Origin of the sequence: Rhizobacter sp. Root1221 (genome assembly GCF_001425785.1) — a bacterium.
Classification (GTDB): Bacteria; Pseudomonadota; Gammaproteobacteria; order Burkholderiales; family Burkholderiaceae_C; genus Rhizobacter.
Window position 1 is genome coordinate 57048 of sequence record NZ_LMDI01000007.1, and the last position, 55903, is coordinate 112950.

Annotated in this window: 52 protein-coding genes and 1 other RNA gene (2 of these 53 only partly in view); 18 read left to right on the plus strand and 35 right to left on the minus strand. The window is 67.7% G+C overall.

Going from position 1 to position 55903, the window contains the following annotated elements:
• Both moaA and mobA read left to right on the plus strand, forming a co-directional pair.
• Positions 1 to 15: the end of a GTP 3',8-cyclase MoaA gene (moaA, locus tag ASC87_RS06810; RefSeq protein WP_056658655.1), read on the plus strand. The gene continues 1101 nt to the left of window position 1, outside the view; only the last 15 of its 1116 coding nucleotides appear in the window; its start codon lies beyond the left edge, outside the window; it ends in the stop codon at positions 13 to 15.
• Positions 12 to 599, plus strand: a complete 588-nt coding sequence (gene mobA / locus ASC87_RS06815) for a molybdenum cofactor guanylyltransferase MobA (RefSeq protein WP_056658656.1) — start codon at positions 12 to 14, stop codon at positions 597 to 599. Before moaA ends, mobA begins: the two co-directional genes overlap by 4 nt.
• On the opposite strand, the gene ASC87_RS06820 is transcribed toward mobA, so the two are convergent.
• The 4 genes from ASC87_RS06820 to ASC87_RS06835 all read right to left on the minus strand — a co-directional run bounded on the left by ASC87_RS06820 (position 600) and on the right by ASC87_RS06835 (position 6250).
• Positions 600 to 3674, minus strand: a complete 3075-nt coding sequence (locus tag ASC87_RS06820) for an efflux RND transporter permease subunit (RefSeq protein WP_056658664.1) — start codon at positions 3672 to 3674, stop codon at positions 600 to 602.
• A gap of 6 nt (positions 3675 to 3680) precedes the next feature.
• Positions 3681 to 4853 (minus strand): efflux RND transporter periplasmic adaptor subunit, encoded by a 1173-nt coding sequence (locus ASC87_RS06825; RefSeq protein WP_082568449.1) that lies wholly within the window; start codon positions 4851 to 4853, stop codon positions 3681 to 3683.
• Positions 4854 to 4914: 61 nt separating this feature from the next.
• Positions 4915 to 5367 carry a ribonuclease H gene (locus tag ASC87_RS06830; protein ID WP_056658666.1) on the minus strand — a complete coding sequence of 151 codons (453 nt, stop codon included), beginning with the start codon at positions 5365 to 5367 and terminating at the stop codon, positions 4915 to 4917.
• Between the two features lie 55 nt (positions 5368 to 5422).
• The gene (locus tag ASC87_RS06835) at positions 5423 to 6250 is read right to left on the minus strand and encodes a class I SAM-dependent methyltransferase (RefSeq protein WP_200954322.1); all 828 of its coding nucleotides are present in this window, start codon (positions 6248 to 6250) and stop codon (positions 5423 to 5425) included.
• On the opposite strand from ASC87_RS06835, the gene gloB reads away from it, so the two are divergent.
• Together gloB and ASC87_RS06845 are read left to right on the plus strand one after the other, a co-directional pair.
• On the plus strand, positions 6249 to 7019 hold the full coding sequence (gloB, locus tag ASC87_RS06840; protein WP_056658673.1) for a hydroxyacylglutathione hydrolase: 771 nt from the start codon (positions 6249 to 6251) through the stop codon (positions 7017 to 7019). The genes ASC87_RS06835 and gloB overlap by 2 nt on opposite strands.
• Positions 7016 to 8611 (plus strand): transglycosylase SLT domain-containing protein, encoded by a 1596-nt coding sequence (locus ASC87_RS06845; protein WP_056658676.1) that lies wholly within the window; start codon positions 7016 to 7018, stop codon positions 8609 to 8611. The genes gloB and ASC87_RS06845 overlap by 4 nt, the downstream gene beginning before the upstream one ends.
• Before the next feature lie 67 nt (positions 8612 to 8678).
• On the opposite strand, the gene recR is transcribed toward ASC87_RS06845, so the two are convergent.
• From recR to dnaX, 3 genes are read right to left on the minus strand one after another with little or no spacing between them, the layout of a single operon-like run.
• A complete protein-coding gene (gene recR / locus ASC87_RS06850; protein WP_056658679.1) occupies positions 8679 to 9266 on the minus strand; it encodes a recombination mediator RecR in 588 nt (195 codons plus the stop codon).
• A 13-nt stretch (positions 9267 to 9279) separates the two neighbouring features.
• Positions 9280 to 9606 carry a YbaB/EbfC family nucleoid-associated protein gene (locus ASC87_RS06855; RefSeq protein ID WP_056658682.1) on the minus strand — a complete coding sequence of 109 codons (327 nt, stop codon included), beginning with the start codon at positions 9604 to 9606 and terminating at the stop codon, positions 9280 to 9282.
• A gap of 19 nt (positions 9607 to 9625) precedes the next feature.
• The gene (gene dnaX / locus ASC87_RS06860; RefSeq protein WP_056658685.1) at positions 9626 to 11494 is read right to left on the minus strand and encodes a DNA polymerase III subunit gamma/tau; all 1869 of its coding nucleotides are present in this window, start codon (positions 11492 to 11494) and stop codon (positions 9626 to 9628) included.
• A gap of 94 nt (positions 11495 to 11588) precedes the next feature.
• On the opposite strand from dnaX, the gene ASC87_RS06865 reads away from it, so the two are divergent.
• Both ASC87_RS06865 and ffs read left to right on the plus strand, forming a co-directional pair.
• Entirely contained in the window at positions 11589 to 12719 is a 1131-nt protein-coding gene (locus ASC87_RS06865; RefSeq protein WP_056658689.1) for an AIR synthase-related protein, read from the plus strand.
• Positions 12720 to 12763: 44 nt separating this feature from the next.
• Positions 12764 to 12860, plus strand: an RNA gene (gene ffs, locus ASC87_RS30625) — signal recognition particle sRNA small type.
• Positions 12861 to 13081: 221 nt separating this feature from the next.
• Here ffs and ASC87_RS06870 read toward each other — a convergent pair.
• The 4 genes from ASC87_RS06870 to ASC87_RS06885 all read right to left on the minus strand — a co-directional run bounded on the left by ASC87_RS06870 (position 13082) and on the right by ASC87_RS06885 (position 18459).
• Positions 13082 to 13327, minus strand: coding sequence for a hypothetical protein (locus tag ASC87_RS06870; protein WP_056658691.1), 246 nt, complete (start codon positions 13325 to 13327; stop codon positions 13082 to 13084).
• Between the two features lie 172 nt (positions 13328 to 13499).
• Complete coding sequence (locus tag ASC87_RS06875; protein WP_056658694.1) at positions 13500 to 13751, minus strand: hypothetical protein; 252 nt, start codon at positions 13749 to 13751, stop codon at positions 13500 to 13502.
• A 417-nt stretch (positions 13752 to 14168) separates the two neighbouring features.
• Positions 14169 to 16589 (minus strand): serine/threonine protein kinase, encoded by a 2421-nt coding sequence (locus ASC87_RS06880; RefSeq protein WP_056658697.1) that lies wholly within the window; start codon positions 16587 to 16589, stop codon positions 14169 to 14171.
• A gap of 22 nt (positions 16590 to 16611) precedes the next feature.
• Positions 16612 to 18459, minus strand: a complete 1848-nt coding sequence (locus tag ASC87_RS06885; RefSeq protein ID WP_056658700.1) for an HDOD domain-containing protein — start codon at positions 18457 to 18459, stop codon at positions 16612 to 16614.
• Between the two features lie 267 nt (positions 18460 to 18726).
• Here ASC87_RS06885 and trxA point away from each other — a divergent pair, with 267 nt between their 5' ends.
• The 4 genes from trxA to ASC87_RS06905 all read left to right on the plus strand — a co-directional run bounded on the left by trxA (position 18727) and on the right by ASC87_RS06905 (position 22976).
• The gene (trxA, locus tag ASC87_RS06890; RefSeq protein WP_056658703.1) at positions 18727 to 19056 is read left to right on the plus strand and encodes a thioredoxin TrxA; all 330 of its coding nucleotides are present in this window, start codon (positions 18727 to 18729) and stop codon (positions 19054 to 19056) included.
• Positions 19057 to 19400: 344 nt separating this feature from the next.
• Positions 19401 to 20663, plus strand: a complete 1263-nt coding sequence (gene rho / locus ASC87_RS06895; protein WP_056658706.1) for a transcription termination factor Rho — start codon at positions 19401 to 19403, stop codon at positions 20661 to 20663.
• A 163-nt stretch (positions 20664 to 20826) separates the two neighbouring features.
• Positions 20827 to 21081, plus strand: a complete 255-nt coding sequence (locus tag ASC87_RS06900; RefSeq protein ID WP_056658709.1) for a type B 50S ribosomal protein L31 — start codon at positions 20827 to 20829, stop codon at positions 21079 to 21081.
• Between the two features lie 227 nt (positions 21082 to 21308).
• On the plus strand, positions 21309 to 22976 hold the full coding sequence (locus ASC87_RS06905; protein WP_056658712.1) for a hypothetical protein: 1668 nt from the start codon (positions 21309 to 21311) through the stop codon (positions 22974 to 22976).
• 167 nt (positions 22977 to 23143) lie between these two features.
• On the opposite strand, the gene phoR is transcribed toward ASC87_RS06905, so the two are convergent.
• The 7 genes from phoR to pstS form a co-directional block, all read right to left on the minus strand.
• Positions 23144 to 24496: a phosphate regulon sensor histidine kinase PhoR gene (gene phoR / locus ASC87_RS06910; protein WP_056658715.1), complete on the minus strand. Its 1353-nt coding sequence runs from the start codon at positions 24494 to 24496 to the stop codon at positions 23144 to 23146.
• A gap of 30 nt (positions 24497 to 24526) precedes the next feature.
• Positions 24527 to 25228: a phosphate regulon transcriptional regulator PhoB gene (gene phoB / locus ASC87_RS06915; RefSeq protein ID WP_056658716.1), complete on the minus strand. Its 702-nt coding sequence runs from the start codon at positions 25226 to 25228 to the stop codon at positions 24527 to 24529.
• Positions 25229 to 25250: 22 nt separating this feature from the next.
• Positions 25251 to 25958, minus strand: coding sequence for a phosphate signaling complex protein PhoU (gene phoU / locus ASC87_RS06920; protein ID WP_056658719.1), 708 nt, complete (start codon positions 25956 to 25958; stop codon positions 25251 to 25253).
• 28 nt (positions 25959 to 25986) lie between these two features.
• Complete coding sequence (pstB, locus tag ASC87_RS06925; protein WP_056658721.1) at positions 25987 to 26772, minus strand: phosphate ABC transporter ATP-binding protein PstB; 786 nt, start codon at positions 26770 to 26772, stop codon at positions 25987 to 25989.
• 21 nt (positions 26773 to 26793) lie between these two features.
• Complete coding sequence (gene pstA / locus ASC87_RS06930) at positions 26794 to 27669, minus strand: phosphate ABC transporter permease PstA (RefSeq protein ID WP_056658723.1); 876 nt, start codon at positions 27667 to 27669, stop codon at positions 26794 to 26796.
• Positions 27666 to 28643 carry a phosphate ABC transporter permease PstC gene (pstC, locus tag ASC87_RS06935; protein WP_056658726.1) on the minus strand — a complete coding sequence of 326 codons (978 nt, stop codon included), beginning with the start codon at positions 28641 to 28643 and terminating at the stop codon, positions 27666 to 27668. The genes pstA and pstC overlap by 4 nt, the downstream gene beginning before the upstream one ends.
• A gap of 96 nt (positions 28644 to 28739) precedes the next feature.
• On the minus strand, positions 28740 to 29774 hold the full coding sequence (gene pstS, locus ASC87_RS06940; protein WP_056658729.1) for a phosphate ABC transporter substrate-binding protein PstS: 1035 nt from the start codon (positions 29772 to 29774) through the stop codon (positions 28740 to 28742).
• A 246-nt stretch (positions 29775 to 30020) separates the two neighbouring features.
• On the opposite strand from pstS, the gene ASC87_RS06945 reads away from it, so the two are divergent.
• On the plus strand, positions 30021 to 30515 hold the full coding sequence (locus tag ASC87_RS06945) for a fasciclin domain-containing protein (protein ID WP_369820739.1): 495 nt from the start codon (positions 30021 to 30023) through the stop codon (positions 30513 to 30515).
• A gap of 45 nt (positions 30516 to 30560) precedes the next feature.
• Here the strand turns inward: ASC87_RS06945 and glmM are convergent, their stop codons facing one another.
• The 4 genes from glmM to ASC87_RS06965 all read right to left on the minus strand — a co-directional run bounded on the left by glmM (position 30561) and on the right by ASC87_RS06965 (position 35622).
• Positions 30561 to 31892 carry a phosphoglucosamine mutase gene (glmM, locus tag ASC87_RS06950; protein ID WP_056658731.1) on the minus strand — a complete coding sequence of 444 codons (1332 nt, stop codon included), beginning with the start codon at positions 31890 to 31892 and terminating at the stop codon, positions 30561 to 30563.
• On the minus strand, positions 31889 to 32782 hold the full coding sequence (gene folP / locus ASC87_RS06955) for a dihydropteroate synthase (protein ID WP_082568451.1): 894 nt from the start codon (positions 32780 to 32782) through the stop codon (positions 31889 to 31891). The genes glmM and folP overlap by 4 nt, the downstream gene beginning before the upstream one ends.
• 91 nt (positions 32783 to 32873) lie before the next feature.
• Entirely contained in the window at positions 32874 to 34781 is a 1908-nt protein-coding gene (gene ftsH / locus ASC87_RS06960; protein ID WP_056658911.1) for an ATP-dependent zinc metalloprotease FtsH, read from the minus strand.
• Positions 34782 to 34923: 142 nt separating this feature from the next.
• The gene (locus ASC87_RS06965) at positions 34924 to 35622 is read right to left on the minus strand and encodes an RlmE family RNA methyltransferase (RefSeq protein ID WP_056658734.1); all 699 of its coding nucleotides are present in this window, start codon (positions 35620 to 35622) and stop codon (positions 34924 to 34926) included.
• Positions 35623 to 35654: 32 nt separating this feature from the next.
• On the opposite strand from ASC87_RS06965, the gene ASC87_RS06970 reads away from it, so the two are divergent.
• Positions 35655 to 36128 carry a YhbY family RNA-binding protein gene (locus tag ASC87_RS06970; protein ID WP_056658738.1) on the plus strand — a complete coding sequence of 158 codons (474 nt, stop codon included), beginning with the start codon at positions 35655 to 35657 and terminating at the stop codon, positions 36126 to 36128.
• A 9-nt stretch (positions 36129 to 36137) separates the two neighbouring features.
• Here the strand turns inward: ASC87_RS06970 and ASC87_RS06975 are convergent, their stop codons facing one another.
• The 4 genes from ASC87_RS06975 to carA form a co-directional block, all read right to left on the minus strand.
• Positions 36138 to 36584 carry a DUF4149 domain-containing protein gene (locus tag ASC87_RS06975; RefSeq protein ID WP_235582088.1) on the minus strand — a complete coding sequence of 149 codons (447 nt, stop codon included), beginning with the start codon at positions 36582 to 36584 and terminating at the stop codon, positions 36138 to 36140.
• Between the two features lie 5 nt (positions 36585 to 36589).
• Complete coding sequence (gene greA / locus ASC87_RS06980) at positions 36590 to 37066, minus strand: transcription elongation factor GreA (protein WP_056658740.1); 477 nt, start codon at positions 37064 to 37066, stop codon at positions 36590 to 36592.
• A gap of 108 nt (positions 37067 to 37174) precedes the next feature.
• The gene (carB, locus tag ASC87_RS06985; protein ID WP_056658744.1) at positions 37175 to 40429 is read right to left on the minus strand and encodes a carbamoyl-phosphate synthase large subunit; all 3255 of its coding nucleotides are present in this window, start codon (positions 40427 to 40429) and stop codon (positions 37175 to 37177) included.
• Complete coding sequence (carA, locus tag ASC87_RS06990) at positions 40422 to 41591, minus strand: glutamine-hydrolyzing carbamoyl-phosphate synthase small subunit (RefSeq protein WP_369820740.1); 1170 nt, start codon at positions 41589 to 41591, stop codon at positions 40422 to 40424. The genes carB and carA overlap by 8 nt, the downstream gene beginning before the upstream one ends.
• A gap of 295 nt (positions 41592 to 41886) precedes the next feature.
• On the opposite strand from carA, the gene bfr reads away from it, so the two are divergent.
• The 3 genes from bfr to ASC87_RS07005 all read left to right on the plus strand — a co-directional run bounded on the left by bfr (position 41887) and on the right by ASC87_RS07005 (position 43525).
• Entirely contained in the window at positions 41887 to 42363 is a 477-nt protein-coding gene (bfr, locus tag ASC87_RS06995; protein WP_056658748.1) for a bacterioferritin, read from the plus strand.
• 141 nt (positions 42364 to 42504) lie between these two features.
• A complete protein-coding gene (locus ASC87_RS07000) occupies positions 42505 to 42717 on the plus strand; it encodes a bacterioferritin-associated ferredoxin (protein WP_056658751.1) in 213 nt (70 codons plus the stop codon).
• A 100-nt stretch (positions 42718 to 42817) separates the two neighbouring features.
• A complete protein-coding gene (locus ASC87_RS07005; protein WP_056658753.1) occupies positions 42818 to 43525 on the plus strand; it encodes a Bax inhibitor-1/YccA family protein in 708 nt (235 codons plus the stop codon).
• A gap of 69 nt (positions 43526 to 43594) precedes the next feature.
• Here ASC87_RS07005 and rlmD read toward each other — a convergent pair whose 3' ends face one another.
• The 5 genes from rlmD to surE form a co-directional block, all read right to left on the minus strand.
• Positions 43595 to 44938 carry a 23S rRNA (uracil(1939)-C(5))-methyltransferase RlmD gene (gene rlmD, locus ASC87_RS07010; protein WP_056658756.1) on the minus strand — a complete coding sequence of 448 codons (1344 nt, stop codon included), beginning with the start codon at positions 44936 to 44938 and terminating at the stop codon, positions 43595 to 43597.
• A 45-nt stretch (positions 44939 to 44983) separates the two neighbouring features.
• Positions 44984 to 45994 (minus strand): RNA polymerase sigma factor RpoS, encoded by a 1011-nt coding sequence (rpoS, locus tag ASC87_RS07015; RefSeq protein WP_056658759.1) that lies wholly within the window; start codon positions 45992 to 45994, stop codon positions 44984 to 44986.
• A gap of 48 nt (positions 45995 to 46042) precedes the next feature.
• Entirely contained in the window at positions 46043 to 46885 is an 843-nt protein-coding gene (locus tag ASC87_RS07020) for a peptidoglycan DD-metalloendopeptidase family protein (protein ID WP_056658919.1), read from the minus strand.
• Positions 46886 to 46998: 113 nt separating this feature from the next.
• Positions 46999 to 47880: a protein-L-isoaspartate(D-aspartate) O-methyltransferase gene (locus tag ASC87_RS07025; RefSeq protein ID WP_082568453.1), complete on the minus strand. Its 882-nt coding sequence runs from the start codon at positions 47878 to 47880 to the stop codon at positions 46999 to 47001.
• On the minus strand, positions 47877 to 48635 hold the full coding sequence (gene surE, locus ASC87_RS07030) for a 5'/3'-nucleotidase SurE (protein WP_056658761.1): 759 nt from the start codon (positions 48633 to 48635) through the stop codon (positions 47877 to 47879). The genes ASC87_RS07025 and surE overlap by 4 nt, the downstream gene beginning before the upstream one ends.
• Before the next feature lie 94 nt (positions 48636 to 48729).
• Here surE and ASC87_RS07035 point away from each other — a divergent pair, with 94 nt between their 5' ends.
• From ASC87_RS07035 to ASC87_RS07045, 3 genes are all read left to right on the plus strand, one after another.
• The gene (locus ASC87_RS07035) at positions 48730 to 49707 is read left to right on the plus strand and encodes an NADPH:quinone oxidoreductase family protein (protein WP_056658763.1); all 978 of its coding nucleotides are present in this window, start codon (positions 48730 to 48732) and stop codon (positions 49705 to 49707) included.
• A gap of 134 nt (positions 49708 to 49841) precedes the next feature.
• Positions 49842 to 50594 (plus strand): response regulator transcription factor, encoded by a 753-nt coding sequence (locus ASC87_RS07040; RefSeq protein ID WP_056658925.1) that lies wholly within the window; start codon positions 49842 to 49844, stop codon positions 50592 to 50594.
• Between the two features lie 19 nt (positions 50595 to 50613).
• Complete coding sequence (locus ASC87_RS07045; protein WP_235582089.1) at positions 50614 to 52914, plus strand: sensor histidine kinase; 2301 nt, start codon at positions 50614 to 50616, stop codon at positions 52912 to 52914.
• Here ASC87_RS07045 and ASC87_RS07050 read toward each other — a convergent pair.
• The 4 genes from ASC87_RS07050 to ASC87_RS07065 all read right to left on the minus strand — a co-directional run.
• Positions 52889 to 54595, minus strand: a complete 1707-nt coding sequence (locus ASC87_RS07050; RefSeq protein WP_056658766.1) for an ATP-dependent DNA helicase RecQ — start codon at positions 54593 to 54595, stop codon at positions 52889 to 52891. The two genes, ASC87_RS07045 and ASC87_RS07050, sit on opposite strands and share 26 nt — an antisense overlap.
• Positions 54596 to 54600: 5 nt before the next feature.
• Positions 54601 to 54969, minus strand: a complete 369-nt coding sequence (locus tag ASC87_RS07055) for a hypothetical protein (RefSeq protein ID WP_056658769.1) — start codon at positions 54967 to 54969, stop codon at positions 54601 to 54603.
• Between the two features lie 15 nt (positions 54970 to 54984).
• Positions 54985 to 55329: a hypothetical protein gene (locus ASC87_RS07060; protein WP_056658773.1), complete on the minus strand. Its 345-nt coding sequence runs from the start codon at positions 55327 to 55329 to the stop codon at positions 54985 to 54987.
• A gap of 211 nt (positions 55330 to 55540) precedes the next feature.
• Positions 55541 to 55903, minus strand: partial view of an OmpW family protein gene (locus ASC87_RS07065; protein ID WP_056658775.1) — the 3' portion only. Its footprint extends 318 nt past the window's final position; only the last 363 of its 681 coding nucleotides appear in the window; the start codon falls outside the window, past its right edge; its stop codon occupies positions 55541 to 55543.

Here is a 55903-nt window from a genome sequence, read left to right on the forward strand (position 1 = left end):
TACATCGGCGGATGATCCCGCGCGAGCAGATCACCGGCCTGGTGCTCGCCGGCGGCATGGGCCGCCGGATGGGGGGCGCCGACAAGGGCTTGCAGCTGCTGCACGGCCAACCCCTCGCCCGCATCGCACTCGACCGCCTCGCGCCCCAGGTGGGCCCCCGACTGGTCTCGGCCAACCGCCACCTGGCCACGTACGAAACCTTCGGCGTGCCGGTGCTGGCCGATTCACTGCCTGGCCATCCCGGCCCGCTCGCCGGCCTGCTCGCCGGCCTGCAGCGCTGCACCACCGGCTGGCTGCTGTCGGTGCCCTGCGATTCCCCGCGGTTTCCTGCCGACCTGGCCGAACGCCTGGCCGCGGCCGCGGAACCGGCCGGCCTCGCGATGGCCGCCACCCGCAACGAGGACGGCACCCTGCAGCACCAGCCGGTGTTCTGTCTGCTGCGGCGTTCGCTGGCACCGAGCCTGGCCGCATTCGTGGCCGGCGGTGGCGCCAGCCCGTGGGCCTGGGCTAGCCACGAAGGTGTGGTGCTGGTGCCGTTCGACGACACCACGGCGTTTGCCAACGCCAACACCCTCGACGATCTGCAGCGCCTGCGCTGATCAGTGCGCCCCGCCAGGCGCCTCGAGTGCCACCTCGGCGATCTCGCCCGGCACCTCCCGGCGCGCCAGCAGCATGTACATCGTGGGCACCACGAAGATGGTGAGCAGCGTGCCCACCGTCATGCCCCCCACGATCACCCAGCCGATCTGCTGGCGGCTCTCGGCACCGGCGCCCGACGCCAGTGCCAGCGGCAGCGCCCCCAGCACCATGGCGCCGGTGGTCATCAGGATGGGCCGCAGGCGCAGCGACGCGCCCTGCACCACCGCCTCCAGCGTGTCGAGCCCCTGTTGGCGCAGCTGGTTCGAGAACTCCACGATGAGGATGCCGTGTTTCGTGATGAGGCCCACGAGCGTGATGAGCCCGATCTGCGAGTACACGTTCAGCGTGCCACCGGACCACTGCAACGCACCGAGCGCCCCGAGCATCGACAGCGGCACGCTCAGCATGATCACGAACGGGTCCACGAAACTCTCGAACTGCGCGGAGAGCACGAGGAAGATGAACACGAGCGCGAGCACGAACACCAGGCCCAGCGCACCACTCGAAGACCGGTACTCACGCGACACCCCGTTCAATTCGGTGGAGTAACCCGGCTTGAGCAACTGGGCCGCGGTGGCATCCATGAACTCGAGCGCCTCGCCCAGCGAATAGCCCGGTGCCAGGTTGGCCGTCAACGCCACCGACCGCCGCTGGTTGAAGTGGTTCAGCTCGCGCGGGCTCACCGATTCCTTCACGGTGACCAGCGACGACAGCGGGATCATCGCGTCACCACGGCCGCGCACGAAGATGCGGTCGATGTCTTCCGGCGTGGTGCGCCCGCGCCCTTCGGTCTGCACGATCACGTCGTACTGCTCGGCCTCGCGCTTGTAGCGCGTGACATTGCGCCCGCCCAGCATGGTCTCGATGGCACGGGCCACCTGGTCCACCGCCACGCCGGCATCGGCCGCGCGGTTGCGGTCCACCTGGATGAAGATCTCGGGCTTGTTCAGGCGCAGGTCGGTGTCGGGCTGCACGAGGCCCGGGTTCTTGTTCATCTCGGCCAGCACCTGCTGCGACACCCGCGACAGGTTCTGGTACGAATCGGACGTGACGATCACGAAGTTGATGGCCCGCTCGCGGAACCCCTGGCCGAGCGACGGCGGGGTCACCGGGAACGCGTTGACACCCGGCAGGTTCGCGAACTTCGGCAGCATGTCGCGCGCGAGCCATTGGGTGGTGCGCGTGCGCTGCGTCCAGTCGGTGGTGCGCATGAACGCCACCCCCTGCGACACCGTGGGGTTGCCCGTGACCACGAACACCCGGTCGAACTCGGGGTACTGCATCCCCACCTTCTCGATCTCGCGCATGTAGCGCTCGGTGTAGGCCATCGTGGCCCCGTCGGGTGCGTTGACGGTGGCCAGGATCACACCGCGGTCTTCCAGCGGTGCCAGTTCGCTCTTGGTGGTCCGGAACAGCCACACACTCGCCACTGCCGACCCGGCCATCACGAGCAGCACGAGCCAGCGGCGCCCCAGCACCCAGCGCAGCGCCAATTCGTAGCGGCCCGTCAGCGCCACGAGCCACGACTCCATCAGGCGGTCGAAACGGTTCGGGTTCGGGTTGTGGCGCAGCAGCTTGCTGCACATCATGGGCGTGAGCGTCAGCGCCGTGAAGCCGGACACGATCACCGCCCCCGCCAGCGTCAGCGCGAACTCGACGAACAGCCGGCCGGTGCGGCCCGGCGTGAATGCAAGCGGCGCGAACACCGCGGCGAGCGTCATCGTCATCGCGAGCACGGCAAACGCCACTTCCTTCGACCCCTTCAGTGACGCCTGGAACGGCGAGAGCCCCTCCTCGATGTGCCGGAAGATGTTCTCGAGCATCACGATGGCGTCGTCCACCACGAGGCCGATCGCCAGCACGAGCGCGAGCAGCGTCAGCGTGTTGATGGTGAAACCGGCCAGCGCCATCATGCCGAACACGCCGATCAGGCTCACGGGGATGGTCACGAGCGGGATGATCGACGCCCGCAACGTGCGCAGGAACACGAACACCACCAGCGCCACCAGCACCACCGCCTCGAAGATGGTGTGGTACACGGACTTCACCGACCGGTCGATGAAGACCGAGTTGTCATTGGCCTGCTGCACCCGCACGCTGTCGGGCAGGTCCTGCTGGATCTTCGGCAGCACCTCGTACACGCCGGCCGACACCTCGAGCGGGTTGGCCGTGGCCTGGCGGATCACGCCCATCGACACCGCCGGCCGCCCGTTGAGGCGCACGCTCGAGCGTTCGCTGGCCGCCGCCTCCTCGATGCGCGCCACGTCCCGCAGGCGCACCGAATAGCCGTTGACGGTCTTGAGCGCCACGTCGCCGAACTGCACCGGCGTGGCGAGGTCGGTCTGCGCGGTGACGCTGAACTCACGCTGCTGGCTCTCGATGCGGCCCGCGGGCACCTCGAGGTTCTGGCGGCGCAACGCGTCTTCCACGTCCTGCACCGTGAGCCGGTACGACGCCAGCTTGTCGGGGTCCACCCAGATGCGCATCGAGAACTTGCGGTCGCCGTTGATCTGCACGTCGGCCACGCCGGGCACGGTCTGCAGCCGCGGCTTGACGATGCGGTTGATCAGGTCGGTGATGACCAGCGGCGACAGTGTGTCGCTGCTGAACGCGAGCCAGATGGTGGGCGTGGCGTCGGCCTCCACCTTCGCGATGACGGGCTCGTCGATGGCATCGGGCAGCTTGGCCCGCACGCGGGAGACGCGGTCGCGCACGTCGGCGGCGGCGTCCTCCGGGCTCTTGGTGAGCTTGAACCGTGCGGTGATCTGACTCTGTTCGGCCCGGGACACCGACGTGATGATGTCCACGCCCTCGATGCCCGCGATGGAGTCCTCGAGCACCTTCGTGACCTGCGATTCGATCACCTCGGACGAGGCACCGGTGAGCCGCGTGGTGACGTTGACCACCGGTTCGTCGATGCGCGGGTACTCGCGCACCTGCAGCCGCATGAAAGAGACCGCCCCCACCAGGATGATGAGCAACGACATCACGGTGGCGAACACCGGGCGCCGGATCGAGGTTTCGGAGATCTTCATGGCCGGTCAGCGTTGTGCCGCGGCGCTGCCGGCGGCCGCCACGCGAGGCGCCGACGCCGGCACGGACGCCGCGGCCTCGCCCACCTGCACCACCTTCACCGGCAGGCCGTCGCCGCGCATCAGGCGCGCCTGGCCCGCCGTCACCACCAGGTCGCCGGCCTGCAGGCCCTGCAGGATTTCCACCTTGCCAGGCACCCGAAGGCCCAGTTTGGCCTCCAGGCGCTGGCTGGTGGGGCCGGCCGGGCCGTCGGTGACCTTGACGAGGAACTGGCGTCCGCCCTGCGGCACCAGCGCCTCCTCGGGCACCACGACGGCCTCCTCGCGGGTCGAGAACACGAGCCGCGCCCGGGCGAACATGCCGGGGCGCAGCACCCCTTCGTCGTTGGCGATGCTGGCGCGCACGAGCAGCGAGCGGCCGTTGGCGTCCAGCTGGGAGTCGAACGCCTCGACCCGCCCCTTGAACGAGCGGCCCGGCAGGCCGTCGAGGGTCACGTCCACGGACTGGCCGGCCTTCAGGCGCGACAGCACCCCCTCGGGCAGCCGGAAGTCCACGTACATGGCCGCCACGTCGTCGAGGTTGACGAGGTCGGCCCCGTCCTTGACGTAGTCGCCGACGTTGACGAGGCGGATGCCCGCCACGCCATCGAACGGGGCCAGCATGCGCATGCGCACCAGTTGCGCCTGGGCCAGTGCCACCTGGGCCTCGGCCACCTCGAGCGCCGCGGCGCTCTGGTCGACCGCGCTCTGGCTCACGAAATTCTGCGAGGCGAGGTCGCGGTTGCGCTGGAGGTTGGTGCGCGCGATGCTGGACTGGGCCTTGGCCTGCGCCAGCTGGGCGCGCTGCAGGGTGTCGTCCAGCTGCACGAGCAGCTGGCCGCGGCGCACGCGGGCGCCGTCGGCGAACCCGAGCCGCGACACACGCCCGCTGGTTTCGGGCCGGAGCACCACCCCTTGGCGCGACCGCAACGACCCCACCGCCAGGGTTTCGTCCAGCAGGCGCATCGAACTGGCACGCGCCACCTCGACCGCAGCAGGGCCTTCCGGCCCTGCGCGGCCCGGCGCGGCGCTGGACGCCGCGCGCTGCCCGCTGCCGTCCTGGCGCTGGTACACCCACGCCGCGGCGCTGATGCCCACGAGCCCCACCACTGCCACGAGGGCGTGAAACTTCTTGATCGTCATTGAAAAAATGCTCCGGCGTTCACTCTAGAGGAACGCCTTCCCCTGCGCATGAGGGCGATCCTCAGCCTTCGCTGCGTGACTTGGTGGCCAGGGCCTTGTTCGCCAGCGCATCGGCCCGTTCGTTGTACACGTCGCCGTTGTGCCCGCGCACCCACCGTGTCGTGACTTTCCTGGCATCCGCGGCCGCAAACAGCTGCTTCCACAGCGCGAGGTTGGCCACCTGCTCGCCCTTCGAGTTGCGGTACCCCTTGCGTTCCCAGCCGGCGCGCCATTCGGTCAGGCCCTTCAGCACGTACTGGCTGTCCGACACCAGCTCGACCGCATCACCCGCGGGCACCCGCGTGAGACCCTCGAGTGCCGCCGTCAGTTCGGCGATCTGGTTGGTGCCGGGCCCGATGAAACCGTAATGGTCGGTTTCGGTGCGGCCATCGGGGGCGATCAGCACGGCACCCCACCCTGCCGGGCCCGGGTTGGAGGGCGCGCAGGCCCCGTCTGTGTAAGCGACCCATTTCATCGTGTCGTGTATCCCGTGTGTTCAAAGAGGAAGCGGAGTGTCGCCGATGATGCTGTCAGTCCTTCGTGCGATGGTGGCTCACCACCGCCTGCGCCGCCTTGACCGCCATGCGGTGCTGCCGCGCCAGGCCCACGAGCCGCATGCCACGCACCCGCTTGACGGCCACCACGCAATAGACCGCGCCGAACACCGGCCACCAGCGCTCGCCCACGCGCTCGGCCCAGTCGAACCGGGCAAGCCAGCGCTCGGACCGCAGCGGCGGCGCGTAACACCCGAACCGCCCGGACTCCACCTCGAAGCTCAGCAGGCGCAGCCAGTCGCGCATGCGCCGGTACCCGAGGAACTCGCCTTCGCTGGGCAGGAACAGGGCCTCGCGCGGGCGAAACCCCATCTGCCGCCACAGGCGCCCGAGCCGCTGGCGAATGCCCCAGAGGCTGCGAGGGTTGAAGCCGAGGATCACCGCCTTGCCCTCCGGCATCAGGACCCGCTCCACCTCGCGCAGGGCGAGATGCGGGTCCCGGGCGAGTTCCAGCGCATGGGGCAGCACCACCAGGTCGAGGCTCTGGCTGTCGAACGGCAGCGCGTCGAAATCGCATTGGAGCACCACCTGCGCCCTGGGGTAACCTTGGCGGCTCGCCGGAGAGGGAACTTCGGCACCTCGCGGCGGCTCCATCGGGGCCTCCGGGGCGCCAGCGGCGAGCCACCGGTGGGGCATGCGGTTGTCCCGCAGGGCATCCAGTTCAGGAAGCCCGAGCTGCAACGCGTGAAATCCGAAGATGTCGGCCACACTGCGATCGAGCTGCGCCTGCTCCCAGGCCAGCAGGTAGCGCCCGGGCGGTGTTTCGAGCCATTCCGCCAAACTTATAATGACGAGTTCTGTCATGAACCTGCTTGCACTGCCTGCCTTTGCCGACAACTACATCTGGATGCTCCACGATGGCCGGCAGGCGCTCGTCGTCGATCCGGGCGACGCCGCCCCGGTGCACCAGGCGTTGGATGTGCACGGGTTGGCCCTCGCGGCAATTCTAGTGACTCACCACCACAACGATCACGTCGGCGGCCTCGCCGGGCTTCGAGAACGCCTGCAGGGCCCCGTGTTCGCCCCTGCGCGTGAAACCATTCCGCAGCCCACCGTGCCCGTGACGGGGGGTGACACCGTCCAGGCGCTCGGCTGCGCGTTCGAGGTCATCGACGTGCCCGGCCACACCGCGGGCCACATCGCCTACGTGCACCGGCCCGCACACGGCGCCCCGATCCTCTTTTGCGGCGACACGCTTTTTTCGGGCGGCTGCGGCCGCCTGTTCGAAGGCACGCCGGCCCAGATGCACCAGTCGCTCACGCAACTGGCGCAACTGCCCGCCGACACCCGGGTCTGCTGCGCCCACGAATACACCTTGTCCAACCTTAAATTCGCCCGAGCGGTCGAACCTCACAACACCGACCTGCTCGACTACACGTCCCGCTGCGAAAATCTGCGCAGCCGGGGCTTGCCCACCTTGCCCGGTTCCATCGGCCAGGAACAACGCATCAACCCGTTCCTCCGCTGCGGCCAGCCGGCCGTCGTGGAGGCTGCCCGCCGCCACGGTGCGGCGAGCGGCGACGCGGTCGAAGTGCTGGCCACCCTCCGCCAATGGAAGAACGTATTCCAATGACTCTTTTCTCCGCCCTGCGGCGCCCCGCCACCTGTGCCACCCTCCTGCTGTCGCTGGGCCTGTTCGGATGCGCCTCGTTCGATCCGCCGCCCACGGGCCCGGCCGACGACGTCTCCGACATCGTGCACGCCGCGGAATCCGCGGCTTCCGCGGCGGCGGCTTCCGCCCCCGCATCGGCCGCCACGAGCGACACCGGCCCGGCCGTTGCCGCCCCCATCGACCCATTGCGGCCCGATGAAAAGGTGGACCTCAACGCCGCGGCGGCCAACGCCGACCTGTGGACCCGCCTGCGCCGGGGCTTCGCCATCCCCGACATGAACACCCCGCTCGTCCAGAAAGGCGAGCAGTGGTACGCGTCGCGGCCCGACTACGTGCAACGCATGACCACCCGCGGCAGCCGCTACCTGTTCCACATCGTCGAAGAAGTGGAGCGCCGCGGCATGCCCACCGAACTCGCGTTGCTGCCCTTCATCGAAAGCGCCTTCAACCCGCAGGCCGTGTCGTCCGCGAAGGCCTCCGGCATGTGGCAGTTCATGCCAGCCACCGGCAAATACTTCGAGCTGCGCCAGAACGTGTTCCGCGACGACCGCCGCGACGTGCTCGCGTCCACACGCGCGGCCCTCGACTACCTGGGCAAGCTCTACGGCATGTTCGGCGACTGGCAGCTCGCGCTGGCGGCCTACAACTGGGGTGAAGGCAGCGTGCAGCGGGCCATCAAGCGCAACCAGCGCATGGGCTTGCCCACCGACTACCAGAGCCTGCGCATGCCCGACGAAACGCAGTACTACGTGCCAAAGCTGCAGGCGGTGAAGAACATCATCGCGCGGCCGGCCGACTACGGCATCGCGCTGCCGGCGCTCGAGAACCATCCGTACTTCCTGAGCGTGCCCATCGAACGCGACATCGACGTGTCGCTCGCCATCGCATTGGCCGGTGTCTCGCGCGACGAGTTCCACACGCTGAACCCGCAGATGAACAAGCCCGTGATCCTGGCCGCCGGCACCCCGCAGGTGCTGCTGCCATACGACAACGCGAGCCAGTTCATCCGCAACATCGGCGTGCACCAGGGGCCGCTGGCCACCTGGACCGCGTGGGTGGCCCCGAGCACGCTGCATCCGGCCGAAGCGGCCAAGCGGGTCGGCATGCATGAGGCCGAGTTGCGCGAGGTCAACAAGATCCCGCCGTCGATGCTCGTGAAGGCCGGTTCCACGCTGCTCGTTCCCCGAGCCCAGTCACTCACCCGCGACGTGTCACCCGAGCTCGCCGACAACGCCGCGCTGTCGCTGACACCCGACGCACCCCCACTGCGCCGCGTGGCGCTGCGCGCCGGCAAACGCGACACCGTGGCCACGGTGGCCAAGCGCTACCGCGTGACCCCTCACCAGGTGGCCCAGTGGAACAAGACCAGCGCCTCGGCGAAGTTCCACCCGGGCGAGACCATCGTCGTGTTCGTGGCCCAGAAGGCCGCCCGCGGCCACACCTCGGTGCGAAGCACCAAGGCCGTTCACGCCACCAAGGGTTCGGCCGCGAAAAAATCGTCGGCGAAGAAGAAGGCGGCGCCGGCCAAGCCGGTGGTCAAGAAGAAGCGCTGAGCGGCCCGCCGTCACCCGGTAAAAACCGGGATGACGGGCCGTGGCGCCGTGACCGGGCCTCGAGCCGTCAGCGCCGATCCACCAACGCATGCGCGATGGTGCCGAGGTCCACGTACTCGAGTTCGCTGCCGATGGGCACCCCACGCGCCAGGCGTGTGACACGCACCCCGCGTGACTTCAACGCCTCGGAGATCACGTACGACGTGGCCTCCCCTTCGGCGGTGAAGTTGGTGGCCACGATGACCTCCTGCACCTCGCCGTCGGCCGTGCGGTCCATCAGGGCCTGCATGCCGATGTCGGGCACACCCACCCCGTCGAGCGGGCTCAGGCGGCCCATCAGCACGAAGTACAGGCCCTTGTAGCTGCCGGTGCGTTCCATCGCCGCCTGGTCAGCCGGCGTTTCGACCACACACAAAAGCTTCGGGTCGCGCGCCGGGTCGAGGCAGGTGCTGCATACCGCGGCCTCGGTGAACGTGTGGCACCGCTCGCAATGGCGCACGTCGTGCAAGGCGGTGTCGAGCGCGGCCGCGAGGCGCTGGGCGCCCACGCGGTCGTGCTGCAGCAGGTGAAAGGCCATGCGCTGCGCCGACTTCTGCCCCACCCCCGGCAACAGCCGCAGGGCGTCGATCAACAGGTCGAGGGCGGATTCGGCCACAGGTGGGCAGACCTCAGAACGGGAACTTCATGCCGCCGGGCAGCGGCATGCCGGCAGTGAGCTTGCCCATTTTTTCCTGGGACACTTCTTCCGCCCGGCGCAGGCCGTCGTTGAAAGCGGCAGCCACCAGGTCTTCGAGCATGTCCTTGTCGTCGGCCAGCAGGCTCGGGTCGATCACGACCCGCTTGACGTCGTGCTTGCAGGTCATGGTGACCTTCACGAGGCCGGCGCCGGACTGGCCCTCGACCTCGATGGTGCCCAGTTCCTCCTGGGCCTTCTTCAGGTTTTCCTGCATCGCCTGGGCCTGCTTCATCAAGCCGGCGATCTGGTTCTTCATCATGGTGTGATCCTCTACGGGTTCAGTGGAATTTGACCGAGCCGGGCACGATGCGCGCCGTCTTGAACTGCTGCATCAAGGTTTGCACCAGCGGGTCGTTGTGGATGATCTGTTCGGCCTCGGCCTGGCGGCGCAGGCGTTCGGCGGCGGCACGCTGGGCCGGGGTATCGGTGGCGGTGCCGCCCCCCTCCACCTCGAGCCGCACGGGCTGCTTCAGGAGTTCGGCGAGCGCGGCCTGCACCTTGTCGCGCAGCGCGGGCGATCGCAGCATCTCGCGTTCGACCCGCAGGCGCCACACCGGCACGCCGTCCTGCGTCTCGATGGCCAGGCACTGCGCCTGCATGGCCATCTCGCGGGCGAGCGCCGAGATGGCACCCGCGGCACACAGCTGCATCACGACGTCGTTCCAGCGTGTGCCGAGATCGGTGGGTACGTGCACCGGCGCCGGTTTGTCGGCCGGCAACGGGCGGCGCGCCACCGGCGCCACGACCGAGGCCTCGGCAGCCGCTTCGGCGTCCTCGAGGCTGATGGCCGACCCGCCGGCGCCTTCGCCGTCGAAGGGTTGTTCATCGAGCCACGCGGGCGGCTCGGACGACCGGGGCGCCACCCGCGTCGAAGGCGCGGGGGCCACGGCGGCAGGCCGCACGGATTCCCGCGGGACCGGCGGTGCAGCGGCCGCCACGGGTGCAGGCGCGGGGACCGGTGCCGGGGCCGATGCCATCGCAGCTGCCGGCGCGGCCACAGGCGCCGGCGGCGCCTCGGCCGGACGCGACGGCGCGGGGGCGGCCGCCCCCGATGGCCGGAATGCCAGCATGCGAAGCAACACCATCACGAGGCCGCTGTATTCGTCGGGCGCGAGCGCCAGTTCGGCGCGGCCGTGCAGCACGATGCTGTAGAGCAACTGCGTGTCATCGGCCGGCAGGCGGCCCGACAGGCGCACGGCGGCGGCGGAATCGGGGTCGTTGGCATCGAGCGCGTCGGGCACGGCCTGCACCACGGCCATCTGCTGCAGCAGCACGGCCATTTCCTCGAGCGTGCCGGTGGCCGACAGGCCCAGGCCACGCAGGTCGTTCACGGCGGCCACCACCTCGGCGCCCTGCCCCTGGGCCAGCGCGTTGATGAGGCGCACGGCGTGCGTGCGGTCCACCGCACCGAGCATCTGGCGCACGCCGGCTTCGGTGAGCGCGCCGGCGCCAAAGGCGATGGCCTGGTCGGTGAGCGACAACGCATCGCGCATGGACCCGCGCGCGGCACGGGCCAGCAGCCGCAGCGCACCAGGCTCGGCCGTGATCTGTTCGGCCCCGAGCACCGTGCCGAGGTGTTCGAGCACCGTCTGCGGCGCCATGGGCCGCAGGTTGAACTGCAGGCAACGCGACAGCACGGTGGGCGGCACCTTCTGCGGGTCGGTGGTGGCCAGCACGAACTTGAGGTACTCGGGTGGTTCCTCGAGCGTCTTCAGCATCGCGTTGAACGCGGTGGTGGACAGCATGTGCACTTCGTCGATCATGTAGACCTTGAAGCGCCCCATGACCGGCTTGTAGACGGACTGGTCGAGCAATTGCGAGATTTCGTCGACACCGCGGTTGGACGCCGCGTCGAGTTCGACGTAGTCGACAAACCGGCCTGCATCGATGTCGCGGCACGCATCGCACACGCCACACGGGTGGGCGGTGATGCCCCCCTGCCCGTCGGCACCGGTGCAGTTGAGCGCCTTCGCGAGGATGCGCGACACGGACGTCTTGCCCACCCCCCGCGTGCCGGTGAACAGGTAGGCGTGGTGCAGGCGCTGCTGTGTCAGCGCATTGCTCAGCGCCTGGACGACATGCTCCTGGCCCACCAGCGATTCGAAATCGCGGGAGCGGTATTTGCGAGCCAGAACAAGGTAGGACATCCGGCGATTCTACGGTCGCGAGGAGGCGGATCGGCGGTCCTGCCCGATAATCCGGGTTTGGCCAGTCCGCTGGCGCCGACGTCGAAACCCGCTCATGAATTCCAAGCCCACCTCGCCTTCCGCCAACGACACCCTCAGCTACGAGCAGGCCGGCGTCAACTACGACCTGATCGACCCGCTGAAAGTGGCCGCCCAGCGCGCAGCCAAGGCCACCGGTTCGCACCTGCTGGCCCACGGGTTCAGCGAGGTGGAAGCGTCGCGCGGCGAATCCGCCTACGTCGTGGACGTGGGCCCGTTCTACATCGCGTCCATCGTCGAGTGCCTGGGCTCCAAGGCCCTGGTGGCCGACGAGATGAAGGCCCTCACCGGGAAAAGCTACTACGACGGCATCGCGCAGGACACCATCGCGATGGCCATCAACGACTTGATCACCGTGGGCGCCACGCCGCTCGTCGTGCAGGCCTACTGGGCGGCCGGCGGGTCCGACTGGTTCGGCGATGCACAGCGTGCACAAGCCCTCGTGGCGGGCTGGAAACGCGCCTGCGACGTATGCAGCGTGGCCTGGGGCGGTGGCGAGACCCCCGCGCTCGCCGGCATCGTGGCCGATGGCCGCATCGACCTCGCCGCCAGCTGCACCGGCCTCATCAACCCGAAGGAACGCCTGTCGGTGGGCGACAAGCTCGCCCCCGGAGACGCCATCGTGCTGCTGGCCTCCAGCGGCATCCACGCCAACGGCCTGAGCCTCGCGCGCAAGCTGGTCGAGCGCCTGCCCCAGGGTTACCTCACCGAGGTGGAACCGGGCCTCACGTACGGCGAAGCGCTGCTCGCGCCCACCGTGCTGTACTCGCCCGTGACGGAAGCCCTCTACAAGGCCGGCATCGTGCCGAACTACTGCGCCAACATCACCGGCCACGGCTGGCGCAAGCTGCTGCGCCACCCCGCCACGCACACGTACCGAATCCACACCGTGCCCGCGGTCACGCCGGTGCTCAAGTTCATCCAGCAACACGCCAAGCAGGACGACTTCGAGGCCTACGGCACGCTCAACATGGGCGCGGGGTTTGCACTGTTCGTGAAGGCAGCAGACGCCGAGCGCACCGTGGCGGTCGCCAAGGCCCAGGGCATCGATGCCATCGTGGCCGGCCAGGTCGAGGCGGGCCCGAAGAAACTCGTGATCGAACCGCTGAACATCGAGTTCGGTGACGACGCCTTGCAACTTCGTTGACCTTTTTTGGGGTGACCCCGCCGTCTGCCGTTACAATCGTCGGCGACGGGCCTCCCCGCATGGAAGCGCGGCCAACCGGGTCAGGTCGGGAACGAAGCAGCCCCAACCGTTGTGACCAGTGCCGGGGTCAGGCTCGTCACCCTTGATGGTGCCCCCTACGGCGCTTCGCGCCGGTCCCCCCGAGGGGGAGCCCGCGGTCGCCCGGGAGACCCGGGCTCGGCGGTAGCTTGATCTGCGGCTTCGCTTTGCTCGCCTGCCTGGCGTTCGCGGTTCGGGGCATTGCTCGCTGCGCGTCGCTCGCCCCTCCCCCATTTCTTGTTTCCTTGTTTCGACGCTGCCCTCGTTGGCGTCATGGCCCGCGGTCAGCCCAGCGCGTAGCAGCGCATCGCGCTCGCGGAGCTCGGGGGCGGCGGAGGTGCCACGCCGTCGAACACCAGGTTGCGCGGTGGCGGACACGCGGCACCCGATTTCATCAACTGCTGCAGGACCATGCCGTCTTCGTCGAAGACCTCCGCCAGGAAGCGGTGGTCGCCGTTGAACAGGAGGGCCCGGGGCGCGTCGGCCGGGCCGAAGAGAATCATGTACTTCGCGCGATGGGAGAGGTCCATCGGATGCCTCGAGATTCTTCGTTTCGTGTTGAATGTCATGCTACGGATCGGGGGTGAATTCCGACAGCGGCGGCCGGCTGATCACGCTGTGAGAAAACGCCGACAGTTCGCGCCGACAGTTCGCGCCGACAGTTCGCGCCGACAGCTCGCGCCGACAGTTCGCGCAAGCCCGTCACACGCGCGGCTTGCCCGGCGACTTCTGCTTCTGGTAGGCCTCGTTCGACGGGGGACCGCGATCGGTGTCCACACGGCCGGCCGCCACGTCGTCGTGCGCCTGGCGCATCTTCGGACGCGGCTCGCTGCGCTGGCTGTCGGCCGACTCGTCGCGTTCGTGCGGCAGGCGTGGCACCGACTCGGGCACGCCGGTCTTGCCGGGGCCGGTCTGCACCGGACGGGTGTGGGGTTGGGGCTTGTCAGCGGCCATGGCGGGGCTCCGTGTTGCGCGCCGGCACGGCATGCGGCCCGGCGCTGGGCCAACGATAGGCGGCCACGTGCAGCAGGCCCAGGGCGGCACACTCAACCCCGTGTAGGACGACGCCGGATTCACGAGACCCCTCTCCCGCAGCACGAAATAAAAGGCGCCCGGCCGCACCTGGCCGGGCGCCTTCCTCTCTTCCTCGCTCTCTCTCCTTCGGGCCTCCTCCTGCCCTCTCCTCCACAATTCAACGCATGTACTTGCCGCCGGGGCCCACGATCGTGATCTCGACGAGCGGGTAGTCGACGTGGATTCTTGCAATACTGCACACCCGTTCAACAAGGGGGAAACCCGCGCATCGGGAGGGGCGATGCCGAGAAACGTGACCGGCATCACGCCCTGCAAGGGCGTCCGCCGAACGGGCGTTCAGTTCGACTGCTTGAAGGCCATCACGGCCTGGTTGCGCAAGGTGCGAAGCAGCGAGAGTTCCTTCTCTCCGAGGTTGATGCCGCCCGGTTCGGCCTTGTCCGCATAGATGAGGGCGAACGGCGCCCCCTTCATGAGCAGCGGCAGCAGCAGGAACGCGGGCGCGTTCACCGACTTGCGGTACCACGCGGGCAGCCGCGCGGCGATGTTGCCGACGGTGGTGTCGGTGATGAGCGTGTCGGCGCCCTTCAGGCACACCGCGGTGAAGAGGTCGGGCGGCGTGCCGGCGGCCGGCTTGAGGGCCACCTTGAAGTTCTGTGACACCACCTCGACACCCTGCCCCAGCCCGAAACGGCCGGTGAGCGTCTCGGTCTTCGGGTCGCGCAGGCAGAAGACGATGCGCTGGAAACCGAGGGCGCGCAGCATGGTCTCGAGGATCATGCGCAACACCTCGTTCAGCTTGAAATCCTCGACCATCGTGTTCGTGATGTCCTGGATGCCGGCGGCCAGCATGGCGGCTGCGCGCTGCCCGTCGTCGGGCGACGACGGGTGGCCGGCCCGGGCATCGATGTCGGCACCCGTCGGCAGCGTGGCATGCAGTGCGTGTTCCGTGAGGCTGTCGGGCGGTTCGGTCGAGCCCGTGCCGTTGCCCCGGGACACCAGCAGCTTGCGCATGGGCGAACCCGGCTGCACCTGCAGCCCCATCGCGCGGGCGAGCTCGGCCACCCGCTGCTGGGCCAGCACGGCAGCGGCCTGCATCTCGCGGGCGCTGACACCCAGCACGCGCGTGTACTTCTCGGCGACGCGGGCGATGGCCGCGCTGGACTGCCCCGGTTCGGCCTGCAGCAGCACGTCAGTCACCTCGTTGGCCACGAATGCCATCCAGCGCTGGCGCTCGCCCGGCTTGTCTGACGGGCGTGGAGGCACGTCGCCCGTGGGCTTGCGCATGCAGCGCTGGAGCCCTTCCGGCAGCCCCCACGCCTTGGCCACGCCCACGCCGAGTTCCTCGAAGCTCAGGCCCAGCACCTTGAACGACACCGCGTCCTCGCTGGGCACCGGGGTGCCGGGTGAGACCGGTGCGGTGCGCAGGCTGCGCACCTGGCGCGCCTCTTCCGGGAAGTAGAACTCGGTGAGGAGGCGCCCCAGGTTCTGGAACATGGCACCGATGAACGCTTCCTCGCCGTCACGTGCGGCAGCGCCCAGTTCGCTGGCGAGCGAACCGGCCATCAGCGAGCGAAGGAACTCCTCCTTGAGCTGGTTGGCATGCGCCTTGTCGTGCATGTGCTCCAGCAGCACGAGGCTGAGCGCCATGTTGCGGATGCCGGCGAACCCGATGAGCGCCACCGCCCGCGAGACGGTGCTGATGCTGCCCCCGCCCGCCTGGCTGAAGTGCGCGGTGTTGACCATGCGCAGCAGCTTGTTCGTGAGCGCCACGTCCTTCAGGATCTCGCCCGAGAGGCTCGACAGGCTCTCGTTTTCGGAGTTGGCCACGCGCTGGATGCGTCCCACCGAATCGGACAGCGCCGGAAAATCGGTTTTGTGACGCATGCGGCGCAGCAGGAAATCGAGCGTGCCGCTGCCACCGGCGGCCGCATCCGTGCTGCCCGGCGGATTGAGCCACTGCAGCAGCGCATCGCGCAGTTCGGCCGCGCTGGCGTGCCGTTTCAGCGGGTCGCGTGCCATGCCACGCAGCACGATGGCCCGCAGCGTGTCGTCGGCCTCCGGCGGAATGCCATCGGGCAAGGCCAAGTCTTCGTGGGTTACGCGGTACATGGCCCGGTAGGGGTCGCGCTCGGCGATCACCGGGCGGCCGGCCAGCAACTCGGCCAGCACCAGGGCCGCGGAAAACACGTCCATGGCCGGCGCGGGCTTGACCCCTTGCGTGGCCTCGGGCGACAGGTAGCCCGGCGTGCCCACCACCTGCTGCTTCGCGGCATCGGTGACCCGGGCCGCGATGCCGAAGTCCATCACCCGCGGGCGGGCCTGGTCGTCGAGCAGGATGTTCGAGGGTTTCAGGTCGCGGTGCACCACGCCAGCGGCATGCGCCACCTGCAGCGCATCGAGCACATGCACGATCAACTGCACCGCCTCGCGGACGGGCATGGGCCCCTTGGCCTTCAGCCGTTCGGCCAGCGTGCCGCCGGCCACGTACTCGAACACCAGGTAGGCCTGGTGCTCGTGCATGTCCGCCTCGAAGAGCGGCACGATGTGCGGGTGGTTCAGGCGGCTGACGCTGCGCGCCTCCTGCAGCCACGGATTCACGGCGTTGACCGTGGCGCCCACGTGCATCAGCTTGACCGCCACCTCGCGCTCCAGGCGCGGGTCGAACGCGAGCCACACGGTGGCTTGCGCACCACGGCCAAGCTGGCGGCGCAGCTCGAATCGGCCAAGGGTCGCCGCGGCGGGAGCGAGGAAAGTCATGGAGGGCGTTGCGCGAGGCAGGTCAGTGGGCGTTGCGCGACGCGATCGAGCGGGCGAACGCCGATGGCGCAGCCGGCGCGGGCGCCTCGGACGACGGTGCCGGCGCCGACCCGCGCGGTGTCGCCACCGATGTGCCGGTCTTGAGCGCGGCGCGCGCGCCCTGCAGGGCCTCACCGATCTCGCGGGACGTGACCTCGAGCACGCGGCCGTAGCGCTGCGCCACCGCCGCCAACGCCGCGCCCACCTTCGTGGGCGGCACCTCGGTGATCACATCCACCACCTCGTTGGCGATGCTGGCGGCGATGCGAAGCATGTCGCCGTCGCTGTCCGCTGCGCGCACGGGCCGTTCCACCGGGAGACGGCGCACCATGTGCAGCACCTCGTCATTGAGACCCCAGTGCCGCGCCACGGCGGCGCCGAGGCTTTCGCTGTCGACCCCGAGCACGGCAAACGACGCCGCAGCCTCGGTCATGCCGGGTTCCTCGGGTTCACCGGCAGCGGCCGGCGGCAAGGTCTTCATCAGGTCGCGGATCTGCCCGGCTTCCTCGGGGAAGTGGTACTGGACCAGAAGGCGCCCCAGGTTCTGGAGCACCGTGACGAGGTAGACGACCTCGGGGTCGTACCCCGCCGGCCGCAGGATCTGGGCGGTGTGGCCGGCCAGCCGCACGCGGTCCATGAGCTTTTCGAGCGATTCGGCCTGGGGCTCGGACAGCGGGCCGGGCCAGGCGCGCAGCGCCGAGGCGGCCTGGCGCAAGCCCTTGAGGCCCACCAGCGCGATGGCCCGCCGCAGGGTCAGCACGGGTGCACTCCCCGACGCCTGGGTGCCTTGGACCTGGGCGGAATTCACGTGGCGCAGCAGCTCGAAGCTCAGCGCCATGTCCTGCAGCACCTGCTCGGCCATTTCATCGGTGCGCTGGCCTTCGGCCAACGCGAGCCGGGCCACGCGGGCACCCACGCCCGGCGTGGCCGGCAGGTGGCCCACGGTGTGCAGGCGGTCGAGCAGCAGGGCCAGTGGCCCCCCTGAATCGGCCGCGGCGGCTTCACGCCAGCCGTTCAGCGCCGTGAGCAGCGTGCGGGCGTTGTGGTACCGCTGGCGCTCCTGGCGGTCGGTGGCGCGGTTGGCGATGGCGCGCAGGCCCTCGGCCACCGGCTGGGGCGTGGTCCAGGGCAGCCGGATGATGTCGCGTCCCGTGGGCGGGAGGCGGTCGACGACCTTGGCCGTGTCGGGCTCTTCGAGCGCCGGCTGGCCGCACAACAGCAGGTGCAGCAGCACGCCAGCGGTCAGCACGTCGCGGCGGGCCGCCGCGCGGCCGGCCTGCAGGCCGTTGACGTCCACCGGGGCCGTGCGGCCACCGGCATCGGCCGAATGGGCCACGCCACAGGCGGCCAGGGCCATGATGCGCACCACTCCCTGCTCGCTCACGAGCACCTGATGGGGTTGCAGGTCACCGTGGGCCACGCCGGCCTCATGGGCAAACGCGAGGCCCTCGAGCAGCTGGATGGTCCATTCGACCGCATCGGCCGCGGCCATGGACCGCTGTGCCTCGAGGCGTTCGCCCAGCGTCTGGCCCAGCTCGCGGTCGACGGCCACGTAGGGCCAGTGTTCGTGCACACCGATCTCGACCACGTGGGCAAGGTTCGGGTGGTTCAGGCGCGCGGCCCGCTCGGCCTCGCTCTTCCACGCATGCAGTGCGGCCTCGTCGGCCGGCTGCACGCGGGGCATCGTCAGCATGACCTCCTGCGAGGACCGCGGATCGAACGCGAGCCACGCCATGCTCCGCACGCTCTTGCCCAGCAGCCGGCGCAGTTCGAAGCGGCCGAACGCCCGTGTGGGCGGCGGCTTGGCAGCAGGGGTATCGGTGGCGGACATCGGCGTCGGATCGGCGAATTCGGGGGGATGGCAGTTCTACCGTATTGGAACTCGGCAACCTGTCGGCGATGCGCTGATCAAGTGCCCGAAAGCGGGCCTAATCCCGGTTCCTGCGACTGATGAACCCCTCGCTCGCACGACCTCGCTATCGGGGCCATAGCAGGGGTGTCGGCGCCCTCGAAGGCAGTGTGCGAACCTTTGTGTCAAAATTGCCCCACCTTTCCACTTGGCCTTCCGCACGAGTGGCCCATGCTTTAGGACCCGACCATGAGCAGCGAACTGATCAAACACACCACGGACGCATCTTTCGACAGCGACGTGCTTCAAGCCGGCCAGCCAGTGCTGGTGGACTATTGGGCCGAGTGGTGTGGCCCTTGCAAGATGATCGCCCCGATCCTCGACGAAGTATCGAAAGACTACGACGGCCGCCTGAAGATCGCCAAGATGAACGTCGACGAAAACCGCGACGTGCCCGCCAAGTTCGGCATCCGTGGCATTCCCACGCTGATGCTGTTCAAGGACGGCCAGCTTGCCGCCACGAAAGTGGGTGCATTGTCGAAAGCCCAGTTGACGGCGTTCCTCGACGGTCATCTATAATCTGCTCAACGTGCGATGAAGCCGGCGTTCGCTGAACCCAGCCGCCCCGACTTCACCGCCTGAGATTTGCCACCCGGCCTGCCAGGCCTCGTTCTGGCGGCGTCCGGGTTCGGCCCCCCTCCCCTGCTTTTTGGTTGTACCCGGGCTTTGCCCGGTCTGTATGTCCGGGCAAAGCCCGGTTCGGTATGCCCGGTCCTGATCGGGCCATCCGGTTTTTCCGCGAGTTTCCCGCGGGCCTCCACCGGCCAGTCCATCGGCTTGACGTGGGTGCCATTGCAGTGACACGCGCGGCACACTGCCAGCCCAGCGCCAGCCCAGCTGGTTTCATCCCAGGGTCCCCACCCATGCACCTGTCAGAACTGAAAGCCCTCCACGTCTCCGAGCTCATCAAGATGGGCGAGGAACTGGAAATCGACAACGTCACGCGCATGCGCAAGCAGGAGCTGATGTTCGCGATCATGAAAAAGCGCGCCAAGGGGGGCGAGCAGGTCTTCGGTGACGGCGTGCTCGAAGTGCTGCCCGACGGCTTCGGCTTCCTGCGCGCGCCCGATGCAAGCTACATGGCGTCCACCGACGACATCTACCTGTCGCCGAGCCAGATCCGCCGCTTCAACCTCCACACCGGCGACGCGGTCGAAGGCGAAGTGCGGGTGCCGAAGGACGGCGAGCGCTACTTCGCCCTCGTCAAGGTCGACCGTGTCAACGGCGTGACCCCGGAGGAAAGCAAGCACAAGATCATGTTCGAGAACTTGACCCCGCTGTTCCCGAAGGAACAGTTCAAGCTCGAACGCGACATCAAGGCCGAGGAAAACATCACCGGCCGCATCATCGACCTGATCGCCCCGCTCGGCAAAGGCCAGCGCGCGCTGCTCGTCTCCGCGCCCAAGAGCGGCAAGACGGTGATGATGCAGAACCTCGCGCACGCACTCACCACGAACTACCCCGACGTCTACCTCATCGTGCTGCTCGTCGACGAGCGCCCCGAGGAAGTGACCGAAATGCAGCGCACGGTGCGCGGCGAAGTCATCAGCTCCACCTTCGACGAACCCGCGGCACGCCACGTGCAGGTGGCCGAGATGGTCATCGAGCGCGCCAAGCGCCTGGTCGAGATGAAGAAGGACGTGATCATCCTCCTCGACTCGATCACCCGCCTCGCCCGCGCCTACAACAACGTGCTGCCGTCGTCCGGCAAGGTGCTCACCGGCGGTGTCGACTCCAACGCCCTGCAGCGCCCGAAGCGCTTCTTCGGCGCCGCGCGCAACATCGAGGAAGGTGGCTCGCTCACCATCATCGGCACCGCGCTGGTCGACACCGGCAGCCGCATGGACGAAGTGATCTACGAAGAGTTCAAGGGCACCGGCAACTGCGAAATCCACCTGGATCGCCGCATGGCCGAGAAACGGGTGTACCCGTCGATCCTGCTGAACAAGTCGGGCACCCGCCGCGAAGAGCTGCTGCTGAAGCCGGAAATCCTCCAGAAGACCTGGATCCTGCGCAAGCTGCTGTACTCGATGGACGAAATCGAGGCGATGGAATTCATCCTCGACAAGATGAAGTCGACGAAGACCAACCTGGACTTCTTCGACATGATGCGCCGCGGCGGCTGACGCCCCGACGCATCCCCGGGGGCCCCGCCCCCCAGGCCGTGCGCACGAAAATGTGGCGCATGGCCGTTCTCTGACGTTATAATCTGCGGTTTCCCGCATTCTGGAAAGTGCTCCGAACGGTTCGGCGTGGCTTCCGGGTTCACCAGCGACAAAAGGCATTCCGATGAAAGAAGGCATTCACCCCAACTACCGCGACATCTGCTTCGTGGACTTGTCGAACGGTTTCAAGTTCGTGGTGCGTTCGTGCGCGCAAACGAAGGAAATGACCAAGCTCGACGACGGCCGTGAAGTGCCGCTGTTCAAGCTCGAAACCACGAGCGAATCGCACCCCTTCTACACCGGCACGCAGAAGAGCGTGGACTCGCTGGGCGGCCGTGTCGAGAAGTTCCGCAACAAGTTCGCCCACCTGAAGAAGTGATCTTCAGGCTGCGCACGCAGCTTGTGCGGCACCTTCGCAGGAAGGTGCCACCCACGGAAAAGGCAGCTTCGGCTGCCTTTTTTGTTGCCTGGTTTTCGGTGCCCGGAAACCAGGCCCCCGGGAGAAGGCACCCTCGGCCCCCTATTTTGTTGCCTTGGTTTTCATTGCAGCATCACGGTGCGGCCGCGCTTGCGGCATCATCTCGACCTTTGTGACACGCTGACCCCTTGAACTCGCCGAATCCCGCCCTTGTCACCGAACGCGCGGCCACGCGCCTGCCGCGGGTCGCCCTGCTGTTGCTGTGCGCGGCCTACCTGCTGCCGGGCCTGTTCGGCCGTGACCCCTGGAAGAGCGCCGACATCACGGCGTTCGGCTACATGGTGAGCCTCGCCAAGGGCCACGGGTCCTGGCTCATGCCCACCGTGGGGGGCTTGCCGGGCGACGGCGCGCTGCTGCCGTACTGGCTGGGAGCCGGGTTCATCGAACTGCTGGGGCCGTGGCTGGGGGCGCCGCTGGCGGCCCGCATCCCGTTCGCGCTGCTGCTGGGCCTGGTGATGATGCTGACCTGGTACAGCACCTTCCACCTGGCGCGCACCGAGGCCGCTCAACCGCTCGCCTTTGCCTTCGGCGGGGAGGCCAAACCCATCGACTACGCCCGTGCGGTGGCCGATGGCGCGCTGCTCGCGCTGATCGCCACGCTCGGCCTGCTGCAGCTCGGACATGAAACCACCCCCGAACTCGGCCAGTTGGCCGGGGCGGCGCTGTTTCTCTATGCCCTCGCTGCGAGCCCGTTCCGGGTGAAGCAGTCCCGCGCCGCCGTGCTGGCGTCGTTGCCGGTGATGGCCGCCAGCGGCGCACCCAGCATCGCCATGGCGCTCGGGGTGGCCGGCATCATCCTCTGCACCCAGTCCAGCTACGAGGCGGTGCGCAAGCAGGTGGTGTGGGTGATCGGCGCCATGGTGCTGGCCGTGATGGCCGCCACCGTGTTCGGCGCCTGGGGCTGGCGCCTGCGCTACGACCGGATCGGGTCGCTCGTGGCCCTGCTGCGCCAGTTGCTGTGGTTCCTGTGGCCCGCCTGGCCACTGGCCTTGTGGACCCTCTGGCGCTGGCGCAAGCACCTGCTGCACCGGCACATCTCGGTGCCACTGGCCGGGGTGCTGATCGCGCTGGCCGCCTTTCTGGCCATGGGCCGATCCGACCGGGCCCTGATGCTCGCCCTGCCCTCGCTGGCCGTGCTGGCCGCGTTCATCCTGCCCACGCTGCAGCGCAGCACGGCTGCCGCGCTCGACTGGTTCTCGGTGTTCTTCTTCACCATCGGCGCGCTGTTCATCTGGGTGATGTACGTGGCCATGCAGACGGGTTGGCCTGCCAAGCCGGCGGCCAACGTGGCCAAGCTGGCCATCGGGTTCACGCCCACGTTCTCGTGGATCGCCCTGGTGCTGGCATTGCTGGGGTCGGCGGCCTGGCTGTGGCTCGTCCAGTGGCGCACGGGCCGCAACCGGCATCCGCTGTGGAAGAGCCTCGTGCTGCCCGCCAGCGGCGTGGCGCTGTGCTGGCTCCTCGCGATGACGCTGTGGCTGCCGGTGCTCGACTACGGCCTGAGCTACCGGGCCCTCGTGGCCCGCGCCAGCCCGCACGTGCCGCCCGGCGCCTGCGTGGCTGCACCCGGCATGAACCGCGGCCTGATCGTCGCGTTCGAGTATTTCGGCGGCTACGCGGTGGACGCGGTCAGCGACGAACAGAGTTCGGACTGCCCCGTGCTGGTGGTCACCGAGAACCGGGTGGATCGCCCGGCGGTCAGCGTGGGCTGGACGCTGGTGGCACGCGAGGTGCGCCCCACCGACAACGACACGATCGTGGCGATCTACAAGCGCACGCGCCTGGCCGATCGCTGATCGGATCAGAGGCTGAGAGTTTTTCGAGCGTGCCCGAGCAGCACGCCAAAAGGCGGCCGATCTAGGCGCGAAGCGCAGCCATAGCTCGGGCTATGGCGAGCATTCGCAACGACGAGCGGCCGTCTTTTGGCGTGATGAGCGGGCATGATCGAAAGACTCTCAGCCTCTCAGGCCGCCGAGCGCTGTTCGCCGGGGGTGGTCACCCGCGGCGTGCTGGCCCGCACGCGGGCCGCGGGCAGGATCAGGCTGAACCGGGAGCCCTTGCCCACCTCGCTCTGCACTTCCAGCTCGCCACCGTGGCGCTGCACCACATGCTTGACGATCGACAGGCCGAGGCCCGTGCCGCCGGTGTCACGCGAGCGGCTCCCGTCCACGCGGTAGAACCGCTCGGTAAGACGCGGGATGTGCTCGCGGTCCACCCCGATGCCGGTATCACTGACCGCCACCTCGCCCGAACCGTCGTCACGCAGACGCCACGTCACCGTGACGCGGCCGCCTTCCGGCGTGTACCGAACCGCGTTGTTGACGAGGTTGGTGAGCGCGCTGAGCAGTTCGGGTTCGTTGCCAGCCAGTTGCGCCGGGCAATCGCCGGGAAACCGCAGCGTGTGCCGCCCGGACGACAACGCCGCAGCGTCCGCCTCCGACTGCCCGAACAACTTGGCCAGAGGCACCCAGCGGTCGCTCGCGGGCCGGGGGCTGCCCTCCAGCTGGGCCAATGTCAGCAGGTCGGCCACGAGGGTCTGCATGCGCTGGGTCTGCTGCCCCATCAGCATCAGCACCCGTTTGCGCTCCACCTCGGTGAGCGGCAGGCTGTCCATGGTCTCGATGAAACCGGACACCACCGTCAGCGGGGACCGGATCTCGTGCGACACGTTGGCCACGAAATCACGGCGCATGGCGTCGGCACGTTCGCGCTGCGTGACGTCCTGCGACAGCACGAGCCGCAGGCCTTCTCCGTACGTGCGGATCACGATGGACAAGGTGCCCCGCCCGCGCAGGTCGGGCACCAGCAACGGTTCGGTGGTGCTTGGCAACTGGAGCGCTGCCACGAAGCCCGGCGCGCGCACCAGGTTCGTCACCGGCTGCATGCGGTCGCGCTCGGGGTCGAGGCCGAAATGGTCGGCGGCCACGGAGTTGCACCAGGTGATCTGGTCGTTCGTGTCGAGCAGCAGGATGCCGTTGGGCGATGCCTCCATCGCGGAGAGGAACTGCTCCAACCGCAGCCGTTCCTGCGCGGTGCCACGCTCGCGGTTCCGGATGGACCGCTCCACGCGGTAGCCGATCTCGCCCCAGAAGCCGGTGTCACGCGGCGCGGCCTCTTCCTGCGAGCCCGAGAGCCAGTGGATCAGCCGGTAGCCGCGCACGGTGTCGATCAGCGAGATCACACCCACACCCACGGCGCCGCCCAGCAGCGCCCCGATCAACGGGGCATGGATCGGACCACCCGACCAGTACCCGAGCAACGCACCAGCGGCCATGGCCAGCGCGCCGGCCAGGAAACGGGGAAACAACCAGGTCATCGCGCCCCGCTCAATGGTGAACGCATCCGGTCACGCCGAAAGCGATTGCAGCTGCTGCGTGAGGCGGTAGCCCGCGCCCCGGACGGTTTCGATCATGTTCGCGCAGTTGACCGGCGACAGCGCCTCGCGCAGCCGCTTCACGTGCACGTCGACCGTGCGTTCCTCGATGAACACGTGGTCGCCCCACACGCGGTCAAGCAGCTGCGAGCGGCTGTGCACGCGCTCCGGGTGTGTCATGAAGAAGTGCAGCAGGCGGAACTCGGTGGGGCCGAGGCGCACTTCCTGCGTCTCGCGCGAGACACGCCGCGTGGCCGGATCGAGGCGCAGCATCCCCACTTCCACGGCCGAGTCGAGCGCTTCGGGCGCCTTGCGGCGCAGCACCGCGCGGATGCGGGCCATCAGTTCGTGCGTGGAAAACGGCTTCGTCAGGTAGTCGTCCGCGCCGGCGTCGAGGCCGGAGATCTTGTCGGACTCCTCCGCGCGGGCGGTGAGCATGATGATCGGCAGCTCGCGGGTGCGGGCCTGCGAACGCCAGCGCTTGGCGAGCGCCAGGCCGGATTGGCCGGGCAACATCCAGTCGAGCACGATCAGGTCGGGCAACACCCGATCCACCTGCAGCAGGGCCTCATCGGCCGTGCTGGCAATCACCACCTCATAGCCGGCGTGGCGCAGGTTGATGGACATCAGTTCGGCAATTGCCGACTCGTCCTCGACCACCAGGACTTGACTCATCGGGTTCTCCTGTTGGTCCGGTTCATTTCACCATCGACTCGACGGCGGCCACGGTGTTGTGGCGAACGTCGGTGCCCTTGACGATGTAGATGATGACCTCGGCCAGGTTCTTCGCGTGGTCCCCCACCCGTTCGATGGCCTTGGCCACGAACACGAGGTCGATGCTCGACGAGATGGTGCGCGGATCTTCCATCATGTAGGTGATCAGCTTGCGCAGCAGGCCGTCGAACTCCTGGTCGATCTGGTCGTCCTGCTTGAGCACTTCCACGGCCTTCTGGGTGTCCAGCCGGGCGAAGGCGTCCAGCGCCTTGCGCAGCTGGGCGATCGCCAGTTCGGATTCGTAAGCGAGGTCGTTCACCGGCAGGCGCAGGCGGCTCGACACGCCGGTGTTGATCAGGCGCTGCACCGTGCGGGCGATGCGTGCAGCCTCGTCGCCCACGCGTTCGAGGTTCGCGATGGTCTTCGAGATGGCGATCAGCAGGCGCAGGTCGCGGGCGGTGGGCTGGCGGCGGGCGATGATGGTGGAGAGATCGCGGTCGATCTCGATTTCCATCGTGTTGACGCGCTCTTCATTGCGCAGAACGTCGCTCGCGATGTCGGCGCTGAAGTTCGTCAGCGCGTAGACCGCCTGGGCCACCTGGGATTCGACCAGGCCACCCATTTCGAGCACACGGGTGGAGATGCCGCTGAGTTCGCTGTCGAACTGCGTGGAGAGGTGTTTGTCGGTCATGTCAGTTCCCTGAATCAATGGGGCCGGTTCAGCCGAAGCGACCGGTGATGTAGTCCTCGGTGTCCTTCTTCTTCGGCTTCATGAACAGCTCCGCGGTGGGACCGAACTCGATCAGATCGCCGAGGTACATGTAGGCGGTGTAGTCGGAGCAGCGGGCGGCCTGCTGCATGTTGTGCGTGACGATGACCACGGTGTAGTCGTCCTTCAGCTCGTGGATCAGCTCCTCGATCTTGCCGGTGGAGATGGGGTCCAGGGCCGAACAGGGTTCGTCGAGCAGCAGCACTTCGGGCTTGATGGCGATGCCGCGGGCGATGCACAGGCGCTGCTGCTGGCCGCCGGAGAGGCCGGAGCCGCTCTGGTTGAGCTTGTCCTTGACCTCGTTCCACAACGCGGCCTTCTTCAGCGCCCATTCGACACGTTCGTCCATCTCCACACGCGGCAGCGTTTCGAACAGCCGCACCCCGAAGGCAATGTTGTCGTAGATCGACATCGGGAACGGCGTGGGCTTCTGAAAGACCATGCCGATCTTGGCGCGAATCAGCGACACGTCCTGGCGGGACTTCAGGATGTTCTCACCGTCGATCGTGATCGAGCCTTCGGCGCGCTGCTCGGGGTACAGCTCGAACATGCGGTTGAACGTGCGCAGCAGCGTGGACTTGCCGCAGCCCGACGGACCGATGAAGGCGGTGACCTTCTTCTCGGGGATGTCGAGGTTGATGTGCTTGAGCGCGTGGAAGGCGCCGTAGTAGAAGTTGAGATCGCGGACCGACAGTTTCGAGCGGTCGCTCACGGGGAATTCGACTTTGGTGTCCATGGAACGGTTTCCCTCGAAGAATCAGTTTTTATGGCGGAACAGCACGCGCGCCACGATGTTGAGCGCCAGCACACCGACCGTGATGATGAAGACACCGGCCCAGGCGAGCTTTTGCCAGTTCTCGTACGGGCTCATGGCGAACTTGAAGATCGTGACCGGCAGGCTGGCCATCGGTTCGGTCAGGCTGGAGGTCCAGAACTGGTTGGACAGCGCGGTGAACAGCAGCGGAGCGGTTTCACCGGCGATGCGGGCCAGGGCCAGCAGCACACCGGTGATGACCCCCGCACGGGCCGACTTGAGCGTGATCGTCAAGATGACGCGCCACTTCGGGGTGCCGAGCGCGTAGGCCGCTTCACGGAGCGCGTTGGGCACCAGGGTCAGCATGTTCTCGGTGGTACGAATGACCACCGGGATGACGATCAGCGCGAGCGCCAGGATGCCGGCGATGGCGGAGAACTTCTTGAACTGCGAGACCACCACCGAGTAGATGAAGAGGCCGATGACGATGCTGGGCGCGGACAGCAGGATGTCGTTGATGAAACGCACCGTGTTGCCGAGCCAGGTCTTCTGGCCGTACTCGCCGAGGTAGATGCCGGCGAGCACACCGATGGGCGTGCCCACGCAAGTGGCCAGGCCCACCATCACGAGCGAACCGAAGATGGCGTTGGCCAGGCCGCCGGTGTCGGCCATGGGCGGAGGGGTCATCTCGGTGAAGGTGGCGACGGTGAGGCCGCCGATGCCGAGGCCGATGGTCTCGTACAGGATCCAGAACAACCAGAACAACCCGAAGGCCATGGCGGCCATCGACAGGGTCAGCGCGACCCCGTTGACCACCTTGCGGCGGCGGTGCTTGGCCAGGCGGGCTGCGTCGAGGTTGGTGAACGGCACGGTGCTCATGTGCGGCTTCCTTCGTTCTTCTTCAGGCGGGCCAGCAGCAGCCGCGACAGGGACAACACGACGAACGTGATGAAAAACAGCACGAGGCCGAGGTAGATCAGCGAGGCCTGGTGGAGCCCCTCGCCGGCTTCGGCGAATTCGTTGGCCAGGGCAGACGAGATGCTGTTGGCGGCCTGGAACAGCGACAGGCTGTCGAGCTGGTTGAAGTTGCCGATCACGAACGTGACGGCCATCGTTTCACCCAGGGCGCGGCCGAGGCCGAGCATGATGCCGCCGATGACACCGGTCTTGGTGTACGGCAGTACCACCTTGAACACCACTTCCCAGGTGGTGGAACCGAGCGCGTACGACGATTCCTTGAGCATCGGCGGGGTGACCGCGAACACGTCGCGCATGACCGAGGCGATGAACGGGATGATCATGATGGCGAGGATGATGCCGGCCGACAGGATGCCGATGCCCACCGGGGCACCGGACACAAGGCCCGACAGCACCGGCACGCCGGCAAAGAGCGACTGCAGCGGCTGCTGCACGTAGGTGGCGAGCACCGGGCTGAACACCAGCAGGCCCCACATGCCGTACACGATGGACGGCACGGCCGCCAGCAGCTCGACGGCGATGCCGAGCGGGCGGCGCAGCCAGTTGGGGGACAGTTCGGTCAGGAACAGTGCGATGCCGAAGCTCACCGGCACGGCGATCAGCAGCGCGATGAACGACGTCATCAGCGTGCCGTAGATCATCACCAGGCCACCGAACTTGTTCTGGACGGGATCCCATTCGCTCGTCCAGAGGAAGCTGAGGCCGTATTCCTTGATCGACGGGGCGGCGCCGATCAGCAGCGACACGATGATCCCCGCCAGCATCAGCAGCGTGAGCACGGCGGCGCCATGGGTCAACACCGAGAAGACCGTGTCAGCCCAGGGCGATGTTCGACGGGTCTCGGGGGGCCGCCCCGACGGTTCGGAACGGGACATCTTGTCGTTGTCGTAATGCGATGCGGGAAGTGTAGCGGCCACGGCCCCTCCGAAAATGCAGTTGTCGGGGCGCCGGACATCCGGCGCCCGGGACGATCACTTGAACGCGATGGCCTTGCCGTCGGCGCCCTTGATGTCACCCCATTGCTTGCGCACGAGGTTCTTCACGGCGTCCGGCAATGCGACGTACTCGAGGTCGGCCGCGGCCTTGTCGCCGTTGGCGTACGCCCACTCGAAGAACTTCAGCGAGGCGCCAGCCGATGCGGGCTTGTCCTGCGCCTTGTGCATCATGATGAACGTGGCACCGGTGATGGGCCACGAATCCTTGCCCGGCTGCTCGGTCAGCACCTGGTAGAACGACTTGGCCCAGTCGGCGCCAGCGGCGGCGGCCTTGAACGCGGTGTCGTCCGGGGCGGCAAAGGTGCCATCCTTGTTCTTCAGCAGCGTGTAGGTCATCTTGTTCTGCTTCACGTAGGCGTACTCGACGTAGCCAATCGAGTTCGGCAGGCGCTGCACGAAGGCGGACACCCCTTCGTTGCCCTTGCCACCCGCGCCGGTGGGCCAGTTGACGGCCGTGCCTTCACCCACCTTCGTTTTCCACTCGGCGTTCACCTTCGACAGGTAGTTCGTGAAGATGAAGCTGGTGCCCGAGCCGTCGGCGCGGCGAACCACCGAGATGGCGGCGTCCGGCAGCGGCACACCCGGGTTCAGGGCGGTCAGCGCCGGGTCGTTCCACTTGGTGATCTTGCCGAGGTAGATGTCGCCGAGCACCTGGCCGGTCAGCTTGACCTGGCCGGCGGCGATGCCCTTGATGTTGACGACCGGGATCACCCCGCCGATCACCATCGGGAACTGAACGAGGCCGTCCTTGGCCAGCTCTTCGTCCTTCAGCGGGGCGTCGGACGCGCCGAAGTCGACCGTCTTGCCACGGATCTGCTTGATGCCGGCGCCGGAACCCACCGATTGGTAGTTGATGCGGGCGCCGGTGGCCTTGTTGTACGAATCGGCCCACTTGGCATACAGCGGCGCCGGGAAGCTGGCACCGGCGCCGGTGACGTCCTGCGCCATGGCCACGCCCGTGCCGACGGTGAGGGCCAGGACGGCGGTGGTTCGAATCAGGGGGAAGTTCATTGGCTTACCTTTCTCGCATACTGGCTGAGGGGATGCTGCGAACTGTAAAAGTCGCATGTGACAGACACATGACAATTCGCCCGGGCAGTTGTCACAAAGCAAGATAGAGATAGCCACATTCGGGTAGTCACGCCACTTTCACGGGGTTGTCACATGGGCTCCATAAGCTCGCGGTCGGTCCCGCAGGCCGGGCGTCGGGCTCCGACACCGGCCGGGCAACACGTCACCACCGAGGAGTTCCCGCACATGATGAACAAACGCGCCTGGCTCATCGCCGGCACCGCCGCCACCGCCTTTTTCCTCGCCGGCTGCGCTTCCACGCCTGCCGCCCCGAAAACCGTGGCGGAAGCCATTGCGGCCAACCCGCAACTCACCACGCTGAACAAGCTGATCAATGACAATGACCTGGCCGCCACGCTGAACAGCGCCGGCCCGTTCACCGTGTTCGCACCCACCGATGACGCTTTCAAGGCCGTGCCGGCCCGCACCTGGGAATCCCTGTCGAAGGACAAGGAGCGCGTCGCCGCCCTGCTGAAGTTCCACGTGGTACCGGGCACGATGACCTCGGACATCGTGCGCAACGGCACAGCCCCCACGCTGAACGGCGCCACCGTGGCGCTGTCCAGGTCGGGCACGTTCGTGACGGTCGAAGATGCCGTGGTGACCACGCCGGACCTGAAGGCCGGCAACGGCGTGGTCCACCTCGTGGACCGTGTGCTCACCCCGCCCGCGGCGAAGTGACATGCCGGCCGGCCGCGCCCTCCCGGGCGCCGCCGGCCAGGCGTCTCATCCCCGCAGCAGCTTGGCCAGGCGCTCCGCGCAGGCCTGGGCCACCTTGGCGTCGCGCGCTTCCACCATCACCCGCACCAGGGGTTCGGTGCCTGACGGGCGGATCAGCAGGCGGCCGTCCTGGCCCAGTTCACGCTCCACGGCGGCCTGTTCCTCGGCCAGCCGGGGCGTGCCCTTCCAGTCCTGGCCCGGTTTCAAGCGCACGTTCACGAGGGTCTGCGGGAACAGCGTCACGCCGTCCAGCAGCTGGGCGAGCGACTTGCCACTGCGTGCGATGGCCTGCAGGATCTGCAACGCGCTGACGATGCCGTCGCCGGTGGTGTGCTTGTCGAGCGCCAGCAGGTGGCCCGAGCCCTCCCCGCCCAGCAGCCAGCCGCGGCTGGCCAGCTCCTCGAGCACGTAGCGGTCGCCCACCTTGGCGCGCACGAATTCCACGTCACGGCCCTTCAGCGCCACTTCCACGGCCATGTTGGTCATCAACGTGCCCACGGCACCCGGCACACGCTGGCCCTGGCTCAAACGGTCGGCCACCATCACGTACAGCAACTCGTCGCCGTTGTAGAGGCGGCCGGCCGCGTCCACGAGCTGGAGGCGATCGGCGTCGCCATCGAGCGCCACGCCGTAGTGGGCGTTGTGGTCCTTCACGGCCTGCACGAGTGCCGCGGGCGAGGTGGCGCCGCAGTTGGCATTGATGTTCACGCCGTCCGGGCTGCAGGCGATGCACACCACTTCGGCGCCCAGTTCATGGAACACCTCGGGGGCCGTCTGGTAGGCCGCACCGTTGGCGGCATCGACCACGATCTTGAGGCCCTTCAGGGACAGGTCGTTGCCGAACGTGCTCTTGCAGAACTCGACGTACCGGCCGCGGGCGGCCTCCAGGCGGCGGGCCTTCCCGAGTTGGGCGGACGACACCCATTCAGGCTCCTTCAGCAGTGCTGCTTCGACCTGCATTTCCCACTCGTCGGGGAGCTTTTCGCCGCTGGCCGAGAAAAACTTGATGCCGTTGTCGGCGTACGCGTTGTGCGAGGCGCTGATGACCACCCCCAGGTCGAGCCGCAGCGCGCGGGTGAGGTAGGCGACACCGGGCGTGGGCAGCGGGCCGGTCAGCAACACATCCACCCCGGCCGAGGCAAACCCGGCTTCGAGTGCCGATTCGATCATGTACCCGGAGATGCGGGTGTCCTTGCCGATCAGCACCGTGGGTCGGCTGTCGGCGGCCTTCAACACCCGGCCCACGGCATTGCCCAGGCGGAGCATGAAGTCCGGCGTGATGGGGGCTTGTCCAACCGTGCCACGGATGCCGTCGGTGCCGAAATAGGTTCTGCTCATTCGTTGTTTCCCGCTGAAAGCTGTGGGCGTGGATTGTGCTGTAGCAAGATGTTGCCAACATCCCCCAAACCGGCGATCCCCCACACCTTGAGGGCGTCAACCGTGGCCGCAACGTCGTGCACCCGCAACACACGGGCCCCGTGCGTGGCCGCCGCAAGGGCCGCCGCCACGCTGGCCACCACCCGGTCGCCCACCGGGCGGCCGGTCACGTCCCCGAGGGTACGCTTGCGCGACCATCCCACCAGCAGCGGATACCCGAGGGCCAGCAGCTCGCGCTGGCGGGTCAGCAGGGCCAGGTTGTGGGCGGTCGTCTTGCCGAAGCCGATGCCCGGATCCAGCGTGATGCGTTCGGCCGCCACCCCGGCCCGGCGAACCACGTCGGCCCGCTGTTGCAGGAACGCCGCCACCTCACCCACCACGTCGCCGTAGACCGGTTCACCGGCCTGCATGGTTTTCGGTTCACCGCGCATGTGCATCAGGCACACGCCACACTGCGGGTGCGCCGCCACCGCCTCGAGTGCGCCCGGCTGCCCCAGCGCCGCGATGTCGTTGACGATGTCCACGCCCAGGTCGAGCGCCGCGCGCATCACCGCAGGCTTGCAGGTGTCGACGGACAGCGGCACGCCCAGTGTGGCCGCGGCCTTCAACACCGGTACCACGCGCGCCAGTTCATCCTCGAGGGACACCGGGTCCGATCCGGGCCGGCTCGACTCGCCGCCGATGTCGAGGATGTCGACCCCCTCCTCGATCAACTGCTCGCAGTGGCGCAGCGCCGCGGCGGTGGTGGCGTGCTGGCCGCCGTCGGAGAACGAGTCCGGAGTGATGTTCACGATGCCCATCACGCGGGGGGTGCGGAGGTCGATCCGGAAGCGGGAGGTTTGCCAGAACATCGGCGCGGGCCTCGTCGGAAAAAGATGAAGAGCCAACGGAAAACGGGGCCGAAGCCCCGTTGGAAGGTCGAACCCGGCCGAACCGGCAGCGTCAGGCCGCAGCCGGCGCGCTGTCGGGCTTGACCGGCGGCGTGGGGCCGCTCGGCTTGTTGGCGCCGGTGCCACCACCCCAGTCCTTCGGCGGACGCGGCGGACGGCCGCCCATGATGTCCTCGACCTGTTCCGCATCGATGGTTTCCCATTCGAGCAGGGCCTTGGCCATGGCGTGCATCTTGTCCTTGTTGTCCTCGATCAGCTTGCGGGCGATGTCGTACTGCTCGTCGAGGATGCGGCGCACCTCGAGGTCGACCTTGCGCATCGTCTCCTCGCTGATGTTCGTGGTGCGCGTGACCGAACGGCCCAGGAAGACTTCACCCTCGTTCTCGGTGTAGACCATGGGGCCCATGGCATCGGACATGCCGAACCGCATGACCATGTCGCGGGCCAGTTGCGTGGCCTTGTTGAAGTCGTCGGACGCACCGGTGGTGCGCTGGTTCATGAAAACTTCTTCAGCGATGCGGCCACCGAACAGCATGGAGATGCGGCTCAGTGCCCAGGTCTTGTCGTAGCCGTAGCGGTCTTTTTCGGGCAACGTGAACGTGACACCCAGCGCACGGCCGCGCGGCACGATGGTGACCTTGTGCAGCGGATCGGACTTCGGCAGCAGGCGGCCGATCAGTGCGTGGCCGGCCTCGTGGTAGGCGGTGTTCTTCAGTTCCTCGGGGTCCATCACCGCCGAACGGCGTTCCGGTCCCATGAAGATCTTGTCCTTCGCGGTTTCGAAGTCGCGCATCTCGACGGTGCGCGCGTTGCGGCGCGCGGCCATCAGTGCCGCTTCGTTGACCAGGTTGGCCAGGTCGGCGCCGGACATGCCCGGGGTGCCACGGGCCAGGATGTTCGCACTGACGTCGGCGCCGATGGGCACCTTGCGCATGTGCACGGTGAGGATCTGCTCGCGGCCACGCACGTCGGGCAGGGTCACGTACACCTGGCGGTCGAAACGGCCAGGGCGCAGCAGCGCGGGGTCGAGGATGTCGGGCCGGTTGGTGGCCGCCATCACGATGACACCGAGGCTGGTCTCGAAGCCGTCCATCTCGACGAGCATCTGGTTCAGCGTCTGTTCGCGCTCGTCGTTGCCGCCGCCCAGGCCGGCGCCACGGTGACGGCCCACCGCGTCGATTTCGTCGACGAAGATGATGCACGGCGCGCTCTTTTTCGCCTGCTCGAACATGTCGCGCACGCGGGCCGCGCCCACGCCGACGAACATTTCAACGAAGTCGGAGCCGGAGATGCTGAAGAACGGCACCTTGGCTTCGCCGGCGATGGCCTTGGCCAGCAGGGTCTTGCCGGTGCCCGGAGGGCCCACGAGCAACACACCACGGGGGATGCGGCCGCCGAGCTTCTGGAAGCGCTGCGGATCCTTCAGGAAGTCGACCAGCTCGCGCACTTCCTCCTTCGCCTCGTCGCAACCGGCGACGTCAGCGAAGGTGGTGGTGTTGTTGGCTTCGTCGAGCATGCGCGCCTTGGACTTGCCAAAGCTGAACGCACCGCCCTTGCCACCGCCCTGCATCTGGCGCATGAAGTAGATCCAGACGCCGATGAGCAGCATCATGGGACCCCAGTTCAGCAGGATGCTCATCAGGACGGAAGGCTCCTCGCGGGGCTTCACGTCGAACTTGACGCCGTACTTGACCAGGTCGCCCACGAGGCCGCGGTCGAGGTACGTGACGGTGCTGCGCAAGCGCTTGTCGTCAGTGGTGATGGCGATGATGTCGCCGCCCACGGGCCCTTCGGGAAGGGTGACGGACTTGATGCGCTTGGCGGCCACTTCCTCGAGGAATTCCGAGTAAGCGATCGGCTGGCCCTGCGATCCACCTTTGTCGAACTGTTTGAACACGGTGAAAAGCACGAGTGCAATCACCAGCCAAACAGCGACCTTAGAGAACCATTGATTGTTCACCGCGGCTCCTTCTTGCAATCTGAAATCTTCGTCGCCGGCACACGATGTGCCACGCATCCACGGCAGATGGGGTTGATTCTAGTCCAGTCAAGTGCCATGCCTCGTTCGCATGTGTCACCTTCGAGCACGGCTATTGGGAGTTTCATCCCGCCTTGGACACCACTTTCCCGCCCGTTTTGAGACCGATCCCCACCAAAAAGGTTTCAGCAGATTTGTCCCGGGAGGACTTCGGCTTGATGGCTTTCACCACCCGGAAGGTCTTCTTGAACAGGTCCACGAGCGGGTTGTAACTGCCGCCGTGGAATACCTTGGCCACCAGTGCCCCGTTGGGCACCAGGTGAACCTGGGCGAATTCGACCGCCAGCTCCACCAGCAGCTCGATGCGGGCGGCGTCGGCGCTGCCGATCCCGGAGAGGTTCGGGGCCATGTCGGACACCACCACGTCGACCGCCCGGCCGCCCACCGCGTCGTTCAGCTGGGCCGCCACGGCCTCCTCGCGGAAATCACCCTGCAGGAAAACCACCCCTTCGATGGGGTCCATGGGCAGCAGGTCGAGCGCGATGATGGTGCCGTTGAGCTGGCCGGCGGCCGCACCGCCCGAGCCGGCCTCCTTCGGGGCGAACCGGCGCCGCAGGTACTGGCTCCAGGCGCCCGGCGTGGCCCCCAGGTCCACCACGAGCTGGCCCGGCTTGATCAGGCCCAGTTGCTCGTCGATTTCCTTCAGCTTGTAGGCCGCACGCGCCCGGTAGCCCTCTTTATGGGCCAGCTTGACGTACGTGTCGTTGACGTGGTCATGCAACCACGCCTTGTTGACCTTCTTGCTTTTTGTCTGTGTCTTCATCGAGATTCCCGTGCCGCAACGATAATAGCGGCATGCCTGCCATTGAACTCACCCCCGCCCAGCGCAAAGAACAGCGCTCGGCCGCCCACCACCTCCACCCGGTCGTCATGATCGGTGGAGACGGGCTCACTCCCGCCGTCGTCAAGGAAATCGACCTCGCCCTGAATGTCCACGGGCTCATCAAGGTGCGCGTGTTCTCCGACGACCGTGCGGCCCGGGAAGGCATGCTTGCCAAGCTCAGCCACGACCTGAACGCCGCCCCCATCCAGCACATCGGCAAGTTGCTGCTGCTGTGGCGCCCGCCGGTCGCCAAGGAAAAGGCCGAACGCGACGACCGCATGCGGGGCCCGCGTGTGGTCAAGATCCTGAAATTCTCGAAGAGCGGCAACCACCGCCCCCAGGTCAAGAAGATCAAGGTGCTGGGCAACGAGCGCATCGCCGCCGGAGGCCAGGTCAAGCGCGCCCACAAGCGCGTGACCAGCGTCAAGAAAACCCAGACCAGCTGAACCGGATGCTCAGCGTGGCGCCGTGAGGCGCCATGCCAGGGCCAGCACCAGCAGGCCCTTCAATCCGAAGAAGGCCACCGAGAGCCCGTGCAGTGCGCCGAACGACAGCGCGCCCTGCCCCACCCGCGCCGCATCCATCGCCGAACGCAGCCCGTAGTGGCCGAGCACCGTGCAGAACAGCGCGCCGAGCACCAGCAGCACGTTGGCGCTCAGCACCGACCCCTGGCGTGCCCGCGCCGCGTCGCGCGCCTGGCGGCGCACGATCACGAACAGCACCGCGCTCATCGCGATGCTGAGCACCGCCTCGCGCGACAGCATGAAGCCGGCCAGTTGGCCGGCCACCTCGCGGGGGGCCAGCGCAAAGCCCGCCGGCGTGCCGATGAAAGCCACCGCCAGCACCACCCCGGCCCAGACGCTCGCCAGCACGGCACCGGCACGTTGGGTATCGAAGCGCACCACGGTCAGATGTAGCGGACGTCGATGATCTCGTAGCTCTTGAGGCCGCCCGGGGCGTTGACCTCGGCCACGGCACCGGCTTCCTTGCCGATCAGCGCACGTGCGATGGGCGAGTTGATCGAGATGCGGCCTTCCTTCAGGTCGGCTTCGTCCTCGCCGACGATCTGGTACGTGACCGGCTTGCCCGAGTCCTCGTCTTCGAGGTCGACGGTGGCGCCGAACACGACGCGGCCTTCGGCGTTCAGGGCCGCCGGGTCGATGATCTGCGCGGCGGCGAGCTTGCTGTCGATCTCCAGGATGCGGCCTTCGATGAAGCCCTGCTTGTCCTTCGCCGCTTCGTATTCGGCGTTTTCGGAGAGGTCACCCTGCGCGCGCGCTTCGGCGATGGCTTGAACGACGGCGTGGCGTTCGACGGTTTTCAGGCGGTGCAGCTCTTCCTTGAGTTTTTCGGCACCGCGCGTGGTGAGGGGGATCGTGGCCATGGTCCAACCTTGAATCGCAAAGATGTGAAGCTGAAAACAAACCGCCGCGGTCTCCCTTGCGGAAGGCCGGCGGCGGCCGACGGAATCGAAGATGTGTTCCGGATGAGTTTAGTGCAGTTCGGCGTGCAGTTCCTGCAGGGACAACACCACCAGGTCGTCCTGGTGTTTCATGCCCTCGACCGCGGCTTCGCAGCCCGCCATGCTCGTGTAGTAGGTGATGCGGTTCGCGAGCGCCGCCTGGCGGATGTGACGCGAGTCGGCGATGGCCGTGCGCGTCTCGTCCACCGTGGTGAACACGAGCTGGATCTCACCGGCCTTGAGCATGTCGACGATGTGCGGACGGCCGTCCTTCACCTTGTTGACCACCCGCACCGGCACACCGCCCTCGGCGATGGCCGCAGCCGTGCCCTTGGTGGCCACGACCTGGAAGCCGAGGCCGTGCAGCTCGCGGGCGAGCACCACGGCACGGGCCTTGTCGTTGTTCTTCACGGTGATGCAGACCGTGCCCTTCGTGGGCAGGCGCGAGCCGGCGCCGAGCTGGCTCTTGAGCATCGCCTCGCCGAACGTGCGGCCGGCGCCCATCACCTCGCCGGTGGAACGCATTTCCGGGCCGAGGATGGGGTCCACGCCAGGGAACTTGTTGAACGGGAACACGGCTTCCTTGACCGAGAAGTACGGCGGGATCACCTCGCGCGGCGGCTTGCCGTCGCTCGAACGCTGTTCGGAGAGCTTCTGGCCCACCATGCAGCGCGCCGCGATCTTCGCGAGCGCCTGGCCGGTGGCCTTGGACACGAATGGCACCGTGCGCGATGCGCGCGGGTTCACTTCGAGCACGTAGACCACGGCGTCGGCACCCTCGCCCTGGATGGCGAACTGCACGTTCATCAGGCCCTTGACGTGGAGCGCCTTGGCCATCAGCACCGTCTGGCGGCGCAGTTCATCCTGGAGCGGCTTGGGCAGCGAGTACGGGGGCAGCGAACACGCCGAGTCACCGGAGTGGATGCCGGCCTGCTCCACGTGTTCCATGATGCCGCCGATCATGCAATCCTCGCCGTCGCTGATGCAGTCGACGTCCACCTCGACGGCGTCGTCGAGGAAGCGGTCGAGCAGCACCGGGGACTTCTCGGACACCTTGACCGCTTCGCGCATGTAGCGCTCGAGGTCCTTGTCGCCGTGCACGATTTCCATGGCGCGGCCGCCGAGCACGTAGCTCGGGCGCACCACGAGCGGGTAACCGATCTCGCCCGCCAGTTGCAGGGCCTGCTCTTCGGTGCGGGCCGTCCGGTTGGGCGGCTGCTTCAGGCCGAGCGTGTTCAGCAGGGCCTGGAAGCGCTCGCGGTCTTCGGCGATGTCGATGCTGTCGGGCGTGGTGCCCACGATGGGCACGCCGCAGCGCTCGAGGTCGAGCGCGAGCTTCAACGGGGTCTGGCCGCCATACTGCACGATCACGCCGACGGGCTTTTCCTTGTCGACGATCTCGAGCACGTCCTCGAGCGTCACCGGCTCGAAGTACAGGCGGTCGGACGTGTCGTAGTCGGTGGAAACGGTTTCGGGGTTGCAGTTGACCATGATGGTCTCGTAGCCGTCTTCGCGCAGGGCGAGGGCGGCATGGACGCAGCAGTAGTCGAACTCGATGCCCTGGCCGATGCGGTTCGGGCCACCGCCCAGCACCACGATCTTCTTGTTGTTGGTGGGCTCGGCTTCGCACTCGGCGTCGTACGTCGAGTACAGGTAGGCCGTCTGCGTGGCGAACTCGGCCGCGCAGGTGTCCACGCGCTTGTACACGGGGCGCACGTTCTGGGCCCAGCGGGCTTCACGCACGGCGTGCTGGTGCGTGCCCAGCAGCTTGGCGAGGCGGCGGTCCGAGAAGCCCTTCTGCTTCAGGTAACGCAGCTCGGCGGCCGACAGGCTTTCGAGCGCGCGGCCCTGCAGCGCCTGCTCGGTCTGGATCAGCTGTTCGATCTGGGCGAGGAACCACGGGTCGATGGCGGTTTCCTCGTGGATTTCCTCGAGGGTCAAACCGATGCGGAACGCGTCGCCCACGTACAGGATGCGCTCGGGGCCGGCTTCGCCGATTTCCTCGATGATCTCGTCGCGGTCGGTGCTGCGTTCAGTCAGGCCGTCGATGCCGGTCTCCAGGCCGCGCAGGGCCTTCTGGAAACTCTCCTGGAAGGTGCGGCCCATGGCCATCACCTCGCCCACCGATTTCATCTGCGTGGTGAGGTGCGAGTCGGCGGCCGGGAACTTCTCGAACGCGAAACGCGGGATCTTCGTGACGACGTAGTCGATGCTGGGCTCGAACGACGCCGGCGTGGCGCCGCCGGTGATGTCGTTGCGCAGCTCGTCGAGCGTGTAGCCCACGGCCAGCTTGGCCGCGACCTTCGCGATCGGGAAACCCGTGGCCTTCGACGCGAGGGCCGACGAACGGCTCACGCGCGGGTTCATCTCGATGACGACCATGCGGCCGTCCTCCGGGTTGATCGAGAACTGCACGTTCGAGCCGCCGGTGTCGACGCCGATCTCGCGCAGGATCGCGATGCTGGCGTTGCGCAGCAGCTGGTACTCGCGGTCGGTCAGGGTCTGGGCCGGGGCCACGGTGATGGAGTCACCGGTGTGGATGCCCATGGGGTCCAGGTTCTCGATGGCGCAGACGATGATGCAGTTGTCCTTGCTGTCGCGGACCACCTCCATCTCGTACTCTTTCCAGCCGATGAGGCTTTCCTCGATCAGCAGTTCCTTCGTGGGCGAGAGGTCGAGGCCGCGCTTGCAGATCTCTTCGAACTCTTCCGGGTTGTAGGCAATGCCACCGCCCGTGCCACCCAGCGTGAAGCTCGGGCGGATCACCATGGGGAAGCCCGTGCCACCGATCTCGAGCATGATGCGCCGCTGCACCGCAAGCGCCTCTTCCATCGAGTGGGCAATGCCCGAGCGTGCCGAACCGAGGCCGATGCCGGTCATCGCGTCCTTGAACTTCAGGCGGTCTTCCGCCTTCTCGATGGCCTTCTCGTTCGCGCCGATCATCTCGACGTTGTACTTGGCCAGCACGCCGTGCTTGTGCAGGTCGAGCGCGCAGTTCAGCGCGGTCTGGCCGCCCATGGTGGGCAGCACCGCGTCAGGGCGCTCCTTCGCGATGATCTTCTCGACCACCTGCCACGTGATGGGCTCGATGTACGTGACATCGGCCATCTCCGGGTCGGTCATGATGGTCGCCGGGTTGCTGTTGACCAGGATGACCTTGTAGCCTTCCTCGCGCAGCGCCTTGCAGGCCTGGGCACCGGAGTAGTCGAACTCGCACGCCTGGCCGATGATGATCGGGCCGGCGCCGATGATGAGGATCGATTTGAGGTCGTCGCGCTTAGGCATTCTTCTTCTCCATCAGCGCGGTGAAGCGGTCGAAAAGGTACGCAATGTCATGGGGTCCGGGAGAGGCCTCGGGGTGGCCCTGGAAACAGAAAGCGGGTTTGTCGGTGCGGGCGAGGCCCTGCAGCGTGCCGTCGAACAGGCTCACGTGCGTGGGACGCAGGTTGGCCGGCAGCGTCTTCTCGTCCACCGCGAAGCCGTGGTTCTGGCTCGTGATGCTGACGCGCTGCGTGTCGAGGTCCTTCACGGGGTGGTTGCCGCCGTGGTGGCCGAACTTCATCTTGAACGTGCGGGCACCGGAGGCGAGCGCCATGATCTGGTGGCCGAGGCAGATGCCGAACGTGGGCGTGCCCGTCTCGATGATCTGGCGGGTGGCCTCGATGGCGTAGTCGCAGGGTTCCGGGTCGCCGGGGCCGTTGCTCAGGAACACGCCATCGGGTTTCATCGCGAGCACCTCGGATGCAGGCGTGCGGGCCGGCACCACGGTGACGCGGCAGCCGCGGCTGGCGAGCATGCGCAGGATGTTGCGCTTCACGCCGAAGTCGTATGCGACCACGTGGTACTTCGGGTTCTTCACTTCGCCGAAGCCGGTGCCGAGGATCCATTCGGTCTCGGTCCACTCGGTGGTGCCGCCCTGGGTGACCACCTGGGCCAGGTCGAGGCCGGCCATGCTGGGGGCCGACTGGGCCAGTTCGATGGCGCGGTCGCGGTCGGCCTGGGTGACGGTTTCACCGAGCGACAGCGTGAGAATGCAGCCGTTCTGCGCGCCCTTCGAGCGCAGCAGGCGGGTGAGCTGACGCGTGTCGATGTTGGCGATGGCGACCGTGCCTTCACGCTGCAGGTACTGCGGGAGGGTCATCGTTTCGCGGAAGTTCGACGCGCGGACGGGCAGGTCCTTGATGATCAGGCCGGCGGCGTGCACCTTGCGGGCTTCCACGTCTTCCGGGTTCACGCCGTAGCTGCCGATGTGCGGGTAGGTCAGCGTGACCATCTGGCGGGCGTAGCTCGGGTCGGTGAGGATTTCCTGGTACCCGGTGAGCGACGTGTTGAACACGACTTCGCCCACCGTGTGCCCCGCCGCGCCGATCGAGATGCCTTGGAAGACTGTTCCGTCCGCGAGAGCGAGAAGAGCCTGTTCTTGTATGGGCAGCAGTGGCGCGGGCACGCGATTCTCCGAATTTGTGCGCGCCCAGCTCTGCGCGCGGAGCACAAGACCGGTGGAGAAAACTGGGGGAGTTTTCAGGCGGAAAACCGCGAAGGTTTTCGCTGGGCGAGATGGTTGCAGGTAAACCCTCGCATTGTACCCGACCTGCGCCCCGTTTTGACGCGCCGCGTTCTCCAATCGATGGGGAGAACGCTTATCGTTTCTAGAGCCCTCTGACTCTGATGCGGCATCCGGACAGGCAAGCACACCCGATCCCATAATGGCGAATGACCCCCACCCACAATAAGGAAAAGCCATGAAGGGCGACCCGAAAGTCATCGAGCATCTGAACGCGCAACTGAAGAACGAGCTGACCGCCATCAACCAGTACTTCCTGCACTACCGGATGCTCAAGCACTGGGGCTTCGACAAGCTGGCCAAGAAGGAATACGAGGAATCCATCGGCGAGATGAAACACGCCGACATCCTCATGAATCGCATCTTCACGCTCGACGGCCTGCCGAACCTCCAGGACCTGGGCAAGCTCCTGGTCGGCGAGGACACGGTCGAGATCCTGAACTGCGACCTGACATCCGAGCGCGGCGCGCAGGCCACCATCAAGGATGGCATTGCCTATTGCGAGTCGGTGCGCGATTACGTGTCCCGCGACCTGCTCCAGGGCATCCTCGAGGACACGGAAGAGCACATCGACTTCCTCGAGACCCAGATCGACCTGGTCGACAAGGTGGGCCTGCAGAACTACCTGCAGTCCCAGCTGGCCGAAGCCGACTGACCGGCGCCTTCCACCCGGACGCCCGGGCCGCCACAGAATTCACGTTCTGGGCGGTCCTTTTTTTTGCGGGGCCTTGAACTGGGAATCATTCCTATTTATCATTGCATCCAGTGGCCCGTGTACAGGCCCCGGAGTTCAACGATGATTGTTTGTGTCTGCCGCCGCGTTTCCGACCGTGACATCGAGCGCCACGCCCGTGGCGGTTGCGCCAGCTTCGACGACCTGCAGATGGACACTGGCGTAGCCACCTGCTGCGGCAACTGCACCGATTGCGCCCGCGACGTGTTCGACTCCGCCCGCAACGGTACCGCGCCCGCCCACTACCTGCCCATCCGCATCCAGTTGGCTGCCTGATCCCCCTTCCCCGCCACCGGCCTTGCGCCGCTGCTGACACGGGAACCTGTAACCTCCTGTTGAGTCTGACCTTCGGTTGGCTCTCTCCACAGGAGGTCTCATGAACGAAAAACTGCAACCTGCCTACGGCGCCTATGGCACCGCGGGTTCGGCCGTGGCCGACCGCAACCGCGTGTTGCGCAACACCTATTGGCTGCTCGCGCTGTCGATGGTGCCCACCGTGCTGGGCGCCTGGCTCGGCGTCGCCACGGGCTTCAGCTTCTTCGCCGCCAACCCGTTCATCGGGTTCATGGTGTTCATGGGCGTGGCGTTCGGCTTCTTTTTCGCGATCGACAAATACAAGAACTCGTCCATCGGCGTCGCGCTGCTGCTCGGATTCACCTTTTTCATGGGGCTGATGCTCTCGCGCCTGATCGGCGCGGTGCTGGGCAACTACACCAACGGCAGCCAGCTCATCATGATGGCCTTCGGGGGCACGGGGCTCGTGTTCTTCGGCATGGCCACCCTCGCCTCCAGCATCAAGCGCGACGTCTCGGGCCTGGGCAAGTGGATGATGGTGGGCGTGATCGGCCTCATCGTTGCCAGCGTGGCCAACATCTGGCTGCAGCTGCCGGCCCTGATGCTCACGGTGTCGGTGCTCGCCATCGTGATCTTCTCGGCGCTGATGCTGTACGACCTGAAGCGCGTGATCGACGGCGGTGAAACCAACTACGTCACCGCCACGCTCGCCATCTACCTCGACGTGTACAACGTCTTCGTGAACCTGCTGAGCCTGCTCGGCATCTTCGGCGGCGACTCGGACAACTGAACCTTCCGGCCGTTCACCAGCGACAACGGGGCCTTCGGGCCCCGTTTGCGTGTCCGTCAGTCGTTTCCATCAGTCGCGCTCGAACACCGCGATGCTCTCCACGTGCGCCGTGTGCGGGAACATGTTCACCGCTCCGCCCGCCGTGCACCGGTAGCCCCCCTGGTGCACCAGCAGGCCGGCGTCACGCGCCAGCGTGGCCGGGTTGCAGCTCACGTAGACGATGCGCTTCGGCAGCGTGAAGCGGGGCGCGATGGACGGGTCCTGGTGGAGGTCGGCCACGGCTTTCGCCAGTGCAAACGCCCCCTCGCGCGGCGGGTCCACCAGCCACTTGTCCGCCGGCCCGTAGTGCGCCAGGTCGGCCGGGGTCATCTCGAAGAGGTTGCGCGCCTCGAACGACGTCTTGTGCGCGAGCCCATTGCCCGCGGCGTTCTCGCGTGACCGGGCCACCAGCGTCTCGCTGCCCTCGATGCCCAGCACCTCGCGCGCCTGGGTGGCGATGGGCAACGTGAAGTTGCCGAGGCCACAGAACCAGTCGATCACGCGCTCGTGCGGCTGCGCGGCCAGCAGCCGCAGCGAACGGCCCACCAGCACACGGTTGATCTGGTGGTTCACCTGGGTGAAGTCGGTGGGCTTGAACGGCATCGTCAACCCGAACTCGGGCAGCGTGTAGGTGAGCGCGGCGCCGCCATCGTCCAGGCGGTGCACGGTGTCCGGGCCTTTCGGCTGCAGCCACCACTGCACCGCGCGGGACGCGGCGAAAGCACGCAGGCGGGCCAGATCCCCGGTGCTGAGCGGCTCCAGGTGGCGCAGCACGAGCGCGGTGGTGTCCTGCCCCACGGCCACCTCGATCTGCGGCAAGCGGTCGCGCGCGTCCATCGACATCACGAGTTCGCTCAGCGGCGCGAGCATGGCGCTGAGATGCGGCGGCAGCACCTCGCAGCTGTTCATGTCGGCCACGTAGGTGGACTTGCGCTCGTGGAACCCCACGAGCACCTTGCCCTTTTTCGCGACATGGCGCACCGACAGGCGCGCGCGGTAGCGGTAGCCCCAGGTCGGGCCCTCGATGGGCCGCAGCAGACGCTCAGGCTTGACCTTGCCGAGGTGCCACAGCGCGTCTTCAAGCGCACGCTGCTTCGTGGCCACCTGCGCACCCACGTGGAAATGCTGGAGCTTGCAGCCACCGCAGGTGCCGAAATGACGGCACTGCGGGGTCACGCGCTGGGCGCTTTCGCGGCGCAGCGCCGTCATCGTGGCCTGCTCCCAGTTGTTCTTGCGGCGGTTCACGGTGACCTGCACTTCTTCGCCGGGCAGCGCCCCGTCGATGAACACCACCTTGCCTTCTTCGTTGTGGGCCACGCCCTGGCCTTCGAGGTCGAGGGACTCGACCTTCAGCCATTCGATTGCTTGAGTCATTCCCCGATTATCCCGCCGCTGGCGGCCGGGCTGGCGCGCGGCCGGTCAGAAGAGCGAGTCGCGGTGCACACCACTGCGCGCCATGCGCCGGCGCAGCTTGACGAGGGCCTCCTGCTGGATCTGCCGGATGCGCTCGCGCGTGAGGCCCAGCCGTTCGGCCAGCACCTCGAGGGTCTCGGGTTCCCGGTCGCGCAGGCCGTAGCGGCCGGACAGCACCTCGCGTTCACGATCGTTCAGTTCCTCGAGGCCCGTCTGCAGCAACGCGTCGACCTCGTGGCTCAACGTGTGGTGCATGGGGTCGAGCGCGGCCTCGTCGGCCACGCTGTCGAGCATGGAGTCGGTGCTTTCGCGATCGAGCGGGGCATCGAGCGACGTGGGCTGCTCGGAGAACCGCAGCAACTCGCTCACCTCCTCGACCGGCCGGCCGATGCGCGCGGCAATGTCTTCCACCCGCACATGGGCCTCCGACCCGTTGGCGGGGTGCTCCGATTCGAGCGCCCGCCGGGCCTTCAGCACGTGGTTCAGTTCGCGCACGACGTGGACCGGCAGCCGCACGAGGCGGGCCTGGTGCATGATGGCCCGCTCCACGCTCTGGCGGATCCACCACGACGCGTAGGTGGAGAAGCGGAACCCTCGTTCAGGCTCGAACTTGCCGATCGCGTGCATCAGCCCGAGATTGCCCTCCTCGATCAGGTCGGTGAGGGGCAGGCCGCGGCCCAGGTAGTTCTTCGCGATGCTCACCACGAGGCGCAGGTTGCGCTCGATCATTTCCTGGCGGGCGGTGAATTCGCCCGCGCGGGCCCGCACGGCGGTGTCGTATTCCTCTTCCGGTGTGAAGAGCGGCGCGCGGCGGATCTCACGCAGGTAGGTCTGCAGCGTGTTGCCCACCTCGCCATCGCCGGCAGGGATCACCACCCCCGCGGCCAGCGGCACCGCGGCCGCGTCGTCGTCGCCGTCAGGGAGTGGCGCCCCGGTGGACAGCACGTCCACCGCAGGCGGGCGCTCGGCAGGGGCGGCCGCGAATCCGTTCAAACCTTCGCCGTGCTTTTTTGCCATGGTGTTGCCTGTGACAGGAAACAAGGCGAAGCGCGACGAACGTGCGCGTCAGCGCGACGGGAGCAACTTCTCCGGGTCGACCGGCTTGCCTTGTTTGCGGATCTCGAAATGCAGTTTCACGCGGTCCGAATCGGTGGCGCCCATTTCGGCGATCTTCTGGCCACGTTTGACGGTCTGCTCCTCCTTCACGAGCAGAGCCTGATTGTGCGCGTATGCGGTCAGGTAGGTGTTGTTGTGTTTGAGGATGACAAGATTTCCGTAACCGCGCAGGCCCGATCCGGCGTAGACCACCTTGCCGTCGGCCGCGGCGAGCACCGGGTCGCCGGCCTTGCCGGCAATGCCGAGGCCCTTGCTGCGGGATTCGTCGAAGCGTGCCACGACCGCGCCGTTGGCCGGCCACAGCCAGTTCACATCGTCGTCACCGCCGGTGGATGCCGCGGGGGCTGGTGCCGGTGCAGGCGCAGGTGCGGGCACCACGGCCGGCACGGACGCAGCACTGGCGGCCGGAGCCGGCTTGGGTGCGTCGAGCGGGCGTCCTTCCACCTTGGCCGTCGTGACCGGGCGTGTGGTGAGTGCGTTGGGGTCCGCACCGGGCTGCACGACTCGCAGCACCTGGCCCACCTCGAGGATGTTGGGGTTCTCGAGGTTGTTCCACTTGACCAGGTCTTTCCAGTTCTGCCCGGTCTCGAGGCCCACGCGGATCAGCGTGTCGCCCGGACGAACGGTGAAGTAACCGGGTTTGCCGGCATTTTCGGCGCCCGGCAGCACCTTGGCCGGTTCGGCTGGCGTGGGCGCAGTGGAGGCCGGCGCGGCTGGCGCGCTGTTGCGCCCCACCTGGCGCTCCTCGACGGGCGCGCGGCCCACGCGGGCCGTCTGGCAAGCCGCCACCATCGCCACGAGGGCCAGCGCCCCCGCGATGCGGGCCACGGAGCCCGCGCGTTCCAACCTGCCGTGCCGGGCGTTGAACGCCCTGTCGAATGTCGATCCCATCGGTGCCAAAGCCATCAATCCAGTCCTGATTTTAGGGGAACGAAATGCACCGCCTCGTGGACCGAGCGCGTGTATCCGTCCGCTGTTCTGTCTACCACCACGAGCACCTGGCGCGAGCCCGATGCATCGTGCACCGGCGCCACCAATCGGCCGCCCACGGCGAGCTGTTCGAGCCACGCATCCGGGAGCGCCTCGCCGCCAGCGGCGGCGATGATGCTGTCGTAAGGGGCGTTGGGAGGATGCCCCCGCATCCCGTCACCATACACCAGCCGGATGTTCATCTGGCGCAGAGGCGCCAGATGTTCGCGGGCCTTGTCATGCAACGGCCTCAAGCGCTCGATGCTCATCACCTGCCGCGACAGCCGGGCGAGCACGGCCGCCTGGTAGCCACACCCCGTGCCGATCTCGAGCGTGTGCCCGAGCGAACGGCGAGCGCGGGCATTGGCTCCGCCCATGAGCAGTTCGATCATGCGGGCCACCACGGAGGGTTTCGAGATGGTCTGGCCGTGCCCGATGGGCAGGCTGGTGTCCTCGTAGGCCTGGTTGACGAGCGCGGTGTCGACGAACAGGTGGCGCGGCACCTCGCTCATCGCCCCCTTGACCAGCTCGTCGCGCAGCCCGGCCTGGACCAGGCGGTCGACCATGCGGCGGCGGATGCCGGCGGAGTCGAGCCCGAGGCCCGACGGGGCCACCCGGCGCGCGGAATCGAGTGCGGCCTGCTGCAGCGGCTGCTGGGGCCGCAGCACCGGCCGGGGTTCGGCCCGCGGAATGGCGCTGGCCACCGGGGTGGCCGCTGCCTTGGAGCCCGCGCCCGGCGCAGCGGCCAGGCGCTTGGCGGGCCGGTTCAGGCCCTCGAGCTGGAGCGGAAACTTCGCGCGCGGCGGCGGCTGGCTCATGGGCGCGCCCCACCGTCGGACCAGCGCTGCCAGGCGGGCAACGCGGCGTGGTCGGTGAGGTCCACCTGCAACGGGGTGATCGAGACATGGCCCTGGGCCGTGGCGTGGAAATCGGTGCCCTGCCCGCCCTCGCGCGCGTCCCCCGGTGGGCCGATCCAGTAGATGGGCTCGCCACGCGGGTTCGTCTGGCGGATCACCGGCGCACTTGCGTGCCGGCGGCCGAGGCGCGTGACCTCGCGCGGCAGCGTGTGGGCATCGGCCCGGTTCGGGATGTTCACGTTCAGCAGCCACGCGCCGGCCGACGGCGGCGATGCGAGTGCCTGTTCGATGATGGACCGCGCCACGCGGGCCGCCGCATCGAGGTGGGCCCACCCTTTTTCCACCTGGGAGAAGGCGATGGCCGGCACGCCGAAGAGATACCCTTCCATCGCGGCGGCCACCGTGCCGGAGTACAAGGTGTCGTCACCCATGTTGGCGCCCTGGTTGATGCCCGAGACCACCAGGTCGGGTCGCTCGGGCAACCAGCCGGTCAGGGCCACGTGCACGCAATCGGACGGCGTGCCGTTCAGGTAGCGAAAGCCGTTGGGAGCGGTGAACGCCGACAGCGGGCGGTTCAGCGTGAGGGAGTTCGACGTGCCGCTCGCGTTCTGTTCGGGCGCCACCACGTCGAGTTCACCGAGCCCTTCACAGGCCTGGACCAGGGCCGCGAGCCCGGGGGCGAGGTAACCATCGTCATTGGCAATCAGGATGCGCATCCGGGGATTGTAAGGACTCGTCACCTGCGGGACGCCACCGCCGGGACAGCGTGCTTATGATCGTGGACACCTCGAATATCACACGGAGAACAGCATGCAAGTCTGGTTGTGCGAGAACCCCATCGGTCCCGAAGCCCTCGTCTGGACGACCCTGCCCATGCCCGAGCCGAAGGCCGGCGAGGTGCGGGTGGCCATCAAGGCGGCGAGCCTGAACTTCCCCGATCTGCTCATCGTGCAGAACAAATACCAGATGAAGCCCCCCCTGCCCTTCGTGCCGGGCTCCGAGTACTCCGGCGTGGTCGATGCCGTGGGCGAAGGTGTCACCGCGTTCAAGGTGGGCGACCGGGTTGCCACCTTCGGCGGCGGCGGCGGCTTCGGCACCCACGTGGTCGCGAAGGCGGCGCAGCTGATGCCGCTGCCCGCGGGGTTCGCGTTCGACGACGCGGCCGCGTTCCTGTGCACCTACGGCACCACCCACCACGCCCTGATCGACCGCGGGCAGCTCAAGGCCGGTGAAACCGTGCTCGTGCTGGGCGCCGCTGGCGGCGTGGGCACGGCGGCCATCCAGATCGCCAAGGCGGCCGGGGCGAAGGTCATCGCGGCCGCGTCCACCGACGAGAAGTGCGCGCTGTGCAAGGACCTGGGCGCCGACGCCACCATCAACTACAGCACCGGCAACCTCCGCGAAGAGATCAAGGCGCTGACCGGTGGCAAGGGCCCCGACGTGGTCTACGACCCGGTGGGCGGCGACCTCGCGGAGCCGGTGTTCCGTTCCATCGGCTGGCGTGGCCGCTACCTCGTGATCGGGTTTGCGCAAGGCGGCATCCCCGCGCTGCCGCTGAACCTCGCCCTGCTCAAGGGCGCCTCCATCGTCGGGGTGTTCTGGGGCGAATTCGCGCGCCGTGAACCCGCCAACAGCGCCGCCGGGCTGGCCGAGCTGGCCGCGTGGTACGCGCAGGGCAAGATCAAGCCCGTGATCGACCAGCGGCTGCCCATGCAATCGCTGCCCGAAGCGTTCGCCCGCATGAGCACACGCAAGGTGCGTGGAAAGCTCGTGCTGACCAACGACTGAACACACTTCGTCGTACCAGAAAAAGCCGCCCCGAAAGCACCCCCTGTCAACATTGACAGGGGGGCCCTTTCCAGACAGCCCGCAGTCGTCCGAGTGCGATACGATCAAAGCTCCCTATGGAGCGGCATTACGGCATGGCCATCAAGGTTCTCATCGTTGAAGACAATCCCGTCGCACGCAGTTTCCTGTGCCGTGTGGTGCGAGAGAGTTTCAGCGATGCCATCGTCATCACAGAAGCAGGCGACCTCGAATCGGCGCGCCGACAGGTCGGCCCGGTCGACCCCAAGGGCAACGAGGCCACGGCCGATACGTTCAAGCTGGTCCTGGTCGACCTGGAACTCCCCGACGGCAACGGCATGGAGTTGCTGACCGAACTCGTGCGCTACCCAGCCACGAAGATCGTGACCACGCTGTACTCCGACGACGACCACCTGTTCCCCGCGCTGCAATGCGGTGCCGATGGGTACCTGCTGAAGGAGGACCGCTTCGAGGTGCTCGTCGAGGAGTTGCAGAAGATCGTGCGCGGCCAGCCGCCGCTGTCGCCTGCCATCGCCCGGCGCCTGCTGAGCCACTTCCGCCAGGGGCCCGGTGGCATGGGCGCACTGGCAGGCCTTGGCGAACCGGCGCTGCTGAACGGTTCCGGCTTCCAGAGCAGCCGGCCGCTGCCACTCGGCCGCGGCGCCCCGCTTGACCATGAACGCCTGACACCCCGTGAGAGCGAAGTCCTCACCTACCTGAGCAAGGGCTTCACGATCAAGGAGATCGCCAACCTGATGGGCATCAAGTGGTTCACCGTGAACGATCACATCAAGTCCATCTACAAGAAGCTGAACGTGTCGAGCCGCGCCGAAGCCGCCGTGCTCGCCAGCAAGCACGGCCTGGTCTGAGAGGCTGAGACCGGGCCCGATGGACCGCTTCGCCTCGCAGCATGGCATGCCGTCCGACCTGCGGGAAGCGCCCCCGTCGCTTCGGCGCAGGGCGGCTGCCCCCGATTCGCTGCTCGACTCCCGCCTGATCGAACAGACGCTCGGCCGCGTCGAACACCTCGCCCGGTGGATGGGCTGGCGGTTGCGCTTCCTGGTGGTCGCGGCGCTGGCCGGGTGCATCGGCGTGTTGCTGCTGGCCCGGTGGGCATCCGGCACGCCGCAGGTACCCGCCGAATGGGTGGCCACCGCCACCGGGCAGCTGCAACTGGCGCGCAGCACCGCCCCGAACCTCAAGCCCCACGTCGGCAAGGTGCTTGGCAGCGTGAGCAGCCCGCGCCTGCGGACGGTGTCGCCCGATCTGCTGGCCATTACCCCGTCCGCCCGCTGGATCACCGACAACACCGACCGCCTGCGGCAGCAGGTCATGCATCGGCAACTCGACGAGCTGCTCGCGCAGCCACAGGTGCACCTCACGTTCACCGATGGCAGCACGGAGGACGTGGAACCGGTGCCGCGGGGCATCGCCAGCCTGGGCGCGCTGTTCTGGCTGCTGACCGGGCTGGGCCTGGTCGTGTACATGGTGGGCATGATCGTGGTGCTCGCCAGCCCGTCCACGCGCACACTGCTCTACACGGCGATGTGCGCCAGCCAGGCCGGCAACCTGATCTTCCTCGCGCTCGAATCCACGCTGGTGCTCGGGCTCCCGGGCCCGCTCTCGCAGCTCGACTTCCCGTGCCGCGTGGCCTTCGACCTGATCACCGGTGCAGCGGTGGTGCACGCTGCAGCGTTGCACCCGCGCCGGGTGCCCGCCTGCACCACCATCGCATGGGCCGCGTGGGTGTCGATGTTCGCCATCGGCGTGCCGGCCGCGTCCGGCGTGCTGCACGAGGCGTGGTGGTGGACGCAGGGCGCGGTTGCCGCCGCGGGCGTGCTGACCGTGGCACTGCTCGTGTGGTCGTACCGCCTGTTGCGCCACCCGTTTGCCATCGTGATGCGCCGCTTCGGGCTGATGGCGGTGTCCACCTGGATCCTGCTCACGGTGGCGGTCGCCATCGCGTCCGCCGACCGCGTGCCATCGGTGCAGCAGCAGGTGGCCGAAGTGGGGCCGGTGATCTGGTACGTGTTCCTGTCGTCGCTGCTGTTGCTGATGCCGTTCCTGTCGAAGTCGCAGCAGGTGATGCGCGAGTTTTCGCTGCTGGCGGCCATCAGCACCGTCGCCACGTCGCTCGACCTGCTGTTCGTTGCGGTCTTCTCGTTCGGCCAGTTCACCTCCGTGACCCTGGCGCTGTTCCTGTCGCTGGGCCTGTATGCCGGCGCGCGCGAATGGGTGCTCAACCGCGTGCGCAGCCGCAACATGCTCACCACCGAGCGCATGTTCGAGAAGCTCTACCGCATCGCCCGCGAAGTGGAAGCCCACCCGGACCGCTCACCGTCGCTGCTGGTGCAGCTGCTCCAGGAACTCTTCGAGCCGCTCGAGGCCGTGGTCGTCGACAAACGCAGCCTCACGGTGCGGGTGGTGAGCGACGGGTCCACGCTGATGCTGCCGGTACCGGCACTGACCGACAAGCAGGTCAGCACGCCCGCCTCCATCGTGATGCGCTTCGCCAACCGGGGCCAGAGGCTCTTCACATCCGACGACGCCCGGCTCACCGACCGCATCGTCGAGCAGCTCTGCCGCGCCGTAGCGTTCGACCGCGCGGTGGAACAGGGCCGCAGCGAGGAGCGCCTGCGCATCGCGCAGGACCTGCACGACGACATCGGCGCGCGGTTGCTCACGCTGATGTACAAGGCCCAGTCGCCCGAGATGGAAGACTACGTCCGGCACACGCTGCAGGACCTGAAGACGCTCACCCGCGGGCTCGCGGCGCCCAACCACCCGCTGTCGCATGCCGCCGGCGAATGGAAGGCCGACCTGACGCAGCGCCTCACCGCGGCCCAGGTTCACCTGGGCTGGCACCTCACGTTCGACCGCGACATCTCGCTGACGGTGGTGCAGTGGTCGGGCCTCACGCGCGTGATGCGCGAGCTGTGCAGCAACGCCATCGCACACGCCGAGGCCACGCGTGTCGACATCGACTTCCACCTCGCCGACGACCGGCTGGACCTCACGGTCGCCGACAACGGCCAGGGCCGCAACCCGCAGGCATGGGCCCACGGACTGGGCCTCGGCGGGGTGAGAAAGCGGGTCAAGCAGTTGGGGGGCGAGGTGGAATGGCGCGAGATCGACCCGCAAGGCATCCGGTGCCAGGTGGTCATCAAGCGGCTGTCGGAACGGCCTTGACCGGGCGGCGTGCCCGCGCTGCCTTCACGAAGTCCGGCAGGAACGAGCGTGCCTCGCCCTCGGCGAAGGCCACCGTCACGCTGCCGGCGTCCGCGGCCACCACCGTGCCCTCGCCGTAGCGCCGCACCCGCACCCGCGTGCCCGGCTTGAACACCACGGCGGGCGCCAATGCCGCCTCGGCCGGCGGGTCGGCCGCCGCCGGACCGGCATACGCGTCCATGCGCAGGCAGTTGTCGCACGTGCCGCAACGCTCGAACGGGGCCGGTTCACCGAAATGGTCGAGCAACGCGCGCCAGCGGCATTGGCCGGTGAGCGCGTAGGCCACCATGCGCTCCAGCGTGTCACGGCCTTGCTCCCGCTTGCGCACGTACATCGCATGCAGCTGCACCAGCTCGTCGGCAACAAGGCCCGGGCGCAGCAGGCGCAGGTGTCCCGCACGGTCGGCCGCGAGGGCCTTGCCGTTTTTCAGCAGGCTCACGACCGCCCGCACCTTCGGGCGCGGGCGTTGCAACGCGGCTGCCAGCGTCTCCACGGTCCAGCCGGGTGACTCGGCGGGCAGATGGTGCAGCGCCTGGTAGATGGCCTCCAGCTCGGCCGCGCTCGGGTAACGGCCCGCCAGGAAAAACTGCTGCACCGCCTGGTCGCCGCGCAGGAACAGCAAGGTGCAGTCCGCAGGCCCCCCATCGCGCCCGGCACGCCCGGACTCCTGGTAATACGCATCGAGGCTGCCGGGCATCTGGTAGTGCAGCACGAAGCGGGTGTCGGGCTTGTCGATGCCGAGGCCGAAGGCGTTGGTCGCCACGACCACCCGCACGGCGCCCGCCATGAAGGCCTCCTGCACCGCATGCCGTTCCGCCGCCGGCAGGCGCCCGTGGTAGCACCCGACCGATTCACCGGCCACCGCGAGCGCGTGGCTGACGGCCTCGGCGGCCTTGACGGTCGCGGTGTACACGAGCCCCGACCCCGGCGCCGCCTGGACGTGGGCGATGAGACGCGCCAGCTTGCCGGCCTCATCCCCGACGTGATCGACGCGGTAGTGCAGGTTCTCGCGCCACGTGCCCGTGCTCAGCACCCCGTCGCGCGGGATCCCCAGCAGCCTGCAGACGTCATCCACCGTGGACGGCGACGCGGTGGCGGTCAGGGCCAGCACCGTGGGCCGCCCGAGCGAGGCACGCGCCGCGCCCAGCTCCAGGAACGCCGGCCGGAAATCGTGGCCCCACTGGGCAATGCAATGGGCCTCGTCGACCACCAGCAGCCGCGTGGGCTGCTGCTTGAGCAAGGCCAGGAACCCGGCGTCGGCCAGTCGCTCGGGGGTCACGAACACGAACGACGCCCGGCCATCGGCCACCTGGGCCAACGCGCCGGTCAGTTCGTCGGCGGGCACGGCGCTGTGCACCTGCACGGCAGCGATGCCGAGTTCACGCAGCTTGTCGCACTGGTCCTTCATCAACGCGATGAGTGGGGAGACCACCACCGCCCGGCCCGCCATCGCCAGCGCAGGCAGCTGGTAACAGAGCGACTTGCCGGCGCCCGTGGGCATCACCGCGAGCGTGTGGCCGCCGGCCAGCACGCGTTCGATCACGGCTCTCTGGCCGTCACGCAGCGCCGTCAGGCCGAACGTGCCGGTCAGCAGGCGGCGCAGCCGGGGTGCGAGCGGCCCGGCCGGGGAACGTGCGGCCACGGTCGCTACCGCGCGTCCGGCTCGTCGGCTTCCCCGTCCTCGTCGTCGTCATCGAGGGCGATGTCCGCCAGGCCCGCTTCGTCGACACCGGCCGCACCGTTGAGTTCTTCGATGCGGTCGGGCCGGATGTCCGCGCCTTCGTCGATGTCATCGCCGAAGGCGGCGCCCCGTTCGCCGGTGCCGGAGGCGTCGGTGTCGCTGCCGAGTTCAGCGGGCATCGCACCCGCGTCGTCCGGGTCGCTGGCGGTGTGGGCACGTTCACCTTGCACGTCGCTGCCGCTGTCCGAGCTGTCGCTCGGTCCGAGCGCGTCGGTGTCGCGGCCTCGGGCCTGGGTGGGGGCCTTCTGGCCTCCGAGAATGCTGCTTTGGGCCATGGAAAACTCCTGGTGTCACGCCACCGGTGGCAACGCCGCCGGCACGGAATCTTCGTGCGGGAGCATCGACAACACCGCGGGTGCGGTTTCGGGGGCATCGGCCAGGCGGCCGTGCGACAGGTCGGCCATCACGGAGTCGAGCCAGGCCGATTCGGTGTCGGTGGCATACGCCCGCTCCTCGCCGGTAGAGCGCCGGCGCACGATCAGCAGGCCGCCGGCGAGCTTGAACAGGTTGGCGAGCGGCGACGTGTGATCGGCCTCGATGTCGAAATCCCGCGGATCATGCCCGGAAGCACTGAGCGCACGGCGCAACTGCTGGGTCTTGTCGAGGAACGTAGCGCGTTTCGTTTCGAACGGCATGGCGGCTTCTCCTGACGGCGATGCAATGCCTGATCGTCGCAAACACCGCGGCCCGTGCCTGTAGGACACCACCCGTTCGGCAGGTCGGGCGGTGCGCAGACCGGGGATGCCCGGCACCACCACCACCGCCGTTGCTGCACGAGGCCCAGAAAAAAGGCCCCGCCGTCATGGACGGCGGGGCCTCGACAACAGGCAACGTGTGGTCAGACGCTCAGAAGCGGTAGCCCACGAACAGCGCCGTGGTGAGCGGGTCCAGCGTGAGGTCCTTCGACTGGCCCGTCGACAGCGTGGCGCGGGTCTTCAGGAACGTCTTGAGCACCGTGGCGTCCACGAACCAGCGCTCGCTGAACGTGTAGGACGCACCCACCTGGATCGTGGCCGCCAGCTTCGAATCGATCTTCAGCGTGGTGGGGTTCGAGGGCGAGCCCCCGCTCAGCGCGGTCAGCGAGGCAGTGCCCTTTTCCTTGAAGAACTTGGCGTAGGTAAGGCCGGCACCGACGTACGGGCGGAACAGCGACTGCGCCTCCAGGAAGCGGTACTGCGCCAACAGGGTCATGGGCAGCACCTTCGTTTC

What these genes read in the sequence shown, in the direction of transcription:
- mobA (WP_056658656.1), top strand. Translation starts at nt 12, where the DNA reads ATGATCCCGCGCGAGCAGATCACCGGCCTGGTGCTCGCCGGCGGCATG.
- ASC87_RS06820 (WP_056658664.1), bottom strand. Translation starts at nt 3,674, where the DNA reads ATGAAGATCTCCGAAACCTCGATCCGGCGCCCGGTGTTCGCCACCGTG.
- ASC87_RS06825 (WP_082568449.1), bottom strand. Translation starts at nt 4,853, where the DNA reads ATGACGATCAAGAAGTTTCACGCCCTCGTGGCAGTGGTGGGGCTCGTG.
- ASC87_RS06830 (WP_056658666.1), bottom strand. Translation starts at nt 5,367, where the DNA reads ATGAAATGGGTCGCTTACACAGACGGGGCCTGCGCGCCCTCCAACCCG.
- gloB (WP_056658673.1), top strand. Translation starts at nt 6,249, where the DNA reads ATGAACCTGCTTGCACTGCCTGCCTTTGCCGACAACTACATCTGGATG.
- ASC87_RS06835 (WP_200954322.1), bottom strand. Translation starts at nt 6,250, where the DNA reads ATGACAGAACTCGTCATTATAAGTTTGGCGGAATGGCTCGAAACACCG.
- ASC87_RS06845 (WP_056658676.1), top strand. Translation starts at nt 7,016, where the DNA reads ATGACTCTTTTCTCCGCCCTGCGGCGCCCCGCCACCTGTGCCACCCTC.
- ASC87_RS06855 (WP_056658682.1), bottom strand. Translation starts at nt 9,606, where the DNA reads ATGATGAAGAACCAGATCGCCGGCTTGATGAAGCAGGCCCAGGCGATG.
- dnaX (WP_056658685.1), bottom strand. Translation starts at nt 11,494, where the DNA reads ATGTCCTACCTTGTTCTGGCTCGCAAATACCGCTCCCGCGATTTCGAA.
- ASC87_RS06865 (WP_056658689.1), top strand. Translation starts at nt 11,589, where the DNA reads ATGAATTCCAAGCCCACCTCGCCTTCCGCCAACGACACCCTCAGCTAC.
- ASC87_RS06870 (WP_056658691.1), bottom strand. Translation starts at nt 13,327, where the DNA reads ATGGACCTCTCCCATCGCGCGAAGTACATGATTCTCTTCGGCCCGGCC.
- ASC87_RS06875 (WP_056658694.1), bottom strand. Translation starts at nt 13,751, where the DNA reads ATGGCCGCTGACAAGCCCCAACCCCACACCCGTCCGGTGCAGACCGGC.
- ASC87_RS06880 (WP_056658697.1), bottom strand. Translation starts at nt 16,589, where the DNA reads ATGACTTTCCTCGCTCCCGCCGCGGCGACCCTTGGCCGATTCGAGCTG.
- ASC87_RS06885 (WP_056658700.1), bottom strand. Translation starts at nt 18,459, where the DNA reads ATGTCCGCCACCGATACCCCTGCTGCCAAGCCGCCGCCCACACGGGCG.
- trxA (WP_056658703.1), top strand. Translation starts at nt 18,727, where the DNA reads ATGAGCAGCGAACTGATCAAACACACCACGGACGCATCTTTCGACAGC.
- rho (WP_056658706.1), top strand. Translation starts at nt 19,401, where the DNA reads ATGCACCTGTCAGAACTGAAAGCCCTCCACGTCTCCGAGCTCATCAAG.
- ASC87_RS06900 (WP_056658709.1), top strand. Translation starts at nt 20,827, where the DNA reads ATGAAAGAAGGCATTCACCCCAACTACCGCGACATCTGCTTCGTGGAC.
- phoR (WP_056658715.1), bottom strand. Translation starts at nt 24,496, where the DNA reads ATGACCTGGTTGTTTCCCCGTTTCCTGGCCGGCGCGCTGGCCATGGCC.
- phoB (WP_056658716.1), bottom strand. Translation starts at nt 25,228, where the DNA reads ATGAGTCAAGTCCTGGTGGTCGAGGACGAGTCGGCAATTGCCGAACTG.
- phoU (WP_056658719.1), bottom strand. Translation starts at nt 25,958, where the DNA reads ATGACCGACAAACACCTCTCCACGCAGTTCGACAGCGAACTCAGCGGC.
- pstB (WP_056658721.1), bottom strand. Translation starts at nt 26,772, where the DNA reads ATGGACACCAAAGTCGAATTCCCCGTGAGCGACCGCTCGAAACTGTCG.
- pstA (WP_056658723.1), bottom strand. Translation starts at nt 27,669, where the DNA reads ATGAGCACCGTGCCGTTCACCAACCTCGACGCAGCCCGCCTGGCCAAG.
- pstC (WP_056658726.1), bottom strand. Translation starts at nt 28,643, where the DNA reads ATGTCCCGTTCCGAACCGTCGGGGCGGCCCCCCGAGACCCGTCGAACA.
- pstS (WP_056658729.1), bottom strand. Translation starts at nt 29,774, where the DNA reads ATGAACTTCCCCCTGATTCGAACCACCGCCGTCCTGGCCCTCACCGTC.
- ASC87_RS06945 (WP_369820739.1), top strand. Translation starts at nt 30,021, where the DNA reads ATGATGAACAAACGCGCCTGGCTCATCGCCGGCACCGCCGCCACCGCC.
- glmM (WP_056658731.1), bottom strand. Translation starts at nt 31,892, where the DNA reads ATGAGCAGAACCTATTTCGGCACCGACGGCATCCGTGGCACGGTTGGA.
- folP (WP_082568451.1), bottom strand. Translation starts at nt 32,782, where the DNA reads ATGTTCTGGCAAACCTCCCGCTTCCGGATCGACCTCCGCACCCCCCGC.
- ASC87_RS06965 (WP_056658734.1), bottom strand. Translation starts at nt 35,622, where the DNA reads ATGAAGACACAGACAAAAAGCAAGAAGGTCAACAAGGCGTGGTTGCAT.
- ASC87_RS06970 (WP_056658738.1), top strand. Translation starts at nt 35,655, where the DNA reads ATGCCTGCCATTGAACTCACCCCCGCCCAGCGCAAAGAACAGCGCTCG.
- greA (WP_056658740.1), bottom strand. Translation starts at nt 37,066, where the DNA reads ATGGCCACGATCCCCCTCACCACGCGCGGTGCCGAAAAACTCAAGGAA.
- carB (WP_056658744.1), bottom strand. Translation starts at nt 40,429, where the DNA reads ATGCCTAAGCGCGACGACCTCAAATCGATCCTCATCATCGGCGCCGGC.
- bfr (WP_056658748.1), top strand. Translation starts at nt 41,887, where the DNA reads ATGAAGGGCGACCCGAAAGTCATCGAGCATCTGAACGCGCAACTGAAG.
- ASC87_RS07000 (WP_056658751.1), top strand. Translation starts at nt 42,505, where the DNA reads ATGATTGTTTGTGTCTGCCGCCGCGTTTCCGACCGTGACATCGAGCGC.
- ASC87_RS07005 (WP_056658753.1), top strand. Translation starts at nt 42,818, where the DNA reads ATGAACGAAAAACTGCAACCTGCCTACGGCGCCTATGGCACCGCGGGT.
- rlmD (WP_056658756.1), bottom strand. Translation starts at nt 44,938, where the DNA reads ATGACTCAAGCAATCGAATGGCTGAAGGTCGAGTCCCTCGACCTCGAA.
- rpoS (WP_056658759.1), bottom strand. Translation starts at nt 45,994, where the DNA reads ATGGCAAAAAAGCACGGCGAAGGTTTGAACGGATTCGCGGCCGCCCCT.
- ASC87_RS07020 (WP_056658919.1), bottom strand. Translation starts at nt 46,885, where the DNA reads ATGGTGGCGGCTTGCCAGACGGCCCGCGTGGGCCGCGCGCCCGTCGAG.
- ASC87_RS07025 (WP_082568453.1), bottom strand. Translation starts at nt 47,880, where the DNA reads ATGAGCCAGCCGCCGCCGCGCGCGAAGTTTCCGCTCCAGCTCGAGGGC.
- surE (WP_056658761.1), bottom strand. Translation starts at nt 48,635, where the DNA reads ATGCGCATCCTGATTGCCAATGACGATGGTTACCTCGCCCCCGGGCTC.
- ASC87_RS07035 (WP_056658763.1), top strand. Translation starts at nt 48,730, where the DNA reads ATGCAAGTCTGGTTGTGCGAGAACCCCATCGGTCCCGAAGCCCTCGTC.
- ASC87_RS07040 (WP_056658925.1), top strand. Translation starts at nt 49,842, where the DNA reads ATGGCCATCAAGGTTCTCATCGTTGAAGACAATCCCGTCGCACGCAGT.
- ASC87_RS07045 (WP_235582089.1), top strand. Translation starts at nt 50,614, where the DNA reads ATGGACCGCTTCGCCTCGCAGCATGGCATGCCGTCCGACCTGCGGGAA.
- ASC87_RS07055 (WP_056658769.1), bottom strand. Translation starts at nt 54,969, where the DNA reads ATGGCCCAAAGCAGCATTCTCGGAGGCCAGAAGGCCCCCACCCAGGCC.
- ASC87_RS07060 (WP_056658773.1), bottom strand. Translation starts at nt 55,329, where the DNA reads ATGCCGTTCGAAACGAAACGCGCTACGTTCCTCGACAAGACCCAGCAG.